General features: G+C 73.6%; 35 protein-coding genes (1 of these 35 cut by a window edge). 25 read left to right on the top strand and 10 right to left on the bottom strand.

Translation table 11 applies throughout. The annotated features are described in order from the left end of the window. Positions 1-2,023: DEAD/DEAH box helicase (locus AB0G56_RS16375; RefSeq protein WP_360969580.1), on the bottom strand; the 2,023-nt coding region annotated here is incomplete at its 3' end. Between the two features lie 530 nt (positions 2,024-2,553). Here AB0G56_RS16375 and AB0G56_RS16370 point away from each other — a divergent pair. Beyond that, complete coding sequence (locus AB0G56_RS16370) at positions 2,554-3,300, top strand: ferritin-like fold-containing protein (protein ID WP_360969578.1); 747 nt, start codon at positions 2,554-2,556, stop codon at positions 3,298-3,300. Between the two features lie 90 nt (positions 3,301-3,390). Here AB0G56_RS16370 and AB0G56_RS16365 read toward each other — a convergent pair whose 3' ends face one another. The 4 genes from AB0G56_RS16365 to AB0G56_RS16350 all read right to left on the bottom strand — a co-directional run bounded on the left by AB0G56_RS16365 (position 3,391) and on the right by AB0G56_RS16350 (position 5,322). Next, the gene (locus tag AB0G56_RS16365; RefSeq protein WP_360969576.1) at positions 3,391-3,660 is read right to left on the bottom strand and encodes a hypothetical protein; all 270 of its coding nucleotides are present in this window, start codon (positions 3,658-3,660) and stop codon (positions 3,391-3,393) included. A 205-nt stretch (positions 3,661-3,865) separates the two neighbouring features. Next, on the bottom strand, positions 3,866-4,093 hold the full coding sequence (locus AB0G56_RS16360; RefSeq protein WP_037852073.1) for a DUF3107 domain-containing protein: 228 nt from the start codon (positions 4,091-4,093) through the stop codon (positions 3,866-3,868). A gap of 159 nt (positions 4,094-4,252) precedes the next feature. After that, positions 4,253-4,897, bottom strand: a complete 645-nt coding sequence (locus tag AB0G56_RS16355) for a TetR/AcrR family transcriptional regulator (RefSeq protein ID WP_360969574.1) — start codon at positions 4,895-4,897, stop codon at positions 4,253-4,255. Between the two features lie 200 nt (positions 4,898-5,097). Then, complete coding sequence (locus AB0G56_RS16350) at positions 5,098-5,322, bottom strand: hypothetical protein (RefSeq protein ID WP_360969572.1); 225 nt, start codon at positions 5,320-5,322, stop codon at positions 5,098-5,100. Positions 5,323-5,571: 249 nt separating this feature from the next. Between AB0G56_RS16350 and AB0G56_RS16345 the strand changes: the two genes are divergently transcribed. The 12 genes from AB0G56_RS16345 (at position 5,572) to moeZ (ending at position 21,642) form a co-directional block, all read left to right on the top strand. Further along, positions 5,572-6,606, top strand: coding sequence for an alpha/beta hydrolase (locus AB0G56_RS16345; protein WP_360969571.1), 1,035 nt, complete (start codon positions 5,572-5,574; stop codon positions 6,604-6,606). A gap of 398 nt (positions 6,607-7,004) precedes the next feature. Continuing rightward, a complete protein-coding gene (locus tag AB0G56_RS16340) occupies positions 7,005-8,501 on the top strand; it encodes a DUF3152 domain-containing protein (RefSeq protein WP_360969569.1) in 1,497 nt (498 codons plus the stop codon). A gap of 69 nt (positions 8,502-8,570) precedes the next feature. After that, positions 8,571-8,663, top strand: coding sequence for an Ms4533A family Cys-rich leader peptide (locus tag AB0G56_RS16335; RefSeq protein ID WP_360969568.1), 93 nt, complete (start codon positions 8,571-8,573; stop codon positions 8,661-8,663). 231 nt (positions 8,664-8,894) lie between these two features. Continuing rightward, complete coding sequence (locus tag AB0G56_RS16330; RefSeq protein ID WP_360969566.1) at positions 8,895-10,613, top strand: ABC transporter substrate-binding protein; 1,719 nt, start codon at positions 8,895-8,897, stop codon at positions 10,611-10,613. 4 nt (positions 10,614-10,617) lie between these two features. Continuing rightward, positions 10,618-11,727, top strand: a complete 1,110-nt coding sequence (locus AB0G56_RS16325) for an ABC transporter permease (RefSeq protein ID WP_360969565.1) — start codon at positions 10,618-10,620, stop codon at positions 11,725-11,727. Then, the gene (locus tag AB0G56_RS16320) at positions 11,724-12,731 is read left to right on the top strand and encodes an ABC transporter permease (RefSeq protein WP_360969563.1); all 1,008 of its coding nucleotides are present in this window, start codon (positions 11,724-11,726) and stop codon (positions 12,729-12,731) included. The genes AB0G56_RS16325 and AB0G56_RS16320 overlap by 4 nt, the downstream gene beginning before the upstream one ends. Positions 12,732-12,832: 101 nt before the next feature. Next, positions 12,833-14,611, top strand: coding sequence for a dipeptide ABC transporter ATP-binding protein (locus tag AB0G56_RS16315; protein ID WP_360969631.1), 1,779 nt, complete (start codon positions 12,833-12,835; stop codon positions 14,609-14,611). Positions 14,612-14,803: 192 nt separating this feature from the next. Continuing rightward, positions 14,804-16,705 carry a DUF3492 domain-containing protein gene (locus AB0G56_RS16310; protein WP_360969561.1) on the top strand — a complete coding sequence of 634 codons (1,902 nt, stop codon included), beginning with the start codon at positions 14,804-14,806 and terminating at the stop codon, positions 16,703-16,705. 542 nt (positions 16,706-17,247) lie between these two features. Then, on the top strand, positions 17,248-18,426 hold the full coding sequence (locus tag AB0G56_RS16305; protein WP_360969629.1) for a hypothetical protein: 1,179 nt from the start codon (positions 17,248-17,250) through the stop codon (positions 18,424-18,426). A 273-nt stretch (positions 18,427-18,699) separates the two neighbouring features. Next, positions 18,700-19,662, top strand: coding sequence for an NAD-dependent epimerase/dehydratase family protein (locus AB0G56_RS16300; protein ID WP_360969559.1), 963 nt, complete (start codon positions 18,700-18,702; stop codon positions 19,660-19,662). Beyond that, positions 19,650-20,399 carry a spherulation-specific family 4 protein gene (locus tag AB0G56_RS16295; RefSeq protein WP_360969557.1) on the top strand — a complete coding sequence of 250 codons (750 nt, stop codon included), beginning with the start codon at positions 19,650-19,652 and terminating at the stop codon, positions 20,397-20,399. The genes AB0G56_RS16300 and AB0G56_RS16295 overlap by 13 nt, the downstream gene beginning before the upstream one ends. 64 nt (positions 20,400-20,463) lie before the next feature. Then, positions 20,464-21,642, top strand: coding sequence for an adenylyltransferase/sulfurtransferase MoeZ (moeZ, locus tag AB0G56_RS16290; RefSeq protein WP_360969555.1), 1,179 nt, complete (start codon positions 20,464-20,466; stop codon positions 21,640-21,642). Between the two features lie 115 nt (positions 21,643-21,757). On the opposite strand, the gene AB0G56_RS16285 is transcribed toward moeZ, so the two are convergent. Then, positions 21,758-23,302 (bottom strand): alpha/beta hydrolase, encoded by a 1,545-nt coding sequence (locus AB0G56_RS16285; RefSeq protein ID WP_360969553.1) that lies wholly within the window; start codon positions 23,300-23,302, stop codon positions 21,758-21,760. 150 nt (positions 23,303-23,452) lie between these two features. Continuing rightward, a complete protein-coding gene (locus AB0G56_RS16280) occupies positions 23,453-26,500 on the bottom strand; it encodes a lysylphosphatidylglycerol synthase domain-containing protein (protein ID WP_360969551.1) in 3,048 nt (1,015 codons plus the stop codon). 185 nt (positions 26,501-26,685) lie between these two features. Here AB0G56_RS16280 and AB0G56_RS16275 point away from each other — a divergent pair, with 185 nt between their 5' ends. The 5 genes from AB0G56_RS16275 (at position 26,686) to nudC (ending at position 37,276) form a co-directional block, all read left to right on the top strand. Beyond that, positions 26,686-27,075: an MGMT family protein gene (locus AB0G56_RS16275; protein ID WP_360969549.1), complete on the top strand. Its 390-nt coding sequence runs from the start codon at positions 26,686-26,688 to the stop codon at positions 27,073-27,075. A gap of 339 nt (positions 27,076-27,414) precedes the next feature. Then, positions 27,415-31,008, top strand: coding sequence for a UvrD-helicase domain-containing protein (locus AB0G56_RS16270; protein ID WP_360969547.1), 3,594 nt, complete (start codon positions 27,415-27,417; stop codon positions 31,006-31,008). Positions 31,009-31,109: 101 nt separating this feature from the next. Then, positions 31,110-34,763: a UvrD-helicase domain-containing protein gene (locus AB0G56_RS16265; RefSeq protein WP_360969545.1), complete on the top strand. Its 3,654-nt coding sequence runs from the start codon at positions 31,110-31,112 to the stop codon at positions 34,761-34,763. 10 nt (positions 34,764-34,773) lie between these two features. After that, the gene (locus AB0G56_RS16260; RefSeq protein WP_360969543.1) at positions 34,774-36,177 is read left to right on the top strand and encodes a dipeptidase; all 1,404 of its coding nucleotides are present in this window, start codon (positions 34,774-34,776) and stop codon (positions 36,175-36,177) included. Positions 36,178-36,331: 154 nt separating this feature from the next. Beyond that, complete coding sequence (gene nudC, locus AB0G56_RS16255) at positions 36,332-37,276, top strand: NAD(+) diphosphatase (RefSeq protein ID WP_360969541.1); 945 nt, start codon at positions 36,332-36,334, stop codon at positions 37,274-37,276. Between the two features lie 143 nt (positions 37,277-37,419). Here nudC and AB0G56_RS16250 read toward each other — a convergent pair whose 3' ends face one another. Continuing rightward, on the bottom strand, positions 37,420-37,662 hold the full coding sequence (locus AB0G56_RS16250) for a mycoredoxin (protein WP_360969539.1): 243 nt from the start codon (positions 37,660-37,662) through the stop codon (positions 37,420-37,422). Positions 37,663-37,857: 195 nt separating this feature from the next. Here AB0G56_RS16250 and AB0G56_RS16245 point away from each other — a divergent pair, with 195 nt between their 5' ends. The 5 genes from AB0G56_RS16245 (at position 37,858) to AB0G56_RS16225 (ending at position 41,831) form a co-directional block, all read left to right on the top strand. After that, positions 37,858-40,074 carry an ATP-dependent DNA helicase UvrD2 gene (locus tag AB0G56_RS16245; protein WP_360969538.1) on the top strand — a complete coding sequence of 739 codons (2,217 nt, stop codon included), beginning with the start codon at positions 37,858-37,860 and terminating at the stop codon, positions 40,072-40,074. A 164-nt stretch (positions 40,075-40,238) separates the two neighbouring features. Next, a complete protein-coding gene (locus tag AB0G56_RS16240; protein WP_360969536.1) occupies positions 40,239-40,559 on the top strand; it encodes a hypothetical protein in 321 nt (106 codons plus the stop codon). A gap of 175 nt (positions 40,560-40,734) precedes the next feature. After that, positions 40,735-41,103 (top strand): WhiB family transcriptional regulator, encoded by a 369-nt coding sequence (locus AB0G56_RS16235; protein ID WP_037852019.1) that lies wholly within the window; start codon positions 40,735-40,737, stop codon positions 41,101-41,103. Continuing rightward, entirely contained in the window at positions 41,100-41,426 is a 327-nt protein-coding gene (locus AB0G56_RS16230; RefSeq protein ID WP_360969534.1) for a hypothetical protein, read from the top strand. The genes AB0G56_RS16235 and AB0G56_RS16230 overlap by 4 nt, the downstream gene beginning before the upstream one ends. Positions 41,427-41,561: 135 nt before the next feature. After that, entirely contained in the window at positions 41,562-41,831 is a 270-nt protein-coding gene (locus tag AB0G56_RS16225; RefSeq protein WP_360969633.1) for a hypothetical protein, read from the top strand. 20 nt (positions 41,832-41,851) lie between these two features. On the opposite strand, the gene AB0G56_RS16220 is transcribed toward AB0G56_RS16225, so the two are convergent. Both AB0G56_RS16220 and AB0G56_RS16215 read right to left on the bottom strand, forming a co-directional pair. Beyond that, positions 41,852-43,228 (bottom strand): AarF/ABC1/UbiB kinase family protein, encoded by a 1,377-nt coding sequence (locus AB0G56_RS16220; protein WP_360969532.1) that lies wholly within the window; start codon positions 43,226-43,228, stop codon positions 41,852-41,854. Next, on the bottom strand, positions 43,221-44,438 hold the full coding sequence (locus AB0G56_RS16215) for a TOMM precursor leader peptide-binding protein (protein WP_360969530.1): 1,218 nt from the start codon (positions 44,436-44,438) through the stop codon (positions 43,221-43,223). The genes AB0G56_RS16220 and AB0G56_RS16215 overlap by 8 nt, the downstream gene beginning before the upstream one ends. 240 nt (positions 44,439-44,678) lie before the next feature. On the opposite strand from AB0G56_RS16215, the gene AB0G56_RS16210 reads away from it, so the two are divergent. Together AB0G56_RS16210 and AB0G56_RS16205 are read left to right on the top strand one after the other, a co-directional pair. Then, positions 44,679-45,275: a M48 family metallopeptidase gene (locus AB0G56_RS16210; protein ID WP_360969528.1), complete on the top strand. Its 597-nt coding sequence runs from the start codon at positions 44,679-44,681 to the stop codon at positions 45,273-45,275. Between the two features lie 203 nt (positions 45,276-45,478). Continuing rightward, positions 45,479-45,824, top strand: partial view of a TerD family protein gene (locus tag AB0G56_RS16205; RefSeq protein ID WP_360969526.1) — the start only. Its footprint extends 1,436 nt past the window's final position; 346 of the gene's 1,782 nt are visible here — the first part of the coding sequence; the start codon lies at positions 45,479-45,481; its stop codon lies off the right edge, out of view.

Genomic DNA, 45,824 nt, shown 5'->3' with positions numbered 1-45,824 from the left:
TGGGCTTGGCCTCCGCTTCGGTGGTGGCTTCCGTCGTGTCGGCGGTGGCTTCGGCGGCGGGTGCCTTGGCGGCGGCCTTGCGGGTGCGCTTCGGCTTGGCCTCGGCGGGTGCCGCTTCGGCGGTGTCGGTCACCTCGGTGGTGGCGGCCTTCTTGCGCGTGGTGCGCTTGGGCTTGGCCTCCGCTTCGGTGGTGGCTTCCGTCGTGTCGGCGGTGGCTTCGGCGGCGGGTGCCTTGGCGGCGGCCTTGCGGGTGCGCTTCGGCTTCGCCTCGGCGGGCGCCTCCTCCGCGGTCCCGGCCTCGGTCACCGTCTCGGCGGTCACCGCCGGCTCCGCGGCCTTGCGGGTGCGGCGACGTCGCGGCTTCTCCTGCGCCGGGGCCTCCGGCGCCTGCGCGGCGGGGCTCTCCGGCACCGTCACCGCGGCCTCGGGGGCCTGCGCCGACGTGGACGCGGCAACCGGAGGAGCGGACACGGGGATCTCCGGCTCGGCGGGTGCGGCGGACGGGACCGGCTCGGTGGCCGTCGCCGCCGCGTGCGCCGCCTGCTGCGCCGAGGCACCGGCACCGCCACGGGTACGCCGGCGTCGACGCGGGGTGCGGGTGCCCGTGGCCTCGGCCGAGGCCGCCGGCTCGACCGGCGTGGTCCCGGCCGTCGTACCGGCGGCCGGTGCGGCCGGGTCCACCGGTGAGCCACCGCGCGTACGGCGCCGACGGCGCGGGGTGCGCGCCGGGCGCTCACGGTCATGCTCCCGCTCCCGCTCCCGCTCGCGGTCGCTGGAGCGGCCCTCGGGGCGAGCGCCCCGGCCACCGCGCCCGCGGGCACCGCGACCACCGGTCTCACCGAGGTCCTCCAGCTCCTCCGCGTCCAGCCCGGCGCGAGTGCGCTCCGAGCGCGGCAGGACGCCCTTGGTGCCCGCAGCGATCCCCAGGTCGGAGAAGAGGTGGGGAGAGGTGGAGTACGTCTCCGGCGGGTCGTTGAAGCCCAGGTCCAGCGCCTTGTTGATCAGCTGCCAGCGGGGGATGTCGTCCCAGTCGACGAGCGTGATCGCCGTACCCTTGGCGCCCGCGCGGCCGGTGCGGCCGATGCGGTGCAGGTACGTCTTCTCCTCTTCCGGCGACTGGTAGTTGATGACGTGGGTGACGCCCTCGACGTCGATGCCGCGCGCGGCGACGTCGGTGCAGACGAGGACGTCCACCTTGCCGTTGCGGAAGGCGCGCAGCGCCTGCTCGCGGGCGCCCTGGCCGAGGTCGCCGTGGACCGCGCCGGAGGCGAAGCCGCGCTGCTTGAGCTGGTCGGCGAGGTCGGCCGCCGTGCGCTTGGTGCGGCAGAAGACCATCACGAGACCGCGGCCCTCGGCCTGCAGGATGCGCGCGACCATCTCGGGCTTGTCCATGTTGTGCGCGCGGTAGATGAACTGGGTGGTGTTGGCCACCGTCGCGCCCGCGTCGTCCGGCGCGGTGGCGCTGATGTGCGTGGGCTGCGACATGTAGCGCCGGGCCAGGCCGATGACCGCGCCCGGCATGGTGGCCGAGAACAGCATGGTCTGCCGCCTGGTCGGCAGCATGCCGATGATCTTCTCGACGTCGGGCAGGAAGCCGAGGTCGAGCATCTCGTCGGCCTCGTCGAGGACGAGCGCCTTGATGTGCTTGAGGTCGAGCTTCTTCTGGCCGGCCAGGTCCAGCAGGCGGCCCGGGGTGCCGACGACGACGTCGACGCCCTTCTTCAGGGCCTCGACCTGGGGCTCGTAGGCCCGGCCGCCGTAGATCGCGAGGACGCGCACGTTGCGCACCTTGCCCGCGGTCAGCAGGTCGTTGGTGACCTGGACGCACAGCTCGCGCGTGGGGACGACGACGAGCGCCTGCGGGGCGTCGGTGAGGGCCTCGGGGGTGGCGCGTCCGGCCTCGACGTCGGCGGGGACGGTGACGCGCTCCAGGAGCGGGAGGCCGAAGCCCAGGGTCTTGCCGGTGCCGGTCTTGGCCTGGCCGATGACGTCCGTGCCCGACAGGGCCACGGGGAGCGTCATCTCCTGGATGGGGAAGGGGTTGATGATGCCGACGGCCTCCAGGGCCTCGGCGGTCTCGGGAAGGATTCCGAGCTCTCGGAACGTCGTAGTCAGGGTGCTGCCTCTTCTGTGTGTGCGGTGCGAGGCGAGCGCGGGGGTCGTGTCGGACCGTGCCGGGGACGCCGGCGGCCGTACGGGCGAAACCGCTCAGGCCGGCCGTGATGGCACGGGACCTCTGCCGACGCTCTGCGGGCCTGTCCTCGGGGCAGGCCCAGCACTCGTACCGCTGAGGGTGTCCCTCCGATCGTCGTACGCACTGTGCCGTACGGTCAGGGAGGGCTGTCGGGTCGGAGCCGATCGGGCCACCGACCGGGCATCCTCATGCGTGCGGCCTGTCGGAGTGCGTCGAGACACCTCGGCGTACCCAGCAGGCGCATTACCACCATACCCCGGAATCGCGCACACGCGATGGCCGATTTGGTCACGTAGTCGTCGTCACACTGGTCGGCCAGGTCTCTCCGGGACCCGGCGAGCGGGCTATTGTGCGCTTCATGACCAGCTCTGACAAGCCTGACCAGGCCTCCGACGCCCCCGCCGAACGCACCGGGATCGCCGCCCAGGACTGGGGGACGGCCGCCGCCGATCCACAGTACCGCGCCGCCGTCGTGGACCTGCTCGGGGCGCTCGCGTACGGAGAGCTAGCGGCGTTCGAACGGCTCGCGGAGGACGCCAAGCTGGCGCCCACCCTCGCGGACAAGGCCGAGCTGGCGAAGATGGCCTCGGCGGAGTTCCACCACTTCGAGCGGCTGCGGAACCGCCTCACGGAGATCGGCGCGGAGCCCACCGCGGCGATGGACCCCTTCGTCGCCGCGCTCGACGGCTTCCACCGGCAGACGGCGCCCTCCGACTGGCTGGAAGGACTCGTCAAGGCCTACGTCGGCGACTCGATCGCCAGCGACTTCTACCGGGAGGTCGCCGCCCGGCTGGACTCCGACACCCGCGAGCTGGTGCTGGCCGTCCTCGACGACACCGGGCACGCCGGTTTCGCGGTGGAGAAGGTGCGCGCGGCGATCGACGCGGACCCGCGGGTGGGCGGCAGGCTCGCGCTGTGGGCGCGGCGCCTGATGGGCGAGGCGCTGTCGCAGTCCCAGCGGGTCGTCGCCGACCGCGACGCGCTCTCCACGATGCTCGTCGGCGGGGTGGCGGACGGCTTCGACCTCGCCGAGGTCGGCCGCATGTTCACGCGCATCACGGAGGCGCACACCAAGCGGATGGCCGCGCTGGGCCTGGCCGCCTAGGCCGCGGGTCCGGACGGCGGGCGGCTCCGGTGGCCCTCGGCTGCCGTGGCCGCCCCCGGTGCGGGCCCGTGCGGACGCCGGGCCGCGCGGTCACGCCGTCAGGGATCGTCGGCGCAGGCGGCCGGCCGGGCGGAGCAGCAGGGAGAGGGAGGCGGCCGCGACGACCGCCGCGCCGAGCAGGCTGGACACCACGGGGGCGGAACCCAGCGCGCTGTGCGTGACGAAGTCTCCGAGGAGGGCGCCCGCGACGCCCGTCGACAGCACCAGCGGGCGGGACGGCAGCCGGTGCGACAGGCGCCGGAAGGCCACCCAGCCGAGCAGCAGGCCGAGCACGGCGGAGCCGAACGCCTCCAAGAACATCACGGTTCCTCCCACACGGTCGGCCGGTGCTGACGGTCGTAGCCCCGTCATACCCCTGACCTGCGGAATGCAACCCTTCCCTGTGGGCTGTTCGTGAGCGGCCCGTGAAGAACCCGCGAAAGCGGGAGACGCAGCCGGCGGGCGGGGGCGGACACGCGAGAGGCCCGGCGGTCGGCGACCGCCGGGCCCCACCCGTCATCCGTGCCTACAGGGCCCCGAAGCCCACCTTGCGCGGGGCCGGCTCGCCCAGCTCGACGTACGCGAGGCGCTCGGCCGGGACCAGCACCTTACGGCCGTGCTCGTCCACGAGGGTCAGCAGCTGTGACTTGCCGGCCAGCGCCTCGGCCACCGCCCGCTCGACCTCCTCGGGGCTCTGACCGCTCTCCAGAACGATCTCGCGGGGCGCGTGCTGCACGCCGATCTTGACCTCCACGGCTATGTCCCTCCGACGGTCAGTGAAGTGCGCGTCCTTCCGCGCCGTACCCAGCACACATTAGCCCGGTGAGGGGACGGACACGCTCCGCCGGAGAACGCCAGGAGCGAACAGCGGGCGGGAACAAACGACCGACCCGTCCGCGCGGTCCGCCGTTCGTCAGTGGTGCTGCTCGGTGCCGTGCAGCGGGAAGCCCGCGATGCCGCGCCAGGCCAGGGACGTCAGCAGCTGGACCGCCTGGTCGCGCGGGACGCTGCGGTCGCTGTGCAGCCAGGAGCGGGCCACCACCTGCGCGAGGCCGCCCAGGCCGGACGCCAGCAGCATCGACTCCGCGCGCGAGAGGCCGGTGTCCTCGGCGATGACGTCGCAGATCGCCTCGGCGCACTCGTTCGTGACCTTGTCGACGCGCTCGCGCACGGCGGGCTCGTTCGTCAGGTCCGACTCGAAGACCAGCCGGAAGGCGCCGCCGTCGTCCTCGACGTAGGCGAAGTAGGCGTCCATCGTCGCGCGCACGCGCTGCTTGTTGTCGGTCGTCGAGGCCAGCGCGCCGCGCACGGACTGGATGAGCGACTCGCAGTGCTGGTCGAGCAGCGCCAGGTAGAGGTCGAGCTTGCCCGGGAAGTGCTGGTAGAGCACCGGCTTGCTGACGCCGGCGCGCTCCGCGATGTCGTCCATGGCCGCCGCGTGGTAGCCCTGCGCCACGAAGACTTCCTGGGCGGCGCCCAGCAGCTGGTTCCGCCGGGCACGGCGCGGCAGGCGCGTGCCTCGCGGGCGCGCCGCCTCTGTCTGCTCGATGGCTGTCACGCCGCCTCCCAATGTCGTCGCTGTGCGGTGTGCGCCGCGCCGCCATCGTACTTTTCGGTAACCGTACTGTGCGCGGTGCGAGCGCAGAATTTCACGGACCGGACGGTGAAGAAACCCGTACAGAAGGTTTCCAACTTGCCGAGTCCGGGCATAGGAGAGCGCCGCCGCTGTTCAGCGCCGGTCCGGCGGTTCCGGCACCGTCACCGGTAGTCGTCCTCGTCGAGGGAGACGACCCGTGCCTGCTCGGCGAGATCGGCTTCGTTCGCGCGGCCGGGGTCCACGCCCGTCAGGGGGTCGTCGTGTTCCGGCGCGATGTCGGCGTGCTGTTCTGCGGCGTCGTTCTCCGGGGCCTCGACGTCGATCTCCGTGCCGTTCTCGGTGGCCTCGTCCTCGAACGTCTCGGGATCGGTGGGGTCGAACGCCATGCTGGGCTCCCTTCCTGCGGACGTCCCTCGAACGTCCCTGCGCATGTCGGTGCATGTCGGTGCATGTCTCGTGTGCCCCCGCGAGGCGCGGGGGCTGCATACGGGTGCCCTCTGTACGAGCGTAGGAGACACCCGATCCTGATGCCATGCGGTGGGCGGCCGTCCTGCGATGCGCATCCCGCGCTGTCCGCCGCCCGCTGTGACGGCGAACACATGAATGGCGACGTGATCGTCTCGTAACATTGCCGCATGTCTTCGACCGAGCTGCCCGCCGTGCCGCCCGCCAACGTACTTCCCAGGGTGGGGCCCGTCGGGGTCGAGGAGGGGGAGCGGCTGCGCTCGGTCCAACTGCGGGGCATCACCCTGACGGTGCGCTCCAGGCCCCCCGCGCGGGAGAACCTGCCGCGCGCGCTGTACGTCCACGGACTCGGCGGTTCCTCGCAGAACTGGTCGGCGCTGATGGCCCTCCTCGACGGCGACGTCGACGGCGAGGCCCTCGACCTGCCCGGCTTCGGCGACTCACCGCCACCCGACGACGGCAACTACTCGGTCACCGCCCACGCGCGCGCGGTGATCCGCTACCTGGACACCACCGGCCGCGGCCCGGTCCACCTCCTCGGCAACTCGCTGGGCGGCGCGGTCTCGACGCGCGTCGCCGCGCTGCGCCCCGACCTCGTCCGCACGCTCACGCTGATCTCCCCCGCGCTGCCCGAACTGCGCGTGCAGCGCACCGCCCTGCCGACCGGACTGCTCGCGCTGCCGGGCGTCACCGCGCTCTTCACCCGGCTGACCCGGGAGTGGACGGCGGAGCAGCGGGTCCGCGGGGTCATGGCCCTGTGCTACGGCGACCCGGAGCGGGTGACGCCGGAAGGGTTCCGCAACGCGGTCACGGAGATGGAGCGGCGGCTTCGACTGCCGTACTTCTGGGACGCGATGACGCGTTCCGCGCGCGGGCTCGTCGACGCGTACACCCTGGGCGGGCAGCACGGCCTGTGGCGGCAGGCCGAGCGGGTCCTCGCCCCCACGCTGCTGGTCTACGGCGGCCGGGACCAGCTCGTCGGCTACCGCATGGCCCGGCGCGCGGCCCGCGCCTTCCGCGGCTCCCGCCTGGTGACCCTGCCCGACGCGGGGCACGTGGCGATGATGGAGTACCCGGAGACGGTGGCGACCGCGTTCCGCGAGCTGCTCGCCGAGGCGGAGGCATCCGGTGCGCAGGCAGCGGGTGCGGAGACGTCCGGTGCGGGGGCCGACGAAGGCGCATCCGACGCGGAATTGGGAGGCTGACGGACCTCGTGGGACGCCACAGCCGCCGCGGACCCGCCCCCAAGGGCGACAGCGCGCGAACAGCGGGAACACCCGCACCAGAGGGATCAGAGGGATCAGAGGGAACCGGGGGAGCACAGGGCACAGCGGGCTCAGCAGGCGGAGGGGGCGCAGGGCGCGCAGGGGGCTCAGCAGCGGGTCCGTCGGGGATCGCGGAGGCGGCTCGCGCGGCCGCGGGACCTGAGAACCGCTCAGGCCGGGAGGGCCCGGCCGCGGGTCGGCGCCGCAGCGGTCCTGCCGGACCGGGCGCACCGGGAGCACCGGCGGCACAGGCCGCGTACGGCGGCCCCCGCTTCCCCGACGGGACGCCCGCGCGCGGTGTTCCGCGCCTGCCGGGGGACGAGACGCCCGCGCACGGTGTGCCGCAGACCCGTGGCGGCCACCCCGAGCAGTGGGAGACGGGCGGCGGCTGGGGGGAGTTCAGAACCCGGACCGGAACGGCCGGCGGTGCGGTACGGGGACGGCGGCCGGGAGCCGACGGCCCCACGGGCTACGGCGGTTCGCGCGGCTACGGCGCCGCGACCGGCCAGGATGCCGCGTCCGCCCAGGGTGCCGCGTCGGCCCAGGGTGCGGCGGCCGGCTTCGACGTTCCGGCCGGCTTCGGTGCCCCGACAGGCCCCGATGCTCCGTCCGGTTCCGCGACCCCGGCCCGTTCCGGGAGGGGCACAGGTCAGCCGGGGCCCGACCGCCCCGGCGCGGCCCGCGGTCCGCGCCCGTCGCCCGGCGTCCCCGCTCCGGGCGGCCCCGGGGGTCCCGCTGTCCCCATCCCGCGGCAGCGGCAGGCGCCGCCCGCCGGCGGCCCCCGGCAGGACTACATCGACGCGTTCGAGGACGGCGAGGGCGCCTTCGCCCCCCGGTCGCGTGGTGCCGCGCCCCCCTCTGCGGCCCCGGTCTCCCCGGCCGGGCGGACCACCCGCACCGGCCCGGGCACCGGCTCGGGCGCAGCCGCGGGCGTGGCCGGTGGCGGTACCACCGCGCCGCTCCCCGGCACCACCGCGCCGATGCCCGCCCCCGCCATGCCCGCCGACTCCGGAGCACCGGCCGGCGGCAGGAGCGCCAAGGGCCGTACGTTCACGGGTATCGCCGCGGCCGCGGTCACCACCGTGCTCGCGGTCATCGTCGCCGGGCAGGTCACCGACGACCGTTCCGGCGCTCAGGCGCAGGCGCGGACGGCCGCCGGTCAGGACGACGGCACCCGCTCCGCGGTGGGCCCGGACGGTCACGCGAGCCCGTCGCAGTCGCCCAGTGCCCCGGCGCTGACGTACGCGCAGAAGATGGACCTGAAGTACGCGCTCAGCCCCACGCTCAAGGGTTCGGGCAGGTTCGACGTGGTCCCCGGCTTCGCCAAGGCGCCGGGCAGGGGGCGGAAGTACACCTACCGGATCGACGTGGAACAGGGTCTCGGTCTCGACGCCCGGCTCTTCGCCGACGCCGTGCAGAAGACGCTCAACGACAACCGCAGTTGGGCCCACAACGGCGCCCGCACCTTCGAGCGCGTCTCCTCCGGGGCGAGCGACTTCGTGATCACGCTGGCCAGTCCGGGAACCACCGCCGCCTGGTGCGCCAAGTCGGGTCTGGACACCACCGAGGACAACGTCTCCTGCGACTCGGCCGCCACCCCGCGCGTGATGATCAACGCCTACCGGTGGGCGCAGGGAGCGAAGACCTTCGGCGACAGGATGTACGCCTACCGGCAGATGCTGATCAACCACGAGGTCGGTCACCGCCTCGGTCACAACCACGTCACCTGCGACAAGGACGGCGAGCTGGCGCCGGTCATGCAGCAGCAGACGAAGTTCCTGGACCATGACGGAATCCACTGCCTGCCGAACTCCTGGCCGTATCCGAAGAGTTGATCCAGGGGCCGCCCGGGGGTCCCTGGATCATGTTGACAATGCGCCGAATGTTCGTTCATATTTCTGCGCATGTGGACCCGTCACGCCGCCAGCAGCGCCGCCATCGAGATGGCGCTCATCGGCGTGACCGGCCTCTGCGTGGCCGACATCCACTGTTGCTGACGCCCGCCACCGGCGTGCGCGTCGCTCCTTTCCCCCCTTCGCCGTGAGGCTCCGCCGCTCCGTGCGCTCCCGTTGAGCGCCGGCGCGCGGCTGAGTGGCTCCAGGTGGTCCGACGACCCGCCGCCGAGGCAGACGTCTGTTCAGATTCGTCTCACCCCTCGTCCCGTCGTCTCGCGATCCGAGACGTTCTCGCCGGACCCGGGGCATTCCTCCCGAGAGGTCGTCATTCCGATGCGCCAACCGTCCGTCTCAGCCCGCCGCGTGGCCGCGGTATCCGTCAGCCTGGTGGTGGCAGCGGGCGCCGTCGCCTGCGGGCCGAAGGACAGCGATGCCAAGGGCGCCGGCGGCGACGCGCAGCCCCACAAGGGCGGCACCCTGAGCGTCCTGAACGCCCAGCCGCAGCAGGACTTCGACCCCGCCCGCCTCTACACGTCCGGCGGCGGCAACGTCCCCTCCCTCGTCTTCCGCACCCTCACCACCCGCAACCGCGAGAACGGTGCCGCCGGTGCCAAGGTCGTCCCCGACCTCGCCACCGACACCGGGCGCCCCAGCAAGGACGCGACCGTGTGGACGTACACCCTCAAGGCGGGGCTGAAGTACGAGGACGGCACCCCGATCACCTCGGCCGACATCAAGTACGGCATCGAGCGCTCCTTCGCCCCCGAACTCTCCGGCGGCGCCCCCTACCTGCGGGACTGGCTGGTCGGCGCGGCCGGCTACCAGGGGCCGTACAAGGACAAGAAGGGCCTCGCCGCGATCGGGACGCCGGACGCCCGGACGATCGTCTTCCATCTGAACAAGCCCGAGGGCGAGTTCCCGTTCCTGGCCACGCAGACGCAGTTCACGCCGGTGCCCCGGAGCAAGGACACGGGCACCAAGTACGAGGAGCACCCGGTCTCGTCCGGACCGTACAAGGTCGTCAAGAACGAGAACGACGGCGAGCACCTCCTCCTGGAGCGCAACCCGAACTGGTCGGCCGCCACCGACGCCGAGCGCAAGGCCTACCCGGACCGGATCGACGTACGCTCCGGGCTGGACTCCTCCGTGATCAACCAGCGGCTCTCCGCGTCCCAGGGACCGGACGCCGCCGCAGTCACCACGGACACCAACCTCGGACCCGCCGAACTCGCCAAGGTCAGCGGCGACAAGGAACTGGCCGCGCGCGTGGGCACCGGCCACTTCGGCTACACGAACTACCTGGCCTTCAACCCGAAGGTCAAACCGTTCGACGACCCCAAGGTGCGCCAGGCCGTCTCCTACGCCATCGACCGCTCCTCGGTCGTCAACGCGGCCGGCGGCAGCGCGCTCGCCGAGCCCGCCACCACCTTCCTGCCGAACCAGAAGTCCTTCGGCCACACCCCCTACGACCTCTTCCCGGCGGGCGCCTCCGGCGACCCGGCCAAGGCCCGGCAGCTGCTGAAGGAGGCCGGCCACCCGAACGGCCTCACCGTCACGCTCACCCACTCCAACAGCAAGGACTTCGAGACCAGTCCGGAGATCGCCACCGCGGTCCAGGACGCGCTCAAGAAGGCCGGCATCACGGTCAGGCTCCAGGGTCTGGAGAAGAACGACTACTCGGACAAGACCCAGAACGTGAAGACCGAGCCGGGCCTCTTCCTCGCCCACTGGGGTGCCGACTGGCCCTCCGGCGGCCCCTTCCTGGCCCCGATCTTCGACGGCCGCCAGATCGTGAAGGACGGTGCCAACTTCAACAGCGGCCAGCTGGACGACAAGTCCGTCGACGACGAGATCGACGCGATCAACAAGCTGACCGACCTCGACGCCGCCGCCAAGCGCTGGGGCGCGCTGGACAGGAAGATCGGCGAGCAGGCCCTGACCGTGCCGCTGTTCCACCCCGTCTACAAGCGCCTGTACGGCAAGGACGTCAAGAACATCGTGATCAGCGACTGGACCGGTGTGCTGGACATCTCCCAGGTCGCGGTGAAGTGACGCCGTGAGCGAGGCACTTGCCGCCTCCCCGGCCGCCGGGACGGGCACCCCCGTCCCGGCCGCCGCGGGGGCCCGTCGGTTCTGGCGGCGGCTGCGTGCGCAGCGCGCCGCCCTCGTCGCGGCGGCCGTCGTCGCGCTGCTCGTCCTGGTCGCGCTCACCGCGCCGCTGCTCACCGCGTGGGAGGGGCAGGACCCCACCACCTACCACCCGTCCCTCGTCGACTCCGCGCGCGGGGGCGTGCCCATCGGGCCGTTCGGCGGCGCCGGCGCCGACCACTGGCTCGGCGTCGAACCGCAGACCGGACGCGACCTGTTCGCCCGCCTGGTCTACGGCGCCCGGGTCTCCCTGGGCGTGGCCCTCGCCGCCACCGTCGTGCAGATCGCCATCGGTGTCGCGGTCGGCGTCACGGCCGCGCTCGGCAACCGCTGGGTCGACCAACTGCTGAGCCGGGCCACCGACATCATCGTCTCCATGCCGCTGATGATCATGGCTCTGGCGCTGCTCGCGATCGTGCCGTCGAGCTTCCCGCGCCCCGTGCTGGTCACCCTGGTCATCGGCCTGATCGCCTGGGGCAACATCGCCAAGATCGTGCGCGCCCAGACGCTCACCCTGAAGGGCCTCGACCACGTCGCCGCGGCCCGGCTCAGCGGCTGGGGCACCGTGCGCATCGCCCGCCGCGAACTGCTGCCCGGCCTCGCGGCCCCGGTCATCACGTACGCCGCCCTGCTCGTACCCACGAACATCTCCGTCGAGGCGGCGCTGTCCTTCCTCGGCGTCGGCGTGAAGCCGCCCACCCCCTCCTGGGGGCAGATGCTCACCGCGGCCGACGTCTGGTACCAGGCGGCACCGCAGTACCTGATGCTCCCCGCGGGCGCCCTCTTCGTGACCGTCGTCGCCCTGACCGTCCTCGGGGACGGCGTGCGCACCGCCCTCGACCCGCGCGCCGCCTCCCGCCTGCGCATCGGCACCGGCCGCAGGCGCGAGTCCGCAGTGCAGGAGTCCGGCACGGGCGGCACGGACCGTCCAGGGGCCGGGACGGGCGACGGGGACGGCACAGGCGCCGGCGCGGGCGACGGCTCGGCCCGGGAAGCACGCAAGGAGGCGACCGCATGAGCGGCTTCGGCGGACTCGGAGGCTTCGTACTGCGCCGCGCCCTCGGCGCCGCGATCACCCTCCTCGCCATCTCGGTGATCGTCTACGTCGTCTTCTACGCCACTCCCGGCAACGTCGCCCAGATCACCTGCGGGCCGCGCTGCTCGCCGGAACAGGTGCACCAGGTCGCGCAGCAACTGCGCCTGGACGACCCGCTGTACGTGCGTTACTGGCACTTCCTCGAAGGACTCGTGGCCGGCCAGGACTACTCGACCGGCACGTCCGTGGAGCACTGCCCGGCACCCTGCCTCGGGGTCTCCTACCAGACCGGCCGGCAGGTCCTCAGCATCATCCTGACCAAGCTGCCCGTGAGCCTGTCCCTGGTGTTCGGCGCGATGGTGCTCTGGCTCGTCCTGGGCGTGGGCACCGGCGTGCTCTCCGCCTGGCGGCGCGGCCGGATCTCCGAACGGGTGCTCACGGCCGTCACGCTCGCGGGCACGGCCACGCCCGTCTTCGTCATCGGCCTGGTGCTGATGATCGTCGTCTGCGGCGAGTTCCAGTGGCTGCCCTTCCCGCAGTACGTGAACCTCACCGACGACCCCGAGCAGTGGGCGTGGAACCTGCTGCTGCCGTGGCTGTCGCTCGCCCTGATCGAGGCCGCGACCTTCGCCCGCATGACCAGGGCCTCGATGCTGGAGACCCTCACCGAGGACCACATCCGCACCTTCCGGGCGTACGGGGTGGGCGAGCGGTCGATCGTCGGCCGGCACGCGCTGCGCGGCGCCCTCGCGCCCGTCATCGCGCTGAACGCCAACAACTTCGGTTCGGCGGTCGGCGGCGCGGTGCTCACCGAGACCCTCTTCGGCCTGCCCGGCATCGGCCAGGAACTGGTGCACGCGGTGAACGTCGTCGACCTGCCGGTCGTCGTCGGCATGGTCCTCGTCATCGGCTTCTTCGTCGTCATCGCCAACGCCGTCGCGGACGTGCTGTTCGCGGTGGCCGACCGACGGGTGGTACTCGCATGAGCCAGGAGACCGTGAAGAGTGCGGAGAGCAGCAGGGGGAAGAGCCCGGAGAGTCGCAGCGGGAAGGGCCCGGAGAGTCGCAGCGGGAAGAGTCCGGAGGGCCTGGTCCGAGTGACGGACCTGACCGTCGAGTTCGGTCCCCTGCGGGCCGTGGACGGGCTCTCCTTCCGGCTGCCGCGGGGCGGCGCGCTCGCCCTGGTCGGCGAGTCCGGCTCGGGCAAGTCCACGGTCGCCTCCGCCCTGCTGGGACTGCACCGCGGGACCGGGGCCAGGGTGCGCGGATCGGTCGAGGTCGCCGGTGCCGACGTCCAGCGGGCCTCCGAGGAGGAACTGCGGCGGCTGCGGGGAGGGAAGGCCGCCATGGTCTTCCAGGACCCGCTGTCGTCCCTGGACCCGTACTACGCGATCGGGGACCAGATCGCCGAGGTGTACCGCACACACACGCGTGCGTCACGGCGTGCGGCACGCGCGCGTGCCGTGGAGGTGCTGGACCGGGTCGGGATCCCCGACGCCGGGCGGCGCTCCCGTGCCCGCCCGCACGAGTTCAGCGGCGGCATGCGCCAGCGCGCCCTGATCGCCATGGCCCTGGCGTGCGCGCCGGACCTCTTGATCGCCGACGAGCCGACCACGGCGCTCGACGTGACCGTCCAGGCCCAGATCCTCGACCTGCTGCACACGCTGCGCGAGGAGACCGGGATGGGGCTGCTGCTCGTCACCCACGACGTGGGCGTCGCCGCCGAGAGCGTCGAGGAGGTGCTGGTCATGCGGCACGGGCGCGCGGTCGAGCACGGGCCGGTCGGGGCCGTCCTGGGGGCGCCCACCGCGGCGTACACGAGGGAACTGCTGGCGGCGGTGCCGCGTGTCGACGCCGGCCCGGCGGGTTCCAGGGGCCCCACCAGCCCCATCGGTGGTTCCACTGGCCCCATCGGTTCCACCGGCCCCATCGGTTCCACCGGCCCCATCGGTTCCACCGGTTCCGCCAAGGCCGCAGGGGCCGCCGGGGCCGCCGAGTCGCTAGGTAACGCGGAGTCGGCAGGGACCGCTGAGATGGCAGGGACCGCTGAGGTGGGCCGGGCGGCCGGTTCCGCCGAGGTCGTCCTGGAAGCGGCCGGGCTGCGGCGCGAGTTCGGGCGCGGGAGGCGGGCGTTCGCGGCCGTGGACGGCGTGTCGGTGACCGTGCGCCGGGGCGAGACCCTGGGGATCGTGGGCGAGAGCGGCAGCGGCAAGACCACGCTCGGCCGGATGCTCGTCGGGCTGCTGGAGCCGACCGCGGGCGAGGTCCGCTTCCAGGGCCGCGCCAGGACGGGCGTGGACCCGGCCGTGCAGATGGTGTTCCAGGACCCCGTCTCCTCCCTCAACCCGCGCCGCAGCGTGGGCGAGTCCATCGCGGACCCCCTGCGGGCGCGCGGCGAACGGGACGAGGGGCGCATCCGGGAGCGGGTGGGCGGACTGCTGGAGCGCGTGGGGCTCCAGAGGGCGCACTACGACCGCTACCCGCACGAGTTCAGCGGCGGACAGCGCCAGCGCGTCGGCATCGCGCGGGCGCTCGCGGCGGACCCGCGCGTGATCGTGTGCGACGAGCCGGTCTCCGCGCTCGACGTCACCACCCAGGCGCAGGTGGTCGCCCTGCTCGGTGAGTTGCAGCGGGACCTCGGGATCGCGCTGGTCTTCGTCGCCCACGACCTCGCCGTGGTGCGCCAGGTCAGCGACCGGGTCGCGGTGATGCGGCAGGGCCGGATCGTGGAGGAGGGCCCGGCCGGCGAGGTGTACGACGCCCCCCGGGACCCGTACACCAGGCAGCTCCTGGCCGCGGTACCGGCGCTCGACCCCGGGGCCGCGGCCCGGCGCCGGGCCGAACGGCGAGAGCTGGCCCCGGCCTGACGAAGGGTGCCCGGGTGATCCTGTAGCGCGACGGAACGCCGTCCGCACGGGAAAGTCACGCCCGTTCACCCCTTTTGGTGGCGCGATGGACAACCGTCCGTCGCGCCACCGGCATGTCCGCATACGTTCGTCCCGCTGCGAGCCGCCGGTGCGACGGCGGCTCTCCACACGGGAGAGAACGGGGGTGCACGCGTGCGCATCGGACTGGTGACGGAGGGCGGCTACCCGTATGTGAGCGGTGACGCCGGCCTCTGGTGCGAACGGCTCGTGCGCGGGCTCGGGCAGCACGAGTTCGACCTCTACGCGCTCAGCCGCAGCCGTAGGCAGGAGGACGAGGGCTGGGTTCCGCTGCCCCGGCAGGTCAGCCGGGTGCGCACGGCGCCCCTGTGGACGGCCGAGGGCGACGGCGTACGCCTCGGGCGCCGTGCGCGCCGGCGCTTCGCCGAGTGCTACGGCGAACTGGCCTCGGTACTGGCCGCGGCGAGCGGCACCGGCCTCGGCGAGCGGGACATCAGGGATTCCAGGGGTCTACGGGCCTGCCGGGACTCGCGAAGTCACCAGCCCTCGCAGGATCCCCAGGACTTGCGGGGTCCCCGGGATTCCTTGGCCTCCCGGGGACCCTGGGAGTGTCAGGGCGGGGAGGCGGACCGTTTCGCCAGCGCTCTCTACGGACTCGCGGAACTCGCCCGTGACGCGGACGGCCTGGCGCGTGCGCTCCGCTCGGAGACCGCCGTCCGCGCGCTGGAGCACGCCTGTCGCGCCCCCGGCGCCTCGCGCGCCGCGCGCGAGGCGCGCGTTCCCGACCTCCTCACCGTCGTCGCGCACCTGGAGCACTCCCTGCGCCCCCTCTCGCTCGACTGGTACGAGGACGACGGCCTCGGTGCCGCCGACCTCTGCCACACCGCGGGCGGCGGCACCGCGGCCCTGCCCGGACTGCTCGCACACCACTTCTGCGACGTCCCCCTCCTGGTCACCGAGTACGGCGTCCCGCTGCGCTCGCACTACCTGACCTCCGCCGCCGACGGCACCGCCCCCGCCGCGCGCGCCCTGCTCGCCGCCTTCCACGGCAGGCTCGCCGCCGAGGTCTACCGGCAGGCCGCCGTCCTCACCCACGGCAACGCCCACACCCGTCGCTGGCAGGAGCGCTGCGGTGCCGACCGCGCGAGGCTGCGCACCGTCCACCCCGGGATGGACGCCACCGCCTTCGCCGAGGCCGCCGCCCTCGCGGAAGCCGGTGAAGGGGGCGGGCCGTCGCGGGCGCCCGCCCCGGACACGCTGGTCTGGGTCGGCCGCGTCGAGCCCACCAAGGACCTGGTGTCCCTGCTGCACGCCTTCGCGGAGGTCCGCTGGGCGGAGCCGGGAGCGCGGCTGCGCATCGTGGCGACGGCGCCGCCGACCGGCCCCGAGGCCACCGCCTACCTGGGCCACTGCAAGGCACTGGCCGCCCAGCTCTTCCCGGACGAGGCCGACGGTCCGCACACCGTGGGCGAGAACCCGGTCGCCTTCGAGGAGGTCGGCGGCCCCGAGGCACCGACCCTCGCCGACACCTACGCATCGGGCGCCGTGGTCGTCCTGTCGAGCGTCGTCGAGGGCTTCCCGGCCGGCCTGGTGGAAGCGATGTTCTCCGGGTGCGCGACGGTCTCCACGGACGTCGGCGCGGTCGTCGAGGCCATCGGTGGTACGGGGCTGGTCGTGCCCCCGCGCAATCCGCGGGCGCTCGCCGAAGCGTGCGTGACACTGCTGCGCGATCCCGAGCGCCGGGCGCGCCTGGGCGCCGCCGCTCGGGCCCGCGCGCTGGAACTGTTCACCGTCGAGCAGAACATCGCGGCATTTCACGGCATTTACCTGGAGATCGTCTCCCGGTGCCCGGTCCGGCGCGTCGTCCTGGACGGCTCCGGCGACCCCCTCCCGTTCGCCTCCCCGGCCGAGTCCCGCCTCCCCGGCCGCTGGACCGGCGGCCCGGCCACCGGGGCCGTGCCCTCCCCCCAGGCCCCGGCCGGCGCCGCCTGCCCGGCCCGCGCCGCCCCCACCTGGGCCGCCGCGCCCCCCTCCCGCACGTCACCCGCCACCCCGGCCCCGGAGGCCGCCCGATGACCACCCCGAGAGACCCCGACCTCCCGACCGCCCCGTCGAGCCCCGGCGCCTGGGGCGCGGAGTCGCAGGAGTGGCTGGTGCCGCGCACCGCGGCCGAAGGGCCGGACCACGCCACCGGCGGCGTGACGCGGGGGGCGAGCGATGCCGACAAGGTGGTGTGGCCCCGGGCGGCGGCCGGGGCGGGCGACACACCACCACTGCCCGGGGCCGGCCCTCCCGGCCGGGGGCGGGTGCCGCGGGCCGGTATGGCGCTCGGCGTCGGCGGCGCACTGCGCGAGGCCGCCGCAGGGGGAGCGGTTCGCCCCGCGCCGGGGGCGGGCCGCGCCGGGCAGGATGTCGCTGGGGATGTCGCTGCCCCGCAGGAAGCCGCTGCCGCGCAGCACGTCATCGCCGCACAGGAAGCCGCTGCCATGCAGGGAACCGGTGCCGCGCAGGTGACCGGTGCCGCGGCGCGAGCCGGTGCCGCGCCGGGTGCCGGAGCCGGCCCGGCAGCGGGGTCAGGCGCCTTTCCGGAAGCCGGTCACGGTGCCCGTGGCGGTGGGGTGCGGGGGCACGCCCCGGTCCTCGCCCGCGACCCGGGCCACGACCGGGCGCCCGCCACCACCCCGCGCCGCGGCGCCGCCGACCCCGTCAAGACCCTGCTGCACCGCCACCGCGAGCTGTGCGAACGGGCGGTGGACCCGCTGGAGATCGCCGCCGGACTCGAGGCGCACGGCGTCACCGACCGAACGGCCGCCCGCTTCCGCCACCGCGACGTCTTCTCCCTCGCGGAGGAGATGTACGCCCGCGCCCCGCGCCCCGCCGAGACACCCCCGCGCTCCGAGGACCGCGACGCGCCCCGCGTGCGCGCCGGCTGGATCCTGCTCAGTCTGCTGCCCGGAGCCCTGTGCGCGGCTGCGGTGGCCGGGCTGCATCTGACCGCGGGCCGCACCCGCCTGGCGGTGGCCGGGCTCGGCGCACCGGCCGTCGCCCTCGCCGTCCGCGCCCTGCTCCGCCGCGGCCCGCTCAGCCCCCTCGGCCCGTCCGGCCGGAGCCGGGCCGGCTCCCAGGGGCCCGGCGCCCGCGCCTGGACGTACTGGCTCCTCACCTACGCCCTCCTCGGCGACGGCCTGCTCGGTGTGGCGGTCGAGGGCGGACCCGACGGCCTGCCCGACGGCACCGCGACCGGCGGCCCGTGGCCGCTGGCCACCGTCCCCGTCCTGGCGCTCGCCCTCGCCTGCGCCCCGGCGTGCTGGGGAGCGCACCTCCTTGCCGTGCGCGCCCGGCGCGGCCTGAGGGCCAGCCGGTGCCTGGAGGAGTTCGCCGCCTCCGTGCGCCCCCTGCTCTTCGTGGTGGTCGGCGGGTTCCTCGGTGCCCTGGGCGTGCTGCTCGCGCTGTGCGGCAGGGTCCTGCACGAGCCCGTCGGCTACGCCCAGACGCTCGCGCTGGGCGCCCTGCTGCTGCTCGCCCGTCTCCTCACCACACACGGCTTCACCCACGCCCCGGTCCTCACCCTCGGTGCCGCGGCCACCGTGGAGACGACCGCGCAGGCGAGCGTCTTCGCCGGCCGTCTTCCGGGCTGCGATCCGCTGGCCGTCCCGGTCGACGCCCTCATGACCGCCTGGGGCGCGGGCAGCGTCCCGACGCTCGCCTGCGGCGCCGCGGCCGCCGTCCTCCTGGTCCACGCGGCCCGCACCCTGACCAGGGCCTCGGCCCATGCGCGCCCCGGGACGCGGCCGTGACCGGCGCCCGGCGCACCCCGGCCGGCCCCCTCCAGCCGCGGCAGGCCCCCCGGTGCGCCATGGGGATCACCCGTCCCCGGCCCGCCCCCGCACGCGAGCGCACCGGACCGGAAGCCAAAGCGGAACCGGTCCCTCGCGGACCCCGGGCGTCCGGCCGCGCAGCCGGAGCCCACCGCACCACCCCCCTGAAGGAGAACACCAGATGACCACCGCCCGATCCGGAGCGTCCGGAGCATCCGGAGCCACCGGAGCGCACACCCCGGGAGTCGCCCGATGAGGGTTCTGCTGATCGGAGCAGGCGGATACCTCGGCCGTTTCGTCGCCGACCGCCTGCTCGCCGACCCGGCCGTCCAGCTGACCGCGCTCGGCCGCGGCGACGACGCCGACGTCCGCTTCGACCTCGCCACGGGCAGCCCGGGGGCGCTCACCCGCTTCCTCGACGCCGTCCACCCGGGCGTCGTCATCAACTGCGCGGGCACCACCCGGGGCGGCGCCCGTGAACTCACCCGGCACAACACCGTCGCCGTGGCCACCGTCTGCGAGGCCCTGCGGCGCAGCGGATGCGGTGCCCGCCTGGTGCAGATCGGCTGCGGCGCCGAGTACGGCCCCAGCCAGCCCGGCTCCTCCACGGCGGAGGACGCCGTGCCCCGCCCCGGCGGCCCGTACGGGGTCAGCAAGCTCGCCGCGACCGAACTCGTCCTCGGCTCCGGCCTCGACGCCGTCGTGCTCCGCGTCTTCTCGCCCGCCGGGCCCGGCACCCCGGCCGGTTCACCCCTCGGCCGCCTCGCCGAAGCCATGCGGCGCGCCATGCAGTCCGGAGACGGCGACCTCAAGCTCGGCGGCCTGGCCGCCCAACGCGACTTCGTCGACGTCCGCGACGTGGCCCGAGCCGTGCACGCCGCCTCCCTCTCGGCCGCCCAGGGCGTCATCAACATCGGGTCGGGCCGCGCCGTCCGGCTGCGCGACGCCGCGTCCGTCCTCGCACGCGTGGCCGGATACGGCGGCGCCCTGCACGAACTCGACGGACCGCCCGGCGGCCACCTCAGGCCCACCATCGGCCACCCCCGCACCGATCCGGACCAACCGGCGCCCGTGACGTACCCCTACCCCGACGGTTGCGGCGGCTGGCAGCAGGCCGATGTGCGCACCGCACGCGACCGGCTCGGCTGGCGTCCCCGGATCAGCCTCGAAGAGTCCCTCGCCGACATCTGGATGGAGGCCGCGTGCCGCATCTGACCAGCCGGCTCGCGGGGACCTCCGGCACCGGCGTCCGCACCGGCCTCGGCGTCCCCGGCTGCGCGCACCCCCTGCTCGCCCCCGCCGAGTGGAACGCGCTTGCCCGGCCCGGGACCCCCCTGCACTGGGCCGTCCTCGACGTCGACCGAGGCCCCGGCACGCAGCCCGATCCGCACTGCCTCGACGCGGCCGGGCGCCTGCGCAACGCGGGCGTGCGGGTCCTCGGCCGCCTCGACGGCGTCCAGGGCACCCGGCCCCGGATCGAACTGATCGCCGACGCCCACCGGTACCTGGAGTGGTACCAGGTCGACGGCTTCCTCCTGGACCGCTGCCCGGCCGGGCGGGAAGGGCTGCCGGAGACACGCCGCACGATCACCTCGCTGCGCGCGCTGCGCGCCGACGCCCACGTCGTCCTCGGCCACGGCACCCACCCGTACCCCGGATACGCCGAGAACGCCGACCAGCTGGTCACCTTCGACGGCCCGTGGAGCGACTACCGCTTCTCGCAGGTCGCCGAGTGGACCGCCGACCACCCGCCCGAGCGCTTCTGCCACTTCGTGCACGGGGTGCCGCGCGCCCACCTCGACGAGGCGCTGCGCGTGGCCCGCTGGCAGGGAGCCGCGACGGTCTGGTTCACCGACCGCACGGACCACGGCGGCCGGGCCGACCCCTGGGAGACGCTGCCCGGCTACTGGGACGACATCGTCTCGCACATCGGAACGGGTGTCTCGGAATGAAGGAGGCCGTGGCAGTGTTACGGGGAGAACAACCCGTAGTGATCGACCGACCAACGGAGTCCCCGTGTCGCTGCCACCCCTGGTCGAGCCAGCTGATGAGCTCACCGTAGACGAGGTCCGCAGGTACTCCCGCCACCTGATCATCCCCGATGTCGGGATGGACGGGCAGAAGCGGCTGAAGAACGCCAAGGTGCTCTGCGTGGGCGCCGGCGGCCTGGGCTCGCCGGCGCTGATGTACATGGCCGCCGCGGGCGTCGGCACGCTCGGCATCGTGGAGTTCGACGAGGTCGACGAGTCGAACCTGCAGCGCCAGGTCATCCACAGCCAGTCCGACATCGGCCGTTCCAAGGCCGAGTCCGCGCGTGACACCGTCAAGGGCATCAACCCGTACGTGAACGTGGTCCTTCACCAGGAGCGGCTCGAGGCCGACAACGTGATGGACATCTTCAGCCAGTACGACCTGATCGTCGACGGCACGGACAACTTCGCGACCCGCTACCTGGTCAACGACGCGTGCGTGCTCCTCGGCAAGCCGTACGTGTGGGGTTCGATCTACCGCTTCGACGGCCAGGCCTCCGTGTTCTGGTCCGAGCACGGCCCCTGCTACCGCTGCCTCTACCCGGAGCCCCCGCCCCCCGGCATGGTCCCCTCCTGCGCCGAGGGCGGCGTCCTGGGCGTGCTCTGCGCCTCCATCGGCTCCATCCAGGTCAACGAGGCCATCAAGCTCCTGGCCGGCATCGGCGAGCCGCTGGTCGGCCGACTGATGATCTACGACGCCCTGGAGATGACGTACCGCCAGGTCAAGGTCCGCAAGGACCCGAACTGCGCGGTCTGCGGCGAGAACCCGACCGTCACCGAACTCATCGACTACGAGGCCTTCTGCGGCGTCGTCTCCGAGGAGGCCCAGGCGGCGGCGGCCGACTCCACGATCACTCCCAAGCAGCTCAAGGAGTGGATCGACGACGGCGAGAACATCGAGATCATCGACGTCCGCGAGCCGAACGAGTTCGAGATCGTCGCCATCCCGGGCGCCCGCCTGATCCCGAAGAACGAGTTCCTCATGGGCACCGCCCTGGAGGGCCTCCCGCAGGACAAGAAGATCGTCCTGAACTGCAAGACGGGTGTCCGCAGTGCGGAAGTCCTCGCCGTCCTGAAGTCCGCGGGCTTCGCGGACGCGGTGCACGTCGGCGGCGGCGTCATCGGCTGGGTCAACCAGATCGAGCCGGACAAGCCGGTCTACTGAGCCGCGCTCCGGCCGCCCGGACGGACATGACGAGCCCATGGCGCCCGCCCACAGCGGGCGCCATGGGCTCGTGTCGTGTTCCGAGCGAGAGGCCCCGTGTTCCGAGCGAGAGACCCTAGGAGCACACCGTGCCGGCCGCCGGGACCTTCCCGTCGAGCAGGTAGCCGTTCACCGCGTCCTGCACGCACTTGTTCTTGCTGTCGTAGGCGCCGTGCCCCTGGCCCTCGTAGGTCAGTTCCACCGCGACGCCGCTGCCCAGCGCGTCCACCATCTTCTTCGCGCCCTCGTACGGCGTGGCCGGGTCGCCTGTGTTGCCCACGACGAGGATCGGCGCCGAGCCGGGCGCGCTCACGTCGGGATGGGCGGCCGCACCGGGCACCGCCCAGTCGCTGCAACTGAGCATCCCCCAGGCCAGGAAGTCGCCGAACAACGGCGAGGCGGCCCGGAACCCGGGCAGCTTCTGCCGCACGTACGCCGCGTCGTAGCGCTGCTTCTCGTCGGCGCAGTTGATGGCCGCGTTCGCCGCGGTGATGTTGCTGTACTCGCCGTTCTCGCTGCGGCCGTTCAGCGCGTCGGACAGCAGCATGAGGATCCTGCCGTCCCCGGCGTAGGCCTGCTCCAGGCCCTCGGTGAGCGGTTCCCACAGGTCCTTGGAGTACAGGGCCTGGGCGATGCCGTTGGTCGCGGCCGTCTGCGTCAGCGGGCGGGGGAAGATGCCGGGGATCGGCTTGCTGTCGAGGTTCCTCAGCAGCCCGGCGACACGGTTCTCGACGTCCTGGGCCGTACTGCCGATCGGGCACTTGGTGCCCTTCGAGACGCAGTCGTGCGCGAAGTTGTCCATGGCCAGCTGGAACCCCCTGGCCTGCCCGAGCGAACTCTGCTCAGGGGTCTGCGTGGGGTCGACGACAGCGTCGAGCACGGCGCGGCCCACGTGCCGGGGGAAGAGGTGGGCGTAGACGCCGCCGAGCTCCGTCCCGTAGGAGATGCCGAAGTAGTGGAGCCGGGAGTCGCCGAGGACCTGCCGCATGAGGTCCATGTCGCGGGCCGCGTCGGTCGTGCGCACATGCGGGAGGATCTTCGCGGAGTTCTTCTCGCAGCCCGCGTTGAACTGCTCCGTGTTCTTCAGGAGCGCGGCCTGCTCCGCGGCGTCGTCGGGCGTCTCGTCCTGCTGGAAGTACTGGTCGAGCTGGGCGTCGCTCTCACAGCGCACGCCCGCGCTGCGCCCCACCCCGCGCGGGTCGAAACTGACCAGGTCGTAGCGGGTGCGGAGCTTGGCGTAGTCCTGGGCGAGCGAGGGCAGGGTGCTCACGCCGGAGCCGCCCGGGCCGCCGAAGTTGAAGATCAGCGAGCCGATGCGCCGGCCCGGCCCGTCGGCCTCGGCCCGGATCAGCGCGATGCCGATCGTGTCGCCCTGGGGCCTGCTCCAGTCCAGGGGCGCCCGCATGGTGGCGCACTGCCAGGTTCTGCCGTCCGGCAGCGGGGTGGGGGCGGCGCCGCCGCCCTCGGACGCGGACGGGGCCGGGCAGGTCTTCCAGTCCAGCTTCTGGGCCGCCAGGTCTGCGCCCCGTGAGCCGTCGCCGCCGCAGCCCGCCACCAGGGAGGCCAGCAGCACGGCGGTTGCACTCAGGGCGGCTGCGCGCAGCCCGCGCGGGTTCTGCATGCCTCCATCCTCACGCCGCGGACGCCCTCACGCGCGGGACGCGGGCCGTCCGGGCGTATCAGCGGTGAAGCAGCGGGAGCCCCCTCGCCGGGGAGCCCTCGACCGGGGTGGCGACCCCCGCCCCGAGGGGCTGCCGGGCACCGCGCCGCCCTACAAGGAGCCCTTGCGCGACAGGTGGTTGAAGGCCAGCCAGCCCGGTAGCACCGGCAGCCACAGCGTCAGCAGGCGGAACATCAGCACCGCGGGTGCGGCCACTTCCTTGGGCAGCCCCACGGCGATCAGGCCGACGGTGAGGGTCGCCTCGACCGCGCCCACACCGCCCGGGGTGGGGGCGGCCGAGCCGAGCGCGTTGCCGGCGAGGAAGACCACGGCCACGCTCGCGATGCTGAGCGAGGTCGACTCGTCGCCGAACGCCCTGATGGAGGCGTCCAGGCACATCACGAAGCAGGCCGTCAGCAGCAGCATGCCGCCGATGCCGGTGACGAGTTTCTGCGGCCGCTGGAGCACGTCCAGCATGCGCGGCACCACCCCCGCGAACAGCGAACGCACGCGCGTGACCACGAACTTCCGCAGGAACGGCACCGAGGTGACCACCAGGACGAGCACCGCGACCGTCAGCAGGCCGGCGATGACCGTCCGGGACGGCGACAGCGACGGCGTCTTCTCCGTGCCGGTCAGATAGCCGAAAGACAGCAGCATCAGGATGTGGCACCCGAGCCCGAACAGCTGGGACGCGCCCACGCTCGCCACCGCGAGCCCCGGGCGTACGCCGGCGCGCTGGAGGAAGCGCGTGTTGAGGGCGACACCGCCGACGGCGGCCGGCGCGACGATCTTCACGAACGACCCGGCGACCTGGGCGGCCACCGTCCGCACGAACGGCACCCGCTCCGGCACGAACCCCAGCAGCGCCATCGCCGCCGCGACGTAGCTGAGCGCCGAGAACAGCACCGCCGCCGCCAGCCAGCCCCACTGGGCGTGGGCGAACAGCGTGTTGAACTCGATGTGCGTCAGCTGCGTCAGCAGGTAGTACGCGCCGATGGCGCCGGCGATGAAGCTGATCAGCGTCCGCGGCCGCACGCGTTCCAGGCGGGCCGGCTCGACCGGGGCCTGGGGCCGGATCCGCAGCACCTGGTGGCGGATCTGCGTCAGCAAATCCTCCTCGCGGGCCTCCTCTATGGCCTCGTCGATGGCCCGCTTCTCCGCCCGCGCCTCGGCACGCTCGGCCTTCTTGTCCTGCTTCTCCTGCTTCTTGTCCGTCTTCTCCAGGACCACGCCCGTCGGTGCACCGGCGCTCTGGGAGGCGTGCTCCAGGCGGGCCTGCTTGGCCTGCCTGGACGCCTCCAGGACCGCGTCGCGCTCCCGCTGCGCCCGCTCGCGGGCGAGCCTGCGCAGGGTGGCGCGGGTGGAGCGGGTCAGGGCGATCGGCTGCAGCATGGGCAGACAGTCGGCGACCGCGTCCGGGCCCAGGACGTCGACCGCCGAGGCGACCGCGCGTTCGGCGCCCACCCGCAGGCCGAGCGTCGTCACCAGCTGGGCGACGTCCATGCGCAGCAGCAGGTCGCCCGCGGCGATCTCGCCGCCGCGCAGGTCGGTCAGGATCACCTTGCCGGAACGATCCACCACGATCGCGTCACCCGCCAGCCTGCGGTGCGCGATGCGCCGGGACTGCAGCGCCCGCACCTGGTGCCAGGTGTGACGCAGCAGCTCGTCGGTGATCTCGTCGTCCGCCAGCGAGTCGAGCGTGCGCCCGCCGGTGTGCTCGTAGACGAGCATCACGGCGTCGGGGCCCAGCTCGGAGGTCGCGATCAGCTTGGGGGCGTTGGCGCCGGCGGCGATGGCCGCGTAGGCGAGCAGCGCCTCCTGCTCCAGGGCCTGGCGCAGCGACTGAAGGCTGCTGCGGGTGGCGAAACCGCGCAACGTGATGTTGCGCCACAGGCGGTAGAAGAAGCCCTGTGCCTGCTGCTCGCGGTCGACGACCGTGACGTCCAGCGGCGGGCCGTCCTCGAGGGTGACGAAATAGCGCCGGCCGCGGTCGCCGCTGTCGGCCGTCGTCTCCGCCGCCTCCTGGCGGGCCGCGCTCACCGGGCGGAAACCGACGGTCTGCAGCCCCGCCATCAGCGTCCGGCCGGTGGGACGGACGTTGGGCGAGCCGACCGCGTACAGGGTGCCGTAGGCGATGGACCAGCCGATCAGCACCGTCAGGATGATCGAGAACGGTGTCGTGTACCCGGTGACCAGCATCGAGAAGGCGTCGAGCAGCAGCACGATCCACAGCACCGAACGCCAGCGCGGTCTGCGGGACATGCCGACGGCCGTCATGTACGCGATGACGGGGGCGAGGTAGCCGTGCACGGGGTCGGTCAGCGCGTGGAGGTTGCCGGGGGAGGGCTGGGTGAGGGCGTCCTGGATCGAGCCCGGGGCCGCCTTGGCCACCCACAGGTCGGTGGCGAGGGTCACCCCGTGGGCGAGGACCGCCGCGAGGACGCCGTCGGCGATCCGCAGCCCGTCGCGTTTGATCAGCCGCTCGATGGCGAAGGCCACCGGCACCAGCAGGATCGCGATGCTGGACACCAGACCGGCGATCTTGATGAGCAGGTCGGGCGCCTGTCCCGTGCCCTTGTTGATGTCCTGTTCGAGACCGGACGTCGTGCCGTGCGCGAACGCGGCGATCGCGAGCAGGACGGCGACGGCGAGCACGCCCACCAGCAGCCGCATCAGGTCCGAGGGGCGGTGCACGCGCGCGGGGAGGAGCGGTTCGTCGCCCTCCAGTTCGTCGATGTGCGCCACGTCGGCGGTGTCGTCGGACTGCTTGCCCGCCCCCTCGTCGGACTGCTTGCCCGCGCCCTCCTCGGGCTGGTTGCCGGCGTCGGCGGCGGCCTGCTTCCCCGCGTCCTCGGCGGAGGGGTTCTCCGCGCTGTCGTCGGGCTGCTCCTGCGCCGCGGCGGCCTCCTTGCCGACGCCCCGGGAAGCCGCGGCGCCCCCGCCGTCCCCGTTGTTCCCGCCTGCTCCGTCGTTGTTGTTCCTGCGGTCTCCGTCGTTCCCGTCGTTCCTGGCGTTCCCGCTGTCCGTGCCGTCTTCGCCGTCCGGGGCCTCGGCGCGGCGGGTGTCCTTCGCGCGTCCCGTGTCAGCGGTGTCCGGGCGCGACGAGACCCCAGAGGTGCCCTCCGCGTCGTCGGGGTGCACACCCTGCTGCTTCATCGCCTCTTCTTGGTCTCGTATCACCGGTCACCGCCCGCATGATGGTGGCATGCCCCACCGACACACGGGGGCATCAGGGTGCATATGCGGGTCCGACAGTCTGCCCGAAGCGCGGCCCGCGAGCGAGGCCCACGGTTCGTGACGGTCCCGCCGCACTGTCGGTGGCGTGGGGCAGGATGGGTGGGATGAGCGAAGTGAGCCTTCCGGACGGCTGCCCCGACCCTCCCGAGGCCCTGCCCGAGTACGCGGAGCGGGTCCTGGAGGTCGCCGAGGGGATCCCGGCGGGCCGAGTCATGACGTACGGGGACGTCGCCGAGTGGCTGGAGGAGGGAGGGCCCCGCCAGGTGGGCCGCGTCATGGCGCTCTACGGGGGCGCCGTCCCCTGGTGGCGGGTCGTCCGCTCGGACGGTGTCCTGCTGCCGGGACACGAACTGAGAGCGCTCGCGCACTACCGGGACGAGGGCACGCCGCTGCGGGAGGCGGGCAGGGCGGCCGAGGGCCACCTGCCCCGGCTCGACATGAGGCGGGCCCGCTGGGACGGCGACGGCGGCGAACGTGCGCAGGGTCACACCTGACAGCTTCCGCCATCCGTCCCGCCCATGGGGAGCCCGGGACCCGGACGGGCGAATCCGGGCACGTCCGCGGAATGCCGTACGTTCGTGCGTCGAGGGGCATGCGTGACGGCAGCGTTCCAGGAGGCCTCCGTGCACACCGGGGCCGGCGGGAGCGGCGGGGCCGATGGGAAGAAGGGGAAGTCCTGCTTCCAGCGCGGGCACGGGCGTAGCGTCGTCCGGGCGTGTTCCCCTCACCCCGAGGCCACCGGCCGTCCCCCACCGGCGGCCCGGCCCACCGGCCACGGCGCCCCGCGTCGGCCGCGACCCGACCCAGCACACCCACCAGGACCGGCGAACCACGTGAGCTCCTCTTCCTCCACCAGGCACCTGCCGCACCCCGAGGTGCGGCAGGGGAACCGTGGCGCTTACCGACTGGTGCGTACCCCGCCGGCCCGACCGGATCCCCCTCGTCTGGACGCCGCCCAGCGTGCCGTGGTTGACCACGAGGCCGGCCCGCTGCTCGTCCTCGCGGGCCCGGGGACCGGCAAGACCACCACCCTCGTCGAGTCCGTCGCCGCCCGGATCGCCCGCGGGCAGGACCCCGAGCGGATCCTGGTGCTGACGTTCAGCCGCAAGGCGGCCATGGAACTGCGCGAGCGCATGACGCAGCGCACCGGAGCGGCCCGCGCGCCCCGCGCGACCACCTTCCACTCCTTCTGCTACGCCCTGGTCCGCGCCCACCAGGACAGCGGCCTGTTCGTGGAGCCGCTGCGGCTGCTGTCCGGACCCGAGCAGGACGTGACCGTCCGCGACCTCCTGGCGGGCCAGGTCGACCTGGAACGACTGGGTCTGGCACACGTGCGCTGGCCCGACGAACTGCGCGCCTGCCTGACCACCCGCGGGTTCGCCGACGAGGTCCGTGCCGTCCTCGCCCGCAGCCGGGAGCTGGGGCTCGGCCCCGGCGCCCTGGCGGCGTTCGCGCGCCGCATCGGCCGTCCCGACTGGCAGGCCGCCGCCGCCTTCCTCGCCGAGTACCTCGACGTCCTCGACCTCCAGGGCGTCCTCGACTACGCCGAACTCGTCCACCGCGCGGTACTCCTCGCCGGCCGCCCGGAGGTCGCCCAGCGGCTCGCCGCGCAGTACGACGTCGTCTACGTCGACGAGTACCAGGACACCGACCCGGCGCAGGTGCGGCTGCTGCGGGCGATGGCGGGAGGCGGCCGGACCCTGCTCGCCTTCGGCGACCCCGACCAGTCGATCTACGCGTTCCGGGGCGCGGACGTCAACGGCATCCTGGAGTTCCCGCAGGCGTTCCCCCGTGCGGACGGCCGGCCCGCTCCCGTCGCGGTGCTGCGCACCTCCCGCCGCTCGGGCGGCGCGCTGCTGGCCGCGACCCGTCTGCTCACCCGGCGCATGCCCCTCACCCGGCTCCCGGCCGAGAAGGTCCGCGCCCACCGGGAGCTGGTTCCGGTCGAGGACGGCGGGCGCGTCGAGGTCCACACGTACCCGACGGCGGGCACCGAGGTGGACAACATCGCCGACATCCTGCGCCGCGCCCACCTGGAGGACGGCGTCCCCTGGGGTGAGATGGCCGTACTGGTGCGCGCGGGCGCCCGCACCATACCGACCCTCCGGCGTGCCCTGACGGCCGCCGGTGTCCCCCTGGACGTCGACGGCGACGACCTGCCGCTGCGCCACGAACCTGCGGTCACGCCGCTGCTGACGGCGTTGCGCGCCGTGGCGACGGCCGAAGCGGTCCCACGCCTGGCGGCGGAGCCCTCCGCCGCCCCGGCGCCCCTCGTACCACCCGCCGTCACCGACGAGCAGGACGACCGTTCCGACGACGAGCAGACCGCCCGTTCCGACGACGAGCACACCGACCGCCCCGAGGCGCGGACGGATCGTCCCCATGCGCAGACCGATCGTCCCGAGGCGCGGGCGGCCCTGGAGACCGCCCCGCAGATCGCCCCGGAGTCCGGTCCTGAGACCGCCCCGCAGATCGCCCCGGAGTCCGGTCCTGAGACCGCCCCGCAGGGCGGTCCGGATGCCGACTCGGAGACCACCCCCCGTGCCGACCCCTGCTGGCTGGACACCGAGACCGCCCTGGCCCTCCTCGCCTCGCCGCTCGCCGGTATGGACACCGCCGACCTGCGCCGCCTCGGCCGCGCGCTGCGCGAGGAGGAACGAGCCGCCGGCAATCTCCTGCCCCCGCCCTCGGACCAACTGCTCGCCCGGGCCCTCGCCGAACCGGAACGCCTGGTGACCCACGACCCCACGTACGCGCGCGGGGCGCAGCGTCTCGGCGCGCTGCTGAAGAAGGCCAGGGAACGCCTGGCGGGCGGCGGCACCGCCGAGGAGGCCCTGTGGGACCTGTGGGAGGGCACGCCCTGGCCCGCGCGCCTGGAGCGGGCCACCCGGCGCGGCGGGGCGGCGGGCCGCAACGCCGACCGGGACCTGGACGCCGTGTGCGCGCTGTTCGCGACCGCCGCGCGCGCGGAGGAGCGCACCGGCGGCCGCGGCGCCCTGAACTTCCTGGAGGAGATCGACGCCCAGGACATCGCCGCCGACACCCTCACGCGGCGTGCCGTGCGTCCCGATGCCGTACGTCTGATGACGGCGCACCGTTCCAAGGGCCTGCAGTGGCGCCTGGTCGTCGTCGCGGGCGTCCAGGAAGGGCTCTGGCCCGACCTGCGGCGCCGCGGCTCCCTGCTGGAGGCCGACCGCATCGGCCGCGACGGCCTCGCCGAACCGCTCACCCCCGGCGCCCTGCTGGCCGAGGAGCGCAGGCTCTTCTACGTGGCCGCCACGCGCGCGCGTGAACGCCTGGTCGTGACCGCGGTGAAGGCGCCCGCGGACGACGGCGACCAGCCCTCGCGCTTCCTGACCGAACTCGGCGTCGAACCCAAGGACGTCACCGGGCGTCCCCGCCGCCCGCTGTCCGTGGCGGCCCTGGTCGCCGAGTTGCGCGCCACGACCGTGGACCCGCGCGTCTCCGACGTCCTGCGGGAGGCCGCAGCGCGCCGCCTGGCCAGGCTCGCCGCCCTCGCCGACGAGGAGGGCCGCCCGCTGGTCCCCTCGGCCCACCCCTACCGCTGGTGGGGCATGGCCGAGCCGACCGAGAGCAAGGTGCCGCTGCGCGACCGCGACCAGCCCGTCGTGCTCTCCGGAAGCGCCCTCGACCAGCTCGCCCACACCTGCGCCCTGCAGTGGTTCCTGGGCCGCGAGGTGAAGGCCGACACGCCGGCGAGCGCCGCCCAGGGCTTCGGCAACGTGGTGCACGTCCTCGCCGACGAGGTCGCCTCCGGCCGCAGTCCCGCCGACCTCGCCGTCCTCATGGAGCGCCTGGAGACCGTCTGGAACGCCCTCGCCTTCGACGCGCCGTGGAAGTCGCGGCAGGAACGGGAGAACGCGCGCGTCGCGCTCGAACGCTTCCTGAAGTGGCACGTCCTGGACCGAGCCGGCCGGACGCCGGTGGCCAGCGAGCACGGCTTCGACGTGACGCTGAGCGCCGGCGGACACCAGGTGCGCATCCGAGGCTCCATGGACCGGGTGGAGGCCGACGGCGAGGGCCGCGCCTACGTCGTCGACTTCAAGACCGGCAAGCAGGCACCCACCGGCGCCGAGGTGGCCCGCCACCCCCAGCTCGCCGTCTACCAGCTCGCCGTCCGCGAGGGCGCGGTCGACGACGCCTTCGACGGCACCCGCCCCGAACCGGGCGGCGCCGAACTGGTGCAGCTGCGCCAGGGCGCGGCCAAGCGGGACGGCGGGGAGAGCCTGCCGAAGGTGCAGGCCCAGGAACCGCTGGAGGGCGAGTGGGTCGGTGAGCTGCTGGCGACCGCCGCCGGAAAGGTCCTGGACGAGCGGTTCATGCCGACGGCCGGGCAGCACTGCGCGCACTGCGCCTTCCGTGCCTCCTGCAGTGCCCGCCCGGAGGGACGCCAGGTCGTCGAATGACCCGCGTGACGTACGGCACCACCGGGTCTGACCTGCGCTCCTGCGGCGCCGCGAGGTGAGGCGGGCACCGGTTGTCAGTGCCCGCCGCTAGCCTTTTCGACGTGCCCGCCCGTATCACCGATCCCGAGCAGCTCAAGGAGCTCCTCGGGATCCCGTTCACCCCGGAGCAGACGGCCTGCATCATCGCGCCGCCCGCCCCGCAGGTCATCGTGGCCGGAGCCGGTTCGGGGAAGACCACCGTGATGGCGGCCCGCGTGGTGTGGCTGGTGGGCACCGGCCAGGTCGCCCCCGAGCAGGTCCTCGGCCTGACCTTCACCAACAAGGCCGCCGGCGAGCTGGCGGAGCGCGTCCGCAAGGCCCTGGTCAGGGCCGGTGTCACCGATCCCGACGCCCAGCCGTCTCCCGGCCGCCACCCCTCCACCGCCGCGCCGCCCGCCGACCCCGCCTGGCCGGACCCGGACAACCCGCCGGGCGAGCCGGTGATCTCCACCTACCACGCCTTCGCGGGCCGCCTCCTGACCGACCACGGCCTGCGCATCGGCCTGGAGCCCACCACCCGCCTGCTCGCCGACGCCACGCGCTACCAGCTCGCCGCGCGCGTGCTGCGCGAGGCCCCCGGCCCCTACCCGGCCCTGACCCGCTCCTTCCCGGACCTGGTCAGCGACCTCCTCGCCCTCGACGCCGAACTCTCCGAGCACCTCGTGCACCCCGACGCCCTGCGCGCGTGGGACGCCGGACTGCTGCACACCCTCCAGGACACCAAGCTCACCAACGCCGACCTGCGCAAGGTCCCCGAGACGGCCGCCGCCCGCCGGGACCTGGCCGAGCTGGTGCTGCACTACCGGGCCGCCAAACGCGAGCGCGACCTGCTGGACTTCGGCGACCAGATCGCGCTCGCCGCCCAGCTCGCCCGCCTCCCGGAGGTCGGCCGGGTGCTGCGCGACACGTTCCGGGTGGTCCTCCTGGACGAGTACCAGGACACCTCGGTGGCCCAGCGCCTGCTGCTGGCCGGCCTCTTCGGCGACGGCACGGGACACCCCGTCACCGCCGTCGGCGACCCCTGCCAGGCGATCTACGGCTGGCGGGGAGCCTCCGTCGCCAACCTCGACGACTTCCCCGAGCACTTCGCCCACGCCGACGGCCGGCCCGCGACCAGGCAGGCCCTCAGCGAGAACCGGCGCAGCGGCGGCCGGCTCCTCGACCTCGCCAACGGCCTCGCCGAGCCCCTGCGGGCCATGCACGCGGGCGTGGAGGCCCTGCGCCCGGCCCCCGGTGCCGAACGCGACGGCCTGGTGCGCTGCGCCCTGCTGCGCACCCACGCGGAGGAGATCGGGTGGCTGGCCGACTCGATCGCCCACCTCGTCCGGACCGGCAAGGCGCCCGGCGAGATCGCCGTGCTGTGCCGCACGGCGGCCGACTTCGCCGAGATCCAGGGCGCCCTGGTCGCCCGTGACGTCCCGGTCGAGGTGGTAGGCCTGTCCGGGCTGCTGCACCTGCCCGAGGTCGCCGACCTCGTCGCCGTGTGCGAGGTCCTGCAGGACCCCGGAGCCAACGCGTCCCTGGTGCGGCTGCTGACGGGCCCGCGGTGGCGGATCGGCCCGCGCGACCTCGCCCTCCTCGGACGCCGGGCGCGGCTCCTCGTCGCGCACGCGCGCGTGGACGCCGCCGACGACCCGGACCGACGGCTCGCCGAGGCGGTCGAGGGCGTCGACCCGGCCGAGGTGATCTCCCTGGCCGACGCGCTCGACACGTTCCTGGAGACGCCCCTGGACGGCCAGGGCGACGACGGGCTGCCGTTCTCGGCGGACGCGCGCGTGCGCTTCGCCCGGCTCGCCGCCGAACTGCGCGACCTGCGCCGTTCCCTGTCCGACCCGCTGATGGACGTACTGCACCGGGTGCTGGCCGTCACCGGCCTGGAGGTGGAGCTGTCGGCGTCGCCGCACGCGCTGGCCGCCCGCCGCCGCGAGACCCTGTCGAACTTCCTGGACGTCGCCGCCTCCTTCGCCGCCCACGAGAGCGAGGCGTCGCTGCTGGCCTTCCTCGGCTTCCTGCGCACCGCCGCCCAGTACGAGAAGGGCCTCGACAACGCGCTGCCCGGCGGCGAGAACACGGTCAAGGTGCTCACCGCGCACCGCTCCAAGGGCCTGGAGTGGGACGTCGTCGCCGTCCCCGGCCTGGTCACCGGTGCCTTCCCCAGCGGCCAGGGCCGCGAGAAGTGGACCAGCCAGGGCAAGGTCCTGCCGCACGCCCTGCGCGGCGACGCCGACACCCTGCCCGACGTGGGCAGCTGGGACGCACGCGGCGTGAAAACCTTCCACGAGGCCATGAAGGACCACCAGCACACCGAGGAACTGCGCCTCGGCTACGTCACCTTCACCCGCCCGCGCTCTCTGCTGCTCGGCTCCGGCCACTGGTGGGGACCGAGCCAGAAGAAGCCGCGCGGCCCCTCCGACTTCCTGCTGGCCCTGCACGACCACTGCGCCGCCGGGTACGGCGAGATCGAGGCCTGGGCCGAGCAGCCCGGGGAGGACGAGGAGAACCCGGCCCTGCACCGGGCCGCCGCCGAGCAGGTCTGGCCCCTGCCGCTGGACGAGACCGCCCTGGCCCGCCGCCGCGCCGCCGCCGCGACCGTTCTGGCCCACCTCGACGACCTGGCCGCCCGCGCGGACGCCCCGGACCTCCCGCCGGCCGCGCACGCCCCGGACTCCCACGACGACCCCGACTGGCCCCCGCCCCCGGAGGAGGACGCACCACCTTTCGAAGGCACCCCCGTCGACGACGCCCCCTTCGACGACGCCCCCTTCGACGACGGCATCCCCGTCGAGGACGATCCCGGCGACTGGGACTCCTGGAGCGCCGAGCGCCCCGCCCCCGCGATCCCGCACCAGGCGACGTCCACGGACGGGCACGGGCATGGGCACGGCGACGGGCACCCCGCCGAGGCCCGCCGGACGCCCGGACCGGCACCCGAACACGAACACCTCACCCCGGAGGAGGCCCGCACCGTCGCCTCCTGGGACCGCGACCTCGACGCGCTCGCGGGAGAACTCCGCCGCGCCCGGCAGAACGTCGTCGACGTCCCCCTGCCGACGGCACTGACCGCGTCCCAGCTGATGCGTCTGGCGGCCGACCCGGACGGGTTCGCGCGGGAACTCGCGCGCCCCATGCCGCTCCCTCCGCAACCCGCGGCACGCCGTGGCACCCGCTTCCACGCCTGGGTCGAGAGCCGCTTCGAAGCCCTCACCCTGCCCATGCTGGAGCCCGAGGAACTGCCCGGGTCGGACGCCGAGATCCTCGACGAGCGCGACCTGGAAGCGCTCAAGGAAGCCTTCGAACGCACGGCCTACGCCCGCCGCACCCCCCACCGCGTCGAGGCGCCCTTCCAGCTGGAGATCGCCGGCCGGGTCGTCCGCGGCCGGATCGACGCCGTCTACAAGGAGGGTGACGGACAGGAGGTGACGTACGAGATCGTCGACTGGAAGACGAGCCGCTCGTACGCGGCGGACCCGCTCCAGCTCGCCGTGTACCGGCTGGCCTGGGCCGAGCGGCACGGACTGCCCCTGGAGCGGGTCCGGGCCGCGTTCGTGTACGTCCGCACCGGAGAGGTCGTACGCCCGGACCCGCTGCCGGACCGGGCCGCTCTGGAACGGCTCCTGCTGGACGACCCGCCGGCCGAGGCGCAGGAGGAACCGCGGCCCCTGCCCGGACCGCAGTGTGACGAACCGCCCGAACGGGATGTCACCGCGGGCCGATAGGCTCGGGAGCATGAGCCAGACCCCGGACAGCGCCGTCCGCATGTACATCGAGCAGCACCGCGCCGCCTTCCTCGACGACCTCGCCGAGTGGCTGCGCATCCCCTCCGTGTCGGCGCAGCCCGACCACGCGCCCGACGTACGGCGCAGCGCCGACTGGCTCGCGGCCAAGCTCGAGGACACCGGTTTCACCACCGCGGAGGTCTGGCAGACCCCGGGCGCCCCGGCCGTCTACGCCGAGTGGCCCTCGGACGACCCCGAAGCCCCCACCGTCCTGGTCTACGGCCACCACGACGTGCAGCCCGCCGCCCGCGAGGACGGCTGGGACAGCGAGCCCTTCGAACCGGTCGTCCGCGGCAACCGCCTCCAGGCGCGCGGGGCGGCCGACGACAAGGGCCAGGTGTTCTTCCACACACTCGGCGTCCGCGCCCACCTCGCGGCCACCGGGCGCACCACCCCGGCCGTCCACCTCAAGCTGCTGATCGAGGGCGAGGAGGAGTCCGGCTCGCCGCACTTCCGGGCGCTGGTCGAGAGCCGCGCCGACCGGCTCGCCGCCGACGCGGTGATCGTGTCCGACACGGGCATGTGGTCCGAGGACACCCCCACGGTGTGCACCGGCATGCGCGGCCTCGCCGAGTGCGAGATCCGGCTGTACGGCCCGGACCAGGACATCCACTCCGGTTCCTTCGGCGGCGCCGTGCCCAACCCGGCGACCGCTGCCGCCCGCCTCGTCGCCGCGCTGCACGACGAGCACGCGCGCGTGGCCGTCCCCGGCTTCTACGACGGCATCGTGGAGCTGACCGACCGCGAGCGCGACCTCTTCGCCGAGCTGCCCTTCGACGAGGCGCGGTGGCTGCGCACCGCCAAGTCGTACGCCACCCACGGCGAGGCCGGACACACCACCCTGGAGCGCATCTGGGCCCGCCCCACTGCCGAGGTCAACGGCATCGGCGGTGGCTACCAGGGCCCCGGCAGTAAGACGATCATCCCCTCCACGGCGATGGTGAAGCTGTCGTTCCGCCTGGTCGCGGGCCAGGACCCCGACCACGTCGAGAAGGCCGTCCTCGCCTGGATCGACGAACAGGTGCCCGAGGGGATCCGCCACGAGACGGTGTTCGGCGCGGCCACCCGCCCCTGCCTGACCCCGCTGGACCATCCCGCTCTGCAGTCCGTCGCCCGTGCCATGGGCCGGGCCTTCGGCACGCCCGTCCGCTTCACCCGGGAGGGCGGCTCCGGACCGGCCGCCGACCTCCAGGAGGTGCTCGGCGCTCCCGTGCTCTTCCTGGGCATCTCCGTCCCCTCCGACGGCTGGCACGCACCGAACGAGAAGGTCGAGCTGGACCTCCTGCTCAAGGGCGTCGAGACGACCGCCTATCTGTGGGGCGATCTCGCCGAGCACTGGCGCGATGCGCCCTGACCTGCTGCCCCCGTCCGGGGACGCCGCCCGCGGGGGGCACACTGGAAGGGCCGTCCGCACCCTTGACGCCCCGCCGGACCCGGCCCCCGCCTGCCGTACGTCCCGCTGAACCGCCGCCGAATCAACCGTTGCACCGGGGGAGTTGGAAGCACCCGTGACCACCTGGACCGACCACACCGCAGACCGCCCCGTCTCGCTCACCGCGCCCAGCGGCATCGACCGGGCCGCCCACCACCGGCTCGACGAGGCCTGGCTCGCCGCGGCATGGAGCCACCCCACGACCCGCTGCTTCGTGGTCTCCGGCGGCCAGGCGCTCGTCGACGAGACACCCGACGGCCGCACCGAACTCGTCATGACCCCGTCCTTCGAGGCCCCGCTCACCGAGGCGCACCGCTACTTCCTCGGCACCGACGAGGACGGCGTCAGCTACTTCGCGCTGCAGAAGGACTCGCTGCCCGGCCGGATGGACCAGTCCGCGCGCCCGGCGGGACTGCGCGAGGCGGGCCTGCTGCTGTCGCCGCGCGACGCGGGCCTGCTGGTGCACGCGGTGGCCCTGGAGAACTGGCAGCGGCTGCACCGCTTCTGCTCGCGCTGCGGGGAGCGCACCGTGATCGCCGCGGCCGGCCACATCCGCCGCTGCCCCGCCTGCGGCGCCGAGCACTACCCGCGCACCGACCCCGCAGTGATCATGGCGGTCACCGACGACGAGGACCGCATCCTGCTCGGCCGCCAGGTGCACTGGCCCGAGGGCCGCTTCTCCACGCTCGCCGGCTTCGTAGAGCCCGGCGAGTCCATCGAGCAGTCGGTGCGCCGCGAGGTCCACGAGGAGGTCGGCATCGCCGTCGGCCAGGTCGAGTACGTCGCCAGCCAGCCCTGGCCGTTCCCGTCCAGCCTCATGCTGGGCTTCATGGCCCACGCCACCTCGATCGAGATCGACGTCGACGGCGACGAGATCCACGAGGCCCGCTGGTTCTCCCGCGAGGAACTGCGCAAGGCCTTCGAGTCCGGCGACGTCCTCCCGCCCTACGGCATCTCGATCGCGGCCCGCCTCATCGAACTCTGGTACGGCCAGCCCCTGCCGACGAGGACCTTCGTCTGACGCCGCCGGCGCCCGCACCGGGCAGGCGCTGAGCCCCCGGGCACAGGAAGGCGGCCCCCCGACCGGTCCGGGGGGCCGCCTTCCCACGCGTACGAACCGACGCGTACAACGCGTACGAACCGACGCGTACGAACTGAGCGGACTCAGACGCCGATCTTCTGCTTGACCTGTGCCAGCGACGGGTTCGTCAGCGTCGACCCGTCCTCGAAGAGCACGGTCGGCACCGTCTGGTTGCCCCCGTTCGCCTTCTCGACGAAGGCCGCGGACTCCGGGTCCTGCTCGATGTTGATCTCCTTGTACGCGATGCCCTCACGGTCCATCTGGCTCTTCAGCCGACGGCAGTAGCCGCACCAGGTGGTGCTGTACATCGTCACAGTGCCCGGCATGTCTCTCGCGCTCCTTCGGCGGGTCGGGGACGTCTTGGTCGCAGTCGATGAACGTACGTCACCGGCTCCGGCATTCCCGCGGGGGGTATCGGTGCCCCGTGCGAGCGCGTGACCCCGGTCGCACTAGTACGACCGCGAGGGCCCGCCTGTGGACAACCGACTCACCTGTCTCCGCCGACCTGGCAGCATGGCTGTGTGACAGCAGCAACGCACTCCACCCTCTTCCCGCAGGTACCGGACTCTGCCGACGCGGTGCTCGAAGGGCTCGACCCCGAGCAGCGCGAGGTCGCCACCGCGCTGCACGGTCCGGTGTGCGTGCTGGCGGGAGCCGGCACGGGCAAGACCCGCGCCATCACCCACCGGATCGCCTACGGCGTCCGAGCCGGCATCCTCCAGCCTTCCAGCGTGCTCGCCGTCACCTTCACCAACCGCGCCGCGGGAGAGATGCGCGGCCGGCTGCGCCAGCTCGGCGCGCAGGGCGTCCAGGCCCGCACCTTCCACTCCGCCGCGCTGCGCCAGCTGCAGTACTTCTGGCCGAAAGCGGTCGGCGGAGGCATGCCCCGGCTGGTGGACCGCAAGATCCAGCTCGTGGCGGACGCGGCCGCCGCCTGCCGCATCCGCCTGGACCGGGGCGAGCTGCGGGACATCACGGCGGAGATCGAGTGGTCCAAGGTCACCCAGACCGTTCCGGCCGACTACGCCCTCGCAGCCGCGAAGGCCGGCCGCGAGACACCCCGGGACCCGGCCGAGGTCGCCCACCTGTACTCGGTCTACGAAGACCTCAAGCGGGACCGCTCGGTCATCGACTTCGAGGACGTCCTGCTGCTGACCGTCGCCATCCTGCAGGACCGGCGTGACGTCGCCGAACAGGTCCGCGCCCAGTACCAGCACTTCGTGGTGGACGAGTACCAGGACGTCAGCCCGCTGCAGCAGCGCCTGCTGGAACTGTGGCTCGGAGAGCGCGACAGCCTGTGCGTCGTCGGGGACGCGAGCCAGACCATTTATTCGTTCACGGGAGCAACCCCGGACCACCTCCTCGACTTCCGCGCCCGCCACCCCGGCGCCACCGTCGTCAAACTGGTCCGCGACTACCGCTCCACCCCCCAGGTCGTCCGCCTCGCCAACGGACTGCTCGCCCAGGCACGCGGCCGCGCCGCCGACCACCGGCTGGAACTGGTCTCGCAGCGCCCCACAGGACCGGAACCCGACTACACGGAGTACGCGGACGAGCCCGCCGAGGCCGAGGGCGCCGCCCACCGCATCCACGACCTGATCGCCTCGGGCGTCCCGGCGAGCGAGATCGCCGTCCTGTTCCGGACGAACGCCCAGTCGGAGACCTACGAGCAGGCCCTCGCGGACGCCGGGGTGCCGTACCAGCTGCGCGGCGCGGAGCGCTTCTTCGACCGCCCCGAGGTGCGCAAGGCGGTCGTCTCCCTGCGCGCCGCCGCCCGCTTCGGCGGCAACGACTCCCTGCTCGACGACGCCGTCGACCTGCCCTCCCAGGTGCGTGCCGTGCTGTCGGGCGAGGGCTGGACGCCGCAGCCCCCGGCCGGCTCGGGCGCCACCAGGGAGAGCTGGGAGTCGCTGGCCGCGCTGGTGAACCTCGCGCGGGACTTCGCCGCCGCCAGAGCGGGCGCCGGCCTCGGCGACCTCATGGCCGAACTCGACGAGCGGGCGAACGCCCAGCACGCCCCCACCGTCCAGGGAGTCACCCTCGCCTCCCTGCACTCGGCCAAGGGCCTGGAATGGGACGTCGTCTTCCTGGTCGGCGTCGGCGAGGGCATGATCCCCATCACCTACGCCAGGACGGACGAACAGATCGAGGAGGAGCGCCGCCTGCTCTACGTCGGCGTCACCCGCGCCCGCGAGCGGCTGCACCTCTCCTGGTCGCTGACCCGCACTCCCGGCGGTCGTCCCAACCGCCGCCCCAGCCGCTTCCTGGACGGACTGCGCCCCGGCACCGCCGCCCTGGCCGGTCACGGCAGCCGGGGCGCCGCCGGAGGGATCGAGCGGGGGACCGGGCCGGGCGCGGGAGCGGCGGCTCGGGGCCCGGAGGCCAGGCCCCGGCGTACCCAGCGTGTTCCGGCCCGGTGCCGGGTATGCGGCCGCACCCTCACCGACGCCGGCGAGATGAAACTGATGCGCTGCGACGACTGCCCGTCCGACATGGACGAGGGCCTGTACGAGCGGCTGCGGGAGTGGCGCGAGGAGCAGGCGCGGCTCAGCGGACAGCCCGCCTTCTGCGTCTTCACCGACAGGACCCTGATGGCGATCGCCGAAGCCGCTCCGGACGACGCTCGCGAGCTGGCGCGCATCCCCGGTGTCGGGACGCGCAAGCTGCGCCGCCACGGAGCCGCCGTTCTCGCCATCTGCGCAGGTCAGGAGGGTGCGGGCCAAGAGATCGACGACTGATGCCAACTCGTCGCAAAAATAGTTTGCGCATGCCCGGGGAATCCCCATAGGTTCTTGGTCACGGGAACAGCGGCCTTCCTGAGGCCCTGATTCCGTGTTGTACTTGCATATCCGTACGGGCTGGCTCACCCCAGTCCCCCAGACGCCGAGAGGAGGCGAGTCCAGTGATCAGCATCAAGAGCAGCTTCTTCAGCACCGCCAAAATGACCGATCGCTCGGTCGCCTCCCTGTGCATGCTCGGCGTCTCGGACCAGGGCACCGGTGTGTCCGGCGTTCACGCCGTGCGTCCGGAGTCCGTCCTGTCCCTCGCGGGTGCTTCTGTCCGCGAGCGCAATGAGCGACCGACCGAGGCACTGGAAGCAGTAGTGGCACAGGCGCGGGCCTATGCCTTTACGGCGGCCGGTGCCGGTATTCGGAAGCAGACGACGCAGCACCACCTGATGTGGGCCTTCCGTGGGCCAGAACCCTGGAGTGATCCAGCCTGATCGACGATCAGGCCGGCGCCTTCAGGGCCGCGGAACCCCACCCGGGATCCGCGGCCCTTCTGTTTTCCCCGAACGGGGAGGACGGACCGAAGGGGCCTCGGGACAAGAAAAGAACCCGGTACCCAGCCGACACCCGGCCGACCCGGCCGGACCGACCAGACGAGGAAGACCAACCGTGCAACTCGAAGCGCACGCCCCGTCCGTACCGCCTTCCGACACGATCCCCAAGCCTGGTCTCACGGAGGACCCCGCCTTGATCCCGCTCACCGCGCTCACCGCGCTCGACGACGCCATCGAGAACCTCGGCGTGCCCGTCCCGTGCCGTTCCTACGACCCGGAGGTCTTCTTCGCCGAGTCGCCGGCGGACGTGGAGTACGCCAAGTCCCTGTGCCGCACCTGCCCGCTGATCGAGGCCTGCCTCGCCGGCGCCAAGGAGCGGCGCGAGCCCTGGGGCGTCTGGGGTGGCGAGCTGTTCGTCCAAGGCGTTGTCGTCGCCCGGAAGCGGCCCCGTGGCCGCCCGCGCAAGAACCCGGTTGCGGCATGAACATCGCAGGAACCATCGATCGCCCCCTCACGCACGACCCCCAGAAGCAGGCCCCGATGAAGCCGTCCACCCCCAGCGAGCCCGCAGGCTCCGCCACCGAAGACGTCACCACCACCGGCGCGAACGACTCGCGACAGAACAGGACCCGAGAGATGCAACTCATCCCAGAAGCCATGGCTCGTGCGCATATGCAGGAGCGGCTGCAGGAGGTGGAGCGGGAACGCCATGCCGTGCGCCTGGTGACCGCCCGCCGGATGCAGCGCCGCGCCGAGCGCGCCTCACGGCGTGCCCGCCGCGCGCTCGCCATGGCGGTCATGCAGTAACCGCCCCACCGCTCAGCGGTGGCCTCCCGGCCGGGAGGCAGACTCTGCGCCCGCGGGGGCCGGTTCCGTGCGAACGGGCCGGCCCCCGCGCCGCGTTGCGTCCACCGGCCTCCGGCAGGGAGGTATCGTCACCGCGTGACGCGTCCTGACGGAGACCCCGACCCCGAAGATGCCGACCCCGGACACTCCGGCCCCCGAGATGCCGGCCCCCGAGATGCCGGCCACGGCGACGCCGACGAGCGGCCCCGGCCCGTGAGCTGCGCCCGCTGTGGCACCTCGGCCCAGGAACCGCCCCCGACCTGGACCTGCTCCGTGGAGAACGGAGTCCGCCGCTACTTCTGCGACGCCTGCTCCCGCGAGCACCTGCGGTCGATCGAGGGGCGGCTCGACTCCGCCTGGTGGTGACCCCTGAGCCCTCGCCCACCTCACGCCCCGGCGGTGGCCTCTTCCTCCTCGATCTCCTCGTCCGCCTCGGGCACGAAGCCCGGCAGCCACTCCTCCAGCTCGTCGCGCAGCCGCACGGTGGCCCCCAGCTGGCACAGCACACCGATGGTGCTGAGCGTCACACGGTGGATCAGCAGGTAGGCCGGGGGCAGATTGAGCCGCTTGCCCAGCTGGTAGGCGGGGGAGCGGGGATCGGCGATCCGGGCCGCCTGGCTGCGCATCCAGCCCCGGGTGAACGTGAACTCGTCCGCCTGGGCCGGTTCGATGATCGGCAGGAGGTATTCGAGCACCGCGTCGGGGTCCAGCTCGATCGACTCCTTGACGAAGCCCTCCGCGCACAGCATGTCGTAGACCGCGTCGGCCTCACCGTCCAGGGTCATCCGCAAGGAGGCGCCGATTGGCTCCGGCAGGCCGCCGGGCAGACGGTCGACGGTGCCGAAGTCCAGAACGCCCAGCCGCCAGTCGTCCTCGCCCTCGGGGCCGCCGGGGAGCAGGCGGAAGTTGCCCGGATGCGGGTCGGCGTGCAGCAGGCCGGTGCGGGCGGGGCCGGAGAACAGGAAGCGGGCGAGGAGCTGCCCGGCGCGGTCGCGCTGCTCCTGGGTGCCGTCCGCGATCACCTCGGCCAGCGGGACACCGTCGATCCACTCGGTGACCAGGACCTGTTCGCACTGGTGGACCACTGCGGGGACCAGGACGTCCGGATCGCCCGCGAACTCCTCCGCGTGCGCCTGCTGCGCCTCGGCCTCCAGACCGTAGTCCAGCTCCTCGGAGACCCGGTCCTTCAGTTCGGCGATGAGGGGCTTGATGTCCATGCCGGGGATCAGCGGCCCCAGCAGACGGGCGAACCTGCTCAACTGCCCCAGATCGGACAGCAGGGCCTCGCCGGCGCCCGGGTACTGGACCTTGACCGCGACCTCACGGCCGTCGTGCCACACCGCCCGGTGCACCTGCCCGATGGAGGCCGCCGCGGCCGGTTTGTCCTCGAACTCCTCGAACAGCGCACGCCAGTCGGCGCCGAGCCGTTCCTCCAGGACGGCGTGCACGGTGCGCGTGGGCATCGGCGGAGCGGCTTCCTGGAGCTTGGTCAGAGCGGCCCGGTAGGGGCCGGCGACCTCCTCGGGCAGCGCCGACTCGAAGACGGACAGGGCCTGCCCGAACTTCATCGCCCCGCCCTTCAGCTCGCCGAGCACCTTGAACAGCTGATCGGCCGTGCGCTGCTGCAGTTCCCGGCCGACGATCTCCGCGGACTCACCGACGATCCGTTTGCCGAGTCCCCAGGTCGCTCTCCCGGCGAAGCCGAGCGGGAGCGCGGCGAGCTTGGCGGTTCGGGTGACCGCCTTGCGGGGAAGATCAGACATGCGCCCTCCAAGTCCCAGCAGGCCGTGCCGCCTCCTCCGCCTGCCGACGGGGCGTGGGCGACGACCGTTGCCCAGCCATTGTCTCGCGCGGACCGGCCACCTTTGAGGTGTCTTCCGCCACGGGTTTCCGCCCCGCCCCGCAGCGGCAGTCCGGATGCGGCCACACCGGACGTCCGTGCCAGTTCAGAGCGGGTGCGGACACCTCCCAGCGGGCGCCGGCGCTGGAGGGGGAGCCACCGTCGAGGAAGGTCAGCGCGTGGGCTGCCGCCAGCCCGGCGACGGTCGTGGCGAGAGCCAGGTCGCAGGGGCGCACCTGAGGCTGTCTGCCGGAACGCCACTGGGCCACCAGACGCGGCCACGTCTCGTCCCGGTCCGTGCGCCCGCGGTGCAGGCACTCGGCGCAGCTCGTCTGTCCCGGCAGGACCAGGGGGCCCACGACACCGGTGGCCTCCACGACGCCGGCGTACAGGTGAGGGGTCCCCGCCGTGATCAGGGGGGCCGCCGCGTCCGGGTCGGGCGCGTGCACGGCGACGTCGTCGCGCGGGGCGAGGACGACCAACGAGTGTCCGGGCTCGCCCGTGCCGGACGGCGCACCCCGGCCGTGGCGCACCGGCCGGTCCGGGGCTGCCCGGCGCACGGCCCGGCGCGCCGCGGCGTCCCTGCGCTCTCCCACGGCCTCGGCGGGCAGTCCGCCCGGGGAGACGTCCCACGGCTCCACGCAGCCGCCGTCCAGCACCTCGACCACACCGACACCGGCGCCGGACAGCAACGCGGCCAGCACCGCCCCCACCCGGCCGGCGCCACGCACCTGCACCCGCATGTCCCGTCGGGCGGCCAGCCGGTCGACCGCCTCGCCCGGTTCGCGCGCCAGGACGGACAGCGCGGCGAGATCGGGCCCCAGCCGGGCCATGATCTCCTTCTTCGCCCGCAGCGCACCGGCCGCCTCGCCGCCTCCCCGCGCGTCGTCCAGGAGACCGGCCCGGGCCAGCCGCTCCACAAGGCGGTCGACGTGCCCCTCCGGAAGGCCCATGCGGTGCCCCTGTTCCCGCAGCAGGGGCAGGCCGCGCGTGCCGTTGAGCAGTTCGAGGAAGCTTCCCGTCGCGGTGTCGACCGGGCCCAGGGTCAGTGCGTGCGCGGGCGCCATCCCGAACTGCACGGTGTTGAGATCACGCCAGCCGCGCCGCAGCGCGGGTTTCACCATCGGATGCATGTGCGGCCCCCCGTAGCCGGATGGAAGAGAGTGCTGGAAGAGACGGCGACGAACGCCGGGCCGGTGGAGCCGGTCATCGCTCCGCCGACGAGTGCCAGCATGCCCGCTCGGGCCCGGCGCTGCCGAAAGTTGTCCACAGGCGGGGAGATTCGTCGTACGAATCAGACCGTCGGTGGGGGATCGGTACGGAACCGTCCCGCACCCGGGACTTCCACCGTGTACACCCGGTAACGTCGGGGCGTGTCCGCCGACCCACTGCACCGTGCCGGAACGCCGCAGCGCGGCAAGACGAGCCCGCCGCCGAGCGGCTCGGCGGCGAGCCTGATCGAGGTCCGCAGGAGCGCCCGCCGCCGCAGGACGGTCTCCGCGTACCGCGAGGGCGATCGCACCGTCGTGCTCATCCCCGCCCGGATGTCCGAGGCGGAGGAACGGCGCTGGGTGAACGTCATGCTCGACAAGCTGGCCGCCCAGGAGAGCCGCCGGTCGCTCGGCGACACGGAACTGGCCGAGCGCGCCGCACGGCTGTCGTCGCAGTACTACGGGGGCAGGGCCCGGCCCGCCTCGGTCCGCTGGGTCACCAACCAGAACACGCGCTGGGGCTCGTGCACGCCCGCCGAAGGCAGCATCCGGCTCTCGCACCGCCTCCAGGGAATGCCCGAGTACGTCGTCGACTACGTACTCCTGCACGAACTGGCCCACCTGCTGGTCCCCGGCCACGGCCCCGACTTCTGGCGGCTCCTGGAGGCCTACCCGCGCACCGAGCGGGCCCGCGGCTATCTGGAAGGCGTGGCCGCGGCGGGGCGGTTGCCGCACCCGCCGGCCGAGCGCGGCGAGTGAGGGGCCGCCCGCCCCTGCCGCGGCGTCGCCGCGTCGGCGGCTGAAGGCGCGCCCCGGAGCGGCGCGGTGGGGCCCCCACAGGCCGTACGCCACCGCCGGGCGGGGATTGTGTACCGGGTCTGTACCGGCTTGGTCCGGTGTCGGAGTTTGCCGTTAGCCTGGCGCGACGCACTCGCACTCGGGATGGGGGACGGTCGTTACGCATGCCCAGGGAATTCCAACGCGGCCACAAGGCCAGGATCAGTGACCTGACCGCGGGCACGGATCTGTACGTGGGCGTACAGATCTCCGGACCCGGACTGACCTTCGACATCAGCTGCTTCGGCCTCGACGCGGGGGAACGGCTCTCCGACGACCGGTACTTCGTCTTCTTCAACCAGCCGAAGTCTCCCGAGGAGGCCGTCCAACTGCTGGGCGCGCAGGCCGGTGACACGGAGTCCTTCCGGGTCACGCTCGACCGGATCCCGCCGCAGATCCAGAAGCTTTCGTTCACGGCGACCATCGACGGCGCCGGGCAGATGTCGCAGATCGCCGCCGGCTACCTGCGCA

This window comes from Streptomyces sp. NPDC021356 (assembly GCF_040641015.1).
Classification (GTDB): Bacteria; Actinomycetota; Actinomycetes; order Streptomycetales; family Streptomycetaceae; genus Streptomyces.
The sequence above is the reverse complement of the archived record's forward strand: the minus strand, read 5'-3'. Positions and strand labels throughout refer to the sequence as shown.

Coding starts and splice junctions, on each gene's coding strand:
- AB0G56_RS16365 (WP_360969576.1), bottom strand. CDS start 3,660: ATGTTCTTGGAGGCGTTCGGCTCCGCCGTGCTCGGCCTGCTGCTCGGC.
- AB0G56_RS16280 (WP_360969551.1), bottom strand. CDS start 26,500: ATGAAGCAGCAGGGTGTGCACCCCGACGACGCGGAGGGCACCTCTGGG.
- AB0G56_RS16275 (WP_360969549.1), top strand. CDS start 26,686: ATGAGCGAAGTGAGCCTTCCGGACGGCTGCCCCGACCCTCCCGAGGCC.
- AB0G56_RS16230 (WP_360969534.1), top strand. CDS start 41,100: ATGAACATCGCAGGAACCATCGATCGCCCCCTCACGCACGACCCCCAG.
- AB0G56_RS16370 (WP_360969578.1), top strand. CDS start 2,554: ATGACCAGCTCTGACAAGCCTGACCAGGCCTCCGACGCCCCCGCCGAA.
- AB0G56_RS16220 (WP_360969532.1), bottom strand. CDS start 43,228: ATGTCTGATCTTCCCCGCAAGGCGGTCACCCGAACCGCCAAGCTCGCC.
- AB0G56_RS16300 (WP_360969559.1), top strand. CDS start 18,700: ATGAGGGTTCTGCTGATCGGAGCAGGCGGATACCTCGGCCGTTTCGTC.
- AB0G56_RS16350 (WP_360969572.1), bottom strand. CDS start 5,322: ATGGCGTTCGACCCCACCGATCCCGAGACGTTCGAGGACGAGGCCACC.
- AB0G56_RS16330 (WP_360969566.1), top strand. CDS start 8,895: ATGCGCCAACCGTCCGTCTCAGCCCGCCGCGTGGCCGCGGTATCCGTC.
- AB0G56_RS16345 (WP_360969571.1), top strand. CDS start 5,572: ATGTCTTCGACCGAGCTGCCCGCCGTGCCGCCCGCCAACGTACTTCCC.
- AB0G56_RS16260 (WP_360969543.1), top strand. CDS start 34,774: ATGAGCCAGACCCCGGACAGCGCCGTCCGCATGTACATCGAGCAGCAC.
- AB0G56_RS16285 (WP_360969553.1), bottom strand. CDS start 23,302: ATGCAGAACCCGCGCGGGCTGCGCGCAGCCGCCCTGAGTGCAACCGCC.
- AB0G56_RS16320 (WP_360969563.1), top strand. CDS start 11,724: ATGAGCGGCTTCGGCGGACTCGGAGGCTTCGTACTGCGCCGCGCCCTC.
- AB0G56_RS16215 (WP_360969530.1), bottom strand. CDS start 44,438: ATGCATCCGATGGTGAAACCCGCGCTGCGGCGCGGCTGGCGTGATCTC.
- AB0G56_RS16335 (WP_360969568.1), top strand. CDS start 8,571: ATGTGGACCCGTCACGCCGCCAGCAGCGCCGCCATCGAGATGGCGCTC.
- AB0G56_RS16250 (WP_360969539.1), bottom strand. CDS start 37,662: ATGCCGGGCACTGTGACGATGTACAGCACCACCTGGTGCGGCTACTGC.